Origin of the sequence: Streptomyces sp. NBC_01116 (genome assembly GCF_041435495.1) — a bacterium.
Lineage (GTDB): Bacteria > Actinomycetota > Actinomycetes > Streptomycetales > Streptomycetaceae > Streptomyces.
This window is the reverse complement of record NZ_CP108644.1, coordinates 4,873,444-4,927,968: the sequence shown is the minus strand read 5'-3', so window position 1 is coordinate 4,927,968 and position 54,525 is coordinate 4,873,444. Positions and strand designations below refer to the sequence as shown.

Annotated in this window: 58 protein-coding genes and 1 pseudogene (2 of these 59 cut by a window edge); 24 read left to right on the top strand and 35 right to left on the bottom strand. The window is 72.9% G+C overall.

Annotated features, from left to right (window positions below; genetic code table 11):
- The 6 genes from OG245_RS21600 to OG245_RS21575 form a co-directional block, all read right to left on the bottom strand.
- Positions 1 to 1,312 carry the 5' portion of a 4-coumarate--CoA ligase family protein gene (locus OG245_RS21600; protein WP_371625131.1) on the bottom strand. It extends 290 nt beyond the left edge of the window, so the window shows 1,312 of its 1,602 coding nt (coding positions 1-1,312); it begins with the start codon at positions 1,310 to 1,312; its stop codon lies off the left edge, out of view.
- Between the two features lie 241 nt (positions 1,313 to 1,553).
- Positions 1,554 to 2,747: an acyl-CoA dehydrogenase family protein gene (locus OG245_RS21595; RefSeq protein ID WP_371625130.1), complete on the bottom strand. Its 1,194-nt coding sequence runs from the start codon at positions 2,745 to 2,747 to the stop codon at positions 1,554 to 1,556.
- Positions 2,744 to 4,720: a biotin carboxylase N-terminal domain-containing protein gene (locus OG245_RS21590; protein WP_371625129.1), complete on the bottom strand. Its 1,977-nt coding sequence runs from the start codon at positions 4,718 to 4,720 to the stop codon at positions 2,744 to 2,746. The genes OG245_RS21595 and OG245_RS21590 overlap by 4 nt, the downstream gene beginning before the upstream one ends.
- Before the next feature lie 7 nt (positions 4,721 to 4,727).
- Positions 4,728 to 6,326, bottom strand: a complete 1,599-nt coding sequence (locus tag OG245_RS21585; protein ID WP_371625128.1) for an acyl-CoA carboxylase subunit beta — start codon at positions 6,324 to 6,326, stop codon at positions 4,728 to 4,730.
- Positions 6,323 to 8,074 carry an acyclic terpene utilization AtuA family protein gene (locus OG245_RS21580; RefSeq protein ID WP_371625127.1) on the bottom strand — a complete coding sequence of 584 codons (1,752 nt, stop codon included), beginning with the start codon at positions 8,072 to 8,074 and terminating at the stop codon, positions 6,323 to 6,325. The genes OG245_RS21585 and OG245_RS21580 overlap by 4 nt, the downstream gene beginning before the upstream one ends.
- Positions 8,071 to 8,913, bottom strand: a complete 843-nt coding sequence (locus OG245_RS21575) for a TIGR03084 family metal-binding protein (protein ID WP_371625126.1) — start codon at positions 8,911 to 8,913, stop codon at positions 8,071 to 8,073. Before OG245_RS21575 ends, OG245_RS21580 begins: the two co-directional genes overlap by 4 nt.
- Positions 8,914 to 9,141: 228 nt before the next feature.
- Between OG245_RS21575 and OG245_RS21570 the strand changes: the two genes are divergently transcribed.
- Positions 9,142 to 9,855 (top strand): NUDIX domain-containing protein, encoded by a 714-nt coding sequence (locus tag OG245_RS21570; RefSeq protein WP_371625125.1) that lies wholly within the window; start codon positions 9,142 to 9,144, stop codon positions 9,853 to 9,855.
- 117 nt (positions 9,856 to 9,972) lie between these two features.
- Here the strand turns inward: OG245_RS21570 and OG245_RS21565 are convergent, their stop codons facing one another.
- Positions 9,973 to 10,617, bottom strand: a complete 645-nt coding sequence (locus OG245_RS21565) for a TetR family transcriptional regulator (RefSeq protein WP_371625124.1) — start codon at positions 10,615 to 10,617, stop codon at positions 9,973 to 9,975.
- 109 nt (positions 10,618 to 10,726) lie between these two features.
- Between OG245_RS21565 and OG245_RS21560 the strand changes: the two genes are divergently transcribed.
- The 3 genes from OG245_RS21560 to OG245_RS21550 all read left to right on the top strand — a co-directional run bounded on the left by OG245_RS21560 (position 10,727) and on the right by OG245_RS21550 (position 12,452).
- Positions 10,727 to 11,683 carry an oxidoreductase gene (locus tag OG245_RS21560; RefSeq protein WP_371625123.1) on the top strand — a complete coding sequence of 319 codons (957 nt, stop codon included), beginning with the start codon at positions 10,727 to 10,729 and terminating at the stop codon, positions 11,681 to 11,683.
- A 95-nt stretch (positions 11,684 to 11,778) separates the two neighbouring features.
- A complete protein-coding gene (locus tag OG245_RS21555; RefSeq protein ID WP_371625122.1) occupies positions 11,779 to 12,021 on the top strand; it encodes a ribbon-helix-helix protein, CopG family in 243 nt (80 codons plus the stop codon).
- Positions 12,018 to 12,452: a type II toxin-antitoxin system VapC family toxin gene (locus tag OG245_RS21550; RefSeq protein WP_371625121.1), complete on the top strand. Its 435-nt coding sequence runs from the start codon at positions 12,018 to 12,020 to the stop codon at positions 12,450 to 12,452. Before OG245_RS21555 ends, OG245_RS21550 begins: the two co-directional genes overlap by 4 nt.
- Positions 12,453 to 12,474: 22 nt before the next feature.
- Here OG245_RS21550 and OG245_RS21545 read toward each other — a convergent pair whose 3' ends face one another.
- The gene (locus OG245_RS21545; protein ID WP_371625120.1) at positions 12,475 to 13,467 is read right to left on the bottom strand and encodes a DMT family transporter; all 993 of its coding nucleotides are present in this window, start codon (positions 13,465 to 13,467) and stop codon (positions 12,475 to 12,477) included.
- Positions 13,468 to 13,667: 200 nt separating this feature from the next.
- Here OG245_RS21545 and OG245_RS21540 point away from each other — a divergent pair, with 200 nt between their 5' ends.
- Positions 13,668 to 14,558 (top strand): LysR family transcriptional regulator, encoded by an 891-nt coding sequence (locus OG245_RS21540; RefSeq protein ID WP_371625119.1) that lies wholly within the window; start codon positions 13,668 to 13,670, stop codon positions 14,556 to 14,558.
- 18 nt (positions 14,559 to 14,576) lie between these two features.
- On the opposite strand, the gene OG245_RS21535 is transcribed toward OG245_RS21540, so the two are convergent.
- Entirely contained in the window at positions 14,577 to 17,465 is a 2,889-nt protein-coding gene (locus OG245_RS21535) for an FAD-binding and (Fe-S)-binding domain-containing protein (RefSeq protein ID WP_371625118.1), read from the bottom strand.
- Positions 17,466 to 17,786: 321 nt separating this feature from the next.
- Between OG245_RS21535 and OG245_RS21530 the strand changes: the two genes are divergently transcribed.
- The 8 genes and pseudogenes from OG245_RS21530 to OG245_RS21495 form a co-directional block, all read left to right on the top strand.
- Complete coding sequence (locus OG245_RS21530; RefSeq protein WP_371625117.1) at positions 17,787 to 19,328, top strand: ATP-binding protein; 1,542 nt, start codon at positions 17,787 to 17,789, stop codon at positions 19,326 to 19,328.
- The gene (locus OG245_RS21525) at positions 19,325 to 19,744 is read left to right on the top strand and encodes a roadblock/LC7 domain-containing protein (RefSeq protein ID WP_228989666.1); all 420 of its coding nucleotides are present in this window, start codon (positions 19,325 to 19,327) and stop codon (positions 19,742 to 19,744) included. Before OG245_RS21530 ends, OG245_RS21525 begins: the two co-directional genes overlap by 4 nt.
- Positions 19,741 to 20,112: a DUF742 domain-containing protein gene (locus tag OG245_RS21520; protein ID WP_003967208.1), complete on the top strand. Its 372-nt coding sequence runs from the start codon at positions 19,741 to 19,743 to the stop codon at positions 20,110 to 20,112. The genes OG245_RS21525 and OG245_RS21520 overlap by 4 nt, the downstream gene beginning before the upstream one ends.
- Entirely contained in the window at positions 20,093 to 20,737 is a 645-nt protein-coding gene (locus OG245_RS21515) for an ATP/GTP-binding protein (RefSeq protein ID WP_371625116.1), read from the top strand. The genes OG245_RS21520 and OG245_RS21515 overlap by 20 nt, the downstream gene beginning before the upstream one ends.
- Positions 20,734 to 21,996 carry a cytochrome P450 gene (locus OG245_RS21510; RefSeq protein WP_371625115.1) on the top strand — a complete coding sequence of 421 codons (1,263 nt, stop codon included), beginning with the start codon at positions 20,734 to 20,736 and terminating at the stop codon, positions 21,994 to 21,996. Before OG245_RS21515 ends, OG245_RS21510 begins: the two co-directional genes overlap by 4 nt.
- Positions 21,993 to 23,222, top strand: coding sequence for a cytochrome P450 (locus OG245_RS21505; protein ID WP_371625114.1), 1,230 nt, complete (start codon positions 21,993 to 21,995; stop codon positions 23,220 to 23,222). Before OG245_RS21510 ends, OG245_RS21505 begins: the two co-directional genes overlap by 4 nt.
- A gap of 156 nt (positions 23,223 to 23,378) precedes the next feature.
- Positions 23,379 to 24,497, top strand: coding sequence for a phosphoserine transaminase (gene serC, locus OG245_RS21500; RefSeq protein WP_371625113.1), 1,119 nt, complete (start codon positions 23,379 to 23,381; stop codon positions 24,495 to 24,497).
- Positions 24,498 to 24,600: 103 nt separating this feature from the next.
- Positions 24,601 to 24,741 (top strand): annotated as a pseudogene (locus OG245_RS21495) (Uma2 family endonuclease); the annotation flags it as partial.
- Between the two features lie 11 nt (positions 24,742 to 24,752).
- Here the strand turns inward: OG245_RS21495 and OG245_RS21490 are convergent.
- The 15 genes from OG245_RS21490 to OG245_RS21420 form a co-directional block, all read right to left on the bottom strand.
- Positions 24,753 to 25,166: a DUF4259 domain-containing protein gene (locus tag OG245_RS21490; protein WP_371625112.1), complete on the bottom strand. Its 414-nt coding sequence runs from the start codon at positions 25,164 to 25,166 to the stop codon at positions 24,753 to 24,755.
- Between the two features lie 89 nt (positions 25,167 to 25,255).
- Positions 25,256 to 25,723 carry an Asp23/Gls24 family envelope stress response protein gene (locus tag OG245_RS21485; protein ID WP_371627944.1) on the bottom strand — a complete coding sequence of 156 codons (468 nt, stop codon included), beginning with the start codon at positions 25,721 to 25,723 and terminating at the stop codon, positions 25,256 to 25,258.
- Positions 25,724 to 25,829: 106 nt separating this feature from the next.
- Positions 25,830 to 26,126, bottom strand: a complete 297-nt coding sequence (locus OG245_RS21480; protein WP_371625111.1) for a gas vesicle protein K — start codon at positions 26,124 to 26,126, stop codon at positions 25,830 to 25,832.
- The gene (locus tag OG245_RS21475) at positions 26,123 to 26,359 is read right to left on the bottom strand and encodes a gas vesicle protein (RefSeq protein WP_003967217.1); all 237 of its coding nucleotides are present in this window, start codon (positions 26,357 to 26,359) and stop codon (positions 26,123 to 26,125) included. Before OG245_RS21475 ends, OG245_RS21480 begins: the two co-directional genes overlap by 4 nt.
- A 2-nt stretch (positions 26,360 to 26,361) precedes the next feature.
- Complete coding sequence (locus OG245_RS21470; RefSeq protein ID WP_371625110.1) at positions 26,362 to 27,192, bottom strand: GvpL/GvpF family gas vesicle protein; 831 nt, start codon at positions 27,190 to 27,192, stop codon at positions 26,362 to 26,364.
- Positions 27,189 to 27,599, bottom strand: coding sequence for a gas vesicle protein (locus OG245_RS21465; protein WP_371625109.1), 411 nt, complete (start codon positions 27,597 to 27,599; stop codon positions 27,189 to 27,191). The genes OG245_RS21470 and OG245_RS21465 overlap by 4 nt, the downstream gene beginning before the upstream one ends.
- Positions 27,596 to 28,744 carry an SRPBCC family protein gene (locus OG245_RS21460; RefSeq protein WP_371625108.1) on the bottom strand — a complete coding sequence of 383 codons (1,149 nt, stop codon included), beginning with the start codon at positions 28,742 to 28,744 and terminating at the stop codon, positions 27,596 to 27,598. Before OG245_RS21460 ends, OG245_RS21465 begins: the two co-directional genes overlap by 4 nt.
- Positions 28,745 to 28,750: 6 nt before the next feature.
- Positions 28,751 to 29,701: a histone protein gene (locus tag OG245_RS21455; protein ID WP_371625107.1), complete on the bottom strand. Its 951-nt coding sequence runs from the start codon at positions 29,699 to 29,701 to the stop codon at positions 28,751 to 28,753.
- A complete protein-coding gene (locus OG245_RS21450; protein ID WP_003967222.1) occupies positions 29,694 to 29,960 on the bottom strand; it encodes a gas vesicle protein GvpG in 267 nt (88 codons plus the stop codon). Before OG245_RS21450 ends, OG245_RS21455 begins: the two co-directional genes overlap by 8 nt.
- Before the next feature lie 2 nt (positions 29,961 to 29,962).
- Positions 29,963 to 30,748 carry a GvpL/GvpF family gas vesicle protein gene (locus tag OG245_RS21445; RefSeq protein ID WP_371625106.1) on the bottom strand — a complete coding sequence of 262 codons (786 nt, stop codon included), beginning with the start codon at positions 30,746 to 30,748 and terminating at the stop codon, positions 29,963 to 29,965.
- Position 30,749: 1 nt separating this feature from the next.
- Positions 30,750 to 31,241: a gas vesicle protein GvpJ gene (gene gvpJ, locus OG245_RS21440; protein ID WP_371625105.1), complete on the bottom strand. Its 492-nt coding sequence runs from the start codon at positions 31,239 to 31,241 to the stop codon at positions 30,750 to 30,752.
- Between the two features lie 36 nt (positions 31,242 to 31,277).
- A complete protein-coding gene (locus OG245_RS21435; protein ID WP_371625104.1) occupies positions 31,278 to 31,601 on the bottom strand; it encodes a gas vesicle protein in 324 nt (107 codons plus the stop codon).
- A gap of 262 nt (positions 31,602 to 31,863) precedes the next feature.
- Complete coding sequence (locus OG245_RS21430; RefSeq protein WP_371625103.1) at positions 31,864 to 32,550, bottom strand: class I SAM-dependent methyltransferase; 687 nt, start codon at positions 32,548 to 32,550, stop codon at positions 31,864 to 31,866.
- A gap of 110 nt (positions 32,551 to 32,660) precedes the next feature.
- Positions 32,661 to 32,969, bottom strand: coding sequence for a GNAT family N-acetyltransferase (locus OG245_RS21425; protein ID WP_003967227.1), 309 nt, complete (start codon positions 32,967 to 32,969; stop codon positions 32,661 to 32,663).
- A 72-nt stretch (positions 32,970 to 33,041) separates the two neighbouring features.
- The gene (locus tag OG245_RS21420; protein WP_371625102.1) at positions 33,042 to 33,698 is read right to left on the bottom strand and encodes a hydrolase; all 657 of its coding nucleotides are present in this window, start codon (positions 33,696 to 33,698) and stop codon (positions 33,042 to 33,044) included.
- Between the two features lie 205 nt (positions 33,699 to 33,903).
- Between OG245_RS21420 and OG245_RS21415 the strand changes: the two genes are divergently transcribed.
- Positions 33,904 to 34,368, top strand: coding sequence for a MarR family winged helix-turn-helix transcriptional regulator (locus OG245_RS21415; protein ID WP_371625101.1), 465 nt, complete (start codon positions 33,904 to 33,906; stop codon positions 34,366 to 34,368).
- A 140-nt stretch (positions 34,369 to 34,508) separates the two neighbouring features.
- On the opposite strand, the gene OG245_RS21410 is transcribed toward OG245_RS21415, so the two are convergent.
- Positions 34,509 to 35,156 (bottom strand): nitroreductase family protein, encoded by a 648-nt coding sequence (locus OG245_RS21410; protein ID WP_371625100.1) that lies wholly within the window; start codon positions 35,154 to 35,156, stop codon positions 34,509 to 34,511.
- Between the two features lie 249 nt (positions 35,157 to 35,405).
- Here OG245_RS21410 and OG245_RS21405 point away from each other — a divergent pair, with 249 nt between their 5' ends.
- Complete coding sequence (locus OG245_RS21405) at positions 35,406 to 35,867, top strand: MarR family winged helix-turn-helix transcriptional regulator (RefSeq protein WP_371625099.1); 462 nt, start codon at positions 35,406 to 35,408, stop codon at positions 35,865 to 35,867.
- Positions 35,868 to 35,895: 28 nt separating this feature from the next.
- Complete coding sequence (locus OG245_RS21400; protein ID WP_371625098.1) at positions 35,896 to 36,306, top strand: hypothetical protein; 411 nt, start codon at positions 35,896 to 35,898, stop codon at positions 36,304 to 36,306.
- 60 nt (positions 36,307 to 36,366) lie between these two features.
- Here the strand turns inward: OG245_RS21400 and OG245_RS21395 are convergent, their stop codons facing one another.
- The 3 genes from OG245_RS21395 to OG245_RS21385 all read right to left on the bottom strand — a co-directional run bounded on the left by OG245_RS21395 (position 36,367) and on the right by OG245_RS21385 (position 39,021).
- Positions 36,367 to 36,891 carry a GNAT family N-acetyltransferase gene (locus tag OG245_RS21395; protein ID WP_371625097.1) on the bottom strand — a complete coding sequence of 175 codons (525 nt, stop codon included), beginning with the start codon at positions 36,889 to 36,891 and terminating at the stop codon, positions 36,367 to 36,369.
- Between the two features lie 103 nt (positions 36,892 to 36,994).
- Positions 36,995 to 37,888, bottom strand: coding sequence for an ABC transporter permease (locus OG245_RS21390; RefSeq protein WP_371625096.1), 894 nt, complete (start codon positions 37,886 to 37,888; stop codon positions 36,995 to 36,997).
- The gene (locus tag OG245_RS21385; RefSeq protein ID WP_371625095.1) at positions 37,885 to 39,021 is read right to left on the bottom strand and encodes an ATP-binding cassette domain-containing protein; all 1,137 of its coding nucleotides are present in this window, start codon (positions 39,019 to 39,021) and stop codon (positions 37,885 to 37,887) included. Before OG245_RS21385 ends, OG245_RS21390 begins: the two co-directional genes overlap by 4 nt.
- A 128-nt stretch (positions 39,022 to 39,149) precedes the next feature.
- Here OG245_RS21385 and OG245_RS21380 point away from each other — a divergent pair, with 128 nt between their 5' ends.
- On the top strand, positions 39,150 to 40,049 hold the full coding sequence (locus OG245_RS21380; RefSeq protein ID WP_371625094.1) for a TetR/AcrR family transcriptional regulator: 900 nt from the start codon (positions 39,150 to 39,152) through the stop codon (positions 40,047 to 40,049).
- A 31-nt stretch (positions 40,050 to 40,080) separates the two neighbouring features.
- Positions 40,081 to 40,485, top strand: coding sequence for a PPOX class F420-dependent oxidoreductase (locus OG245_RS21375; protein ID WP_371625093.1), 405 nt, complete (start codon positions 40,081 to 40,083; stop codon positions 40,483 to 40,485).
- A 90-nt stretch (positions 40,486 to 40,575) separates the two neighbouring features.
- Here the strand turns inward: OG245_RS21375 and OG245_RS21370 are convergent, their stop codons facing one another.
- A complete protein-coding gene (locus OG245_RS21370) occupies positions 40,576 to 41,613 on the bottom strand; it encodes a WD40 repeat domain-containing protein (protein ID WP_371625092.1) in 1,038 nt (345 codons plus the stop codon).
- On the opposite strand from OG245_RS21370, the gene OG245_RS21365 reads away from it, so the two are divergent.
- The gene (locus OG245_RS21365) at positions 41,612 to 42,376 is read left to right on the top strand and encodes a GDSL-type esterase/lipase family protein (RefSeq protein ID WP_371625091.1); all 765 of its coding nucleotides are present in this window, start codon (positions 41,612 to 41,614) and stop codon (positions 42,374 to 42,376) included. The two genes, OG245_RS21370 and OG245_RS21365, sit on opposite strands and share 2 nt — an antisense overlap.
- A 22-nt stretch (positions 42,377 to 42,398) precedes the next feature.
- Here the strand turns inward: OG245_RS21365 and OG245_RS21360 are convergent, their stop codons facing one another.
- Entirely contained in the window at positions 42,399 to 44,021 is a 1,623-nt protein-coding gene (locus tag OG245_RS21360) for a right-handed parallel beta-helix repeat-containing protein (RefSeq protein WP_371625090.1), read from the bottom strand.
- A gap of 154 nt (positions 44,022 to 44,175) precedes the next feature.
- On the bottom strand, positions 44,176 to 44,814 hold the full coding sequence (locus tag OG245_RS21355) for a TetR/AcrR family transcriptional regulator (protein ID WP_371625089.1): 639 nt from the start codon (positions 44,812 to 44,814) through the stop codon (positions 44,176 to 44,178).
- A 385-nt stretch (positions 44,815 to 45,199) separates the two neighbouring features.
- Between OG245_RS21355 and OG245_RS21350 the strand changes: the two genes are divergently transcribed.
- Positions 45,200 to 46,078, top strand: coding sequence for a hypothetical protein (locus tag OG245_RS21350; RefSeq protein ID WP_371625088.1), 879 nt, complete (start codon positions 45,200 to 45,202; stop codon positions 46,076 to 46,078).
- Between the two features lie 154 nt (positions 46,079 to 46,232).
- On the opposite strand, the gene OG245_RS21345 is transcribed toward OG245_RS21350, so the two are convergent.
- The gene (locus OG245_RS21345) at positions 46,233 to 48,524 is read right to left on the bottom strand and encodes a glycoside hydrolase family 3 N-terminal domain-containing protein (protein WP_371625087.1); all 2,292 of its coding nucleotides are present in this window, start codon (positions 48,522 to 48,524) and stop codon (positions 46,233 to 46,235) included.
- Between the two features lie 158 nt (positions 48,525 to 48,682).
- Here OG245_RS21345 and OG245_RS21340 point away from each other — a divergent pair, with 158 nt between their 5' ends.
- Positions 48,683 to 49,282: a TetR/AcrR family transcriptional regulator gene (locus tag OG245_RS21340; RefSeq protein WP_371625086.1), complete on the top strand. Its 600-nt coding sequence runs from the start codon at positions 48,683 to 48,685 to the stop codon at positions 49,280 to 49,282.
- A 198-nt stretch (positions 49,283 to 49,480) separates the two neighbouring features.
- Here the strand turns inward: OG245_RS21340 and OG245_RS21335 are convergent, their stop codons facing one another.
- From OG245_RS21335 to OG245_RS21325, 3 genes are read right to left on the bottom strand one after another with little or no spacing between them, the layout of a single operon-like run.
- On the bottom strand, positions 49,481 to 50,017 hold the full coding sequence (locus OG245_RS21335) for a GerMN domain-containing protein (protein WP_371625085.1): 537 nt from the start codon (positions 50,015 to 50,017) through the stop codon (positions 49,481 to 49,483).
- Positions 50,014 to 51,597, bottom strand: a complete 1,584-nt coding sequence (locus OG245_RS21330) for an ATP-binding protein (protein ID WP_371625084.1) — start codon at positions 51,595 to 51,597, stop codon at positions 50,014 to 50,016. The genes OG245_RS21335 and OG245_RS21330 overlap by 4 nt, the downstream gene beginning before the upstream one ends.
- Positions 51,598 to 51,647: 50 nt before the next feature.
- Positions 51,648 to 52,409 carry a response regulator transcription factor gene (locus OG245_RS21325; RefSeq protein WP_371625083.1) on the bottom strand — a complete coding sequence of 254 codons (762 nt, stop codon included), beginning with the start codon at positions 52,407 to 52,409 and terminating at the stop codon, positions 51,648 to 51,650.
- A 135-nt stretch (positions 52,410 to 52,544) separates the two neighbouring features.
- On the opposite strand from OG245_RS21325, the gene OG245_RS21320 reads away from it, so the two are divergent.
- The 3 genes in view from OG245_RS21320 to OG245_RS21310 are tightly spaced (each overlapping or abutting the next) and all read left to right on the top strand, a layout consistent with a single transcriptional unit that may run on beyond the window.
- Positions 52,545 to 53,183: a hypothetical protein gene (locus OG245_RS21320; RefSeq protein ID WP_371625082.1), complete on the top strand. Its 639-nt coding sequence runs from the start codon at positions 52,545 to 52,547 to the stop codon at positions 53,181 to 53,183.
- Entirely contained in the window at positions 53,180 to 54,268 is a 1,089-nt protein-coding gene (locus OG245_RS21315; protein WP_371625081.1) for a peptidoglycan-binding protein, read from the top strand. The genes OG245_RS21320 and OG245_RS21315 overlap by 4 nt, the downstream gene beginning before the upstream one ends.
- On the top strand, positions 54,265 to 54,525 hold the start of the coding sequence (locus OG245_RS21310) for an ABC transporter ATP-binding protein (protein WP_371625080.1). The gene runs 591 nt beyond the window's last position; the window shows 261 of its 852 coding nt (coding positions 1-261); its start codon is at positions 54,265 to 54,267; the stop codon falls past the right edge of the window. Before OG245_RS21315 ends, OG245_RS21310 begins: the two co-directional genes overlap by 4 nt.

The following is a 54,525-nucleotide window of genomic DNA, read 5'->3' as shown; positions in this document are numbered from 1 at the left end:
CCAGCTCGGCGGGGGCCACCTGGTAGCCCTTGTACTTGATCAGCTCCTTGACCCGGTCGACGACGAACAGCCAGCCCTCCGCGTCCACCCGGCCGACGTCGCCGGTGTGCACCCAGCCGTCCGCGTCGATCATGTCGGCGGTGGCGTCGGGGCGGCCCAGGTAGCCCTTCATCACCTGGGGGCCGCGGATGAGGATCTCGCCGTCGCCCCCCGGCTCCGCGTCCTTCGCCGGGTCCTCCAGCGACACGATCCGCATCTCGGTGCCCGGCAGCAGCCTGCCGACCGTGCCCGGCGGCGGCTGCTCGACGGAGAGCGGCACCACGTGCGTCCCCGGCGACAGCTCCGTCATCCCGTACGCCTGCCTCACCGGCGGCAGCCCCAGGCGGGCCGAACAGGCGGCGGCCAGTTCGGCGTCGAGCGGGGCGGCGGCGCTGACGATGTACTGGAGCGAGGAGAGGTCGTACTCCCCCACCAGCGGGTGCTTCGCCAGGGCCAGCACGATCGGCGGGGCCACGTACAGGCCGGTGATCCGGTGCGTCTGGATGGCCTCCAGGAACTGCGCCAGGTCGAAGCGCGGCAGCACGACGACGGTGGAGCCGCAGCGCAGCGGGACGTTCATGAGGGCGGTGAGGCCGTAGATGTGGAAGAAGGGGAGGACGGCAAGGATGCGGTCGCCCTCGCCCATCGGGATGAACGGTCTCAGCTGCTCCAGGTTGGTCGCGATCGAACGGTGCGTGAGCATCACGCCCTTGGGCGTGCCCGTCGTGCCGGAGCTGTACGGCAGTGCCGCGACGTCCTCGGCGGGGTCGAAGGCGACCTCCGGCTCGGGGGCGGTGGAGGACAGCATGTCCAGCACGGAGGTGTGGCCCTCCGCCTGGTCGCAGACGTAGATCTGCCGTACGCCGCCGGTCAGTTCGGCCGCCCGGCGGGCGGTCGCCAGGAGCGGGGAGACGGTGACGATCCACTGCGCGCCGCTGTCGGCGAGCTGTTTGGCGAACTCCTCGGGCGTGGCGAGCGGGTGGACCGTGGTGACGGAGGCCCCGGCGCGGGTGGCCCCGTGGAAGACCGCCGGGTAGGCGATGGTGTTCGGGCTGTGGAGCGCGAGGACGTCGCCCTTGCGGAGACCGGCCTCGGCGAGCGCGGCGGCGATGCGCCGGTGGAAGCCGTCGAGCTGGGCGTAGGTGAGGGAGGCGCCGTTCGTCCCGTCGATCAGGGCGACGGTGTCACCGAACCCGGCGGCCCCGCCGAGGACGGCTTCGTGGATGGGCGTGTCGAGGGCCGGTACGTCTGCGTACTCGCTGCGGAACACCATGGCGGTCCCCTGTCGTCGCGGATGCCCGCGCCGCCCGGGTGGCGGCGCGGGACGCCGTGCGGGTGTGGAGGGTCAGAATCACCCCTGTGGGGGAGGGATGGGGAGGGGTCGGACGCGGTTCTCTCCGGCCGGGGCGGACCGGGCGAAGCCGGCCGGGGCGGACCGGGCGAAGCCGGCCGGGGCGGGGCGGGCGAAGCCGGCCGGGGCGGGGCGGGCGAAGCCGGCCGGGGCGGGGCGGGGCTCAGTACGACTTCGGCAGGCCCAGCGTCTGGTGCGAGACGTAGTTCAGGATCATCTCCCGGCTGACCGGGGCGATCCGGGCCACCCGCGACGCGGTGATCAGGGACGCGAGGCCGTACTCGCGGGTCAGTCCGTTGCCGCCGAGGGTGTGCACGGCCTGGTCGACCGCCTTCACGCACGCCTCGCCCGCCGCGTACTTCGCCATGTTCGCCGCCTCGCCCGCCCCGACGTCGTCGCCGTCGTCGTACAGCCGGGCCGCCTTCTGCATCATCAGGCGGGACAGCTCCAGGTCGATGTGGGCGGCGGCGAGCGGGTGCGCGATGGCCTGGTGGGAGCCGATCGGGGCCTTCCACACCTGCCGGGTCCTGGCGTACTCGACGGCCTTGGAGAGCGCGAAGCGGCCCATGCCGATGCCGAACGCGGCCGTCATGATCCGTTCGGGGTTGAGTCCCGCGAAGAGCTGGAGGAGGCCCGCGTCCTCGTCGCCGACCAGGGCGTCGGGCGGGAGCCGTACGTCGTCGAGGACCAGCTCGAACTGCTTCTCGGGGGCGTGGAGTTCCATGTCGATCCGATTCCGGCCGAAACCCTCGGCGTCGCGCGGGACGATGAACAGGCAGGGCTTCAGCTTCCCGGAGCGGGCGTCCTCGGTGCGGCCGACGATCAGCGTCGCGTCGGCTATGTCGACGCCGGAGACGAAGACCTTGCGGCCGGTGAGCAGCCAGTCGGCGTCCGGGCCCGTGCCGTCGCGGCGGGCGGTGGTGGTGATGCGGTGGGAGTTGGAGCCGGCGTCGGGCTCGGTGATGCCGAAGGCCATGGTGAGGCTGCCGTCCGCGAGGCCCGGCAGCCACGTCCGCTTCTGTTCGTCCGTGCCGAAGCGGGCGATGACCGTGCCGCAGATCGCGGGCGACACGATCATCATGAGGAGGGGCGATCCCGCCGCACCCAGCTCTTCCAGGACGATGGAGAGTTCGGCCATGCCGCCGCCCCCGCCGCCGTACTCCTCGGGGAGGTTCACGCCGAGGTAGCCGAGCTTGGCGGCCTCCGCCCACAGCTCGTCGGTGTGGCTGCCCTCGCGGATGACGGTGGTCATGTAGTCGCGCCCGTACCGCTTGCCGAGGGCGGCGACGGCGGCGCGCAGGGCCTGGTGCTCTTCGGTTTCGAGGACGGTGCCGACGGCGGTGCGGGCGGTGCTCATGCGGTCTCCTCCGGTACGGGGATGGCGGCCGGGTCCTCCTGGACCACGGCGAGCAGCGCGCCGACCTCGACCTGGTGGCCGGGGACGGCGTGCAGGGCGGTGAGGGTGCCTGAGGCGGGGGCGAGGATGCGGTGCTCCATCTTCATCGCCTCCAGCCAGATCAGCGGCTGCCCGGCCTCGACCGGGACCCCGGTGACCAGGCCCTCCGCGAGGCGGACGACGGTCCCGGGCATCGGGGCGAGCAGGGAGCCCGGCTCGGTGTGGGTGGCGGGGTCGGTGAAGCGGGGCAGGGCGGTGAAGGCGTACGAGGCGTCGGCCGTGTCCACGTACACCCGGTCGCGGTCGGCCGTGACCGTGAAGTGCCGTGCCACACCGCCCGCTTCGAGGGTGACCCGGCCCGGGGTGACGGCGAGGACCCGGAGGCCCGGGGCGTCGTGCGGTTCCGGGACGCCGGTGCGCGGAGTGCGGTAGGCGACCTCGTACGCGATCCCGTCGGGCTCGCTCCGGTAGCGCCGCCGCTGCGGTCCCGATGCCACGTTGCGCCAGGCCCCGAAGCGGGTGGGGGCGGGGCCGCCGGGGGCGGTGGTGTTGCGGACGGCTGCCGCCAGGGCCGCGGCGAGGGCGGCCGTCGCCGGGTCCCGGCCGGGGGCCGGGGCGGTCAGGTCGTCCAGGTGCCGGTCGTAGAACCCGGTGTCCAGGCGCGCCGCCGCGAAGTCCGGGTGGCGCAGCGACGTCACGAGCAGGTCGCGGTTGGTCACCGGGCCGTGGATCCGGGCCCGCTCCAGCGCGCGGGCCAGCAGCCGGACCGCTCCGGCGCGGGTCGGGGCGTGGGCGATCACCTTGGCGAGCATCGGGTCGTAGTGCACGCCGATGGTGTCGCCGCCGGTGTACCCGGTGTCCAGGCGCAGGCCCGGCGCGTCCGGCACGTCCAGGGTGCGGAGGACCCCGGTCTGCGGCTGCCAGTCGCGGGCGGGGTCCTCGGCGTAGAGCCGGGCCTCCACCGCGTGGCCCGACGGCGACGGAGGGGCCGGCTCCAGCGGCTCGCCCTCCGCCACGCGCAGTTGCAGGGCGACCAGGTCGAGCCCGAACACGGCCTCGGTCACCGGGTGTTCGACCTGGAGGCGGGTGTTCATCTCCAGGAAGTACGGGCGGCCCCGGGCGGAGACCAGGAACTCCACGGTGCCCGCGCCCCGGTAGCCGACCGTCCGGGCCGCCGCCACCGCCGCTTCGTGGAGCCGGGTGCGCAGGGCGTCGTCCAGGGCGGGTGCGGGGGCCTCCTCGATGACCTTCTGGTGGCGGCGCTGGAGCGAGCAGTCCCGGGTGCCGAGCGCCCACACGGTGCCGTGCTCGTCGGCCATCACCTGGACCTCGACGTGCCGGCCGCGCTCCACGTACGGCTCGGCGAAGACCTCGCCGTCCCCGAAGGCGGACGCGGCCTCGGCGGCGGCGGCCAGCAGCTCGCCGGGAAGGGCGTCGAGCTCGCGGACGATCCGCATGCCGCGTCCGCCGCCGCCGGACGCCGCCTTCAGCAGCAGCGGCAGATCGCCGGGGCCCGCCGTCGCCGGGTCCACCGGGGCGAGCAACGGGACCCCGGCTCCGGCCATCAGCTCCTTGGCCCGGGTCTTGGACGCCATCAGTTCGATGGCCTTCACCGGCGGGCCCACCCACACCAGGCCCGCGTCCTGCACGGCGGCGGCGAAGGCGGCGTTCTCGGAGAGGAAGCCGTACCCGGGGTGCACGGCGTCCGCCCCGGCGGCCAGCGCGGCGGCCACGACGAGATCGCCGCGCAGATAGGTGTCGGCGGGGGCGGCGCCCGGAAGGCGCACCGCGAGGTCCGCCTCCCGTACGTGCAGGGCGTCGGCGTCCGCGTCGGAGTGCACGGCGACCGTGGTGATGCCCAGGTCACGGCAGGTGCGGAAGATCCGGCAGGCGATCTCGCCCCGGTTGGCGACGAGCAGGGTACCGATGGTCATCTGGGCCTCACATCCGGAAGACGCCGAAGCCGCCGCGGGCGCCCTCGACCGGTGCGGTGTGGATCGCGGACAGGCACATGCCGAGGACGGTCCGGGTGTCGCGCGGATCGATGACCCCGTCGTCGTACAGCCGCCCGGACAGGAACACGGGCAGCGACTCCGCCTCGATCTGCTGCTCCACCATCGCCCGCAGCCCGGCGTCGGCCTCGTCGTCGTAGGGCTGCCCCTTGGCGGCGGCGGAGGCGCGGGCGACGATGGACAGGACCCCGGCGAGCTGCTGCGGCCCCATGACGGCGGACTTGCTGCTCGGCCAGGCGAAGAGGAAGCGCGGATCGAAGGCGCGGCCGCACATGCCGTAGTGGCCCGCCCCGTAGGACGCCCCCATCAGGACCGACAGGTGCGGGACCTTCGAGTTGGCGACGGCGTTGATCATCATCGCCCCGTGCTTGATGATGCCGCCCTGCTCGTACTCCTTGCCGACCATGTAGCCGGTGGTGTTGTGGAGGAAGAGCAGCGGGATGTCGCGCTGGTTGGCGAGCTGGATGAACTGGGCGGCCTTCTGCGACTCCTCGCTGAAGAGAACACCCTGCGCGTTGGCGAGGATCCCGACCGGATAGCCGTGCAGCCGCGCCCAGCCGGTGACCAGGCTCGTCCCGTACAGCGGCTTGAACGCGTCGAAGTCCGATCCGTCGACCAGGCGGGCGATGACCTCGCGCGGGTCGAACGGCGCCTTCAGGTCGCCCGGCACGATGCCGAGCAGCTCGTCCTCGTCGTACTTCGGCGGCTCGGCGGGTCCCGGATCGGCGTGCGCCTTGCGCCAGTTGAGACGGGCGACGATCTGCCGGGCCTGGCGGACCGCGTCCTGCTCGTCGACGGCGAAGTGGTCGGCGAGCCCGGAGGTGCGGGCGTGCATCTCGGCGCCGCCGAGGGACTCGTCGTCGCTCTCCTCGCCGGTCGCCATCTTCACCAGGGGCGGTCCGCCGAGGAAGACCTTGGACCGGTCCTTGATCATCACGGTGTGGTCGGACATGCCGGGCACGTACGCGCCTCCGGCGGTGGAGTTGCCGAACACCACGGCCACGGTGGGGATTCCGGCGGCGGAGAGCCGGGTGAGGTCCCGGAAGAGGGCCCCGCCCGGGATGAAGATCTCCTTCTGGGACGGCAGGTCGGCCCCGCCCGACTCCACCAGGCTGATGACGGGGAGCCGGTTGGCGAAGGCGATCTCGTTGGCGCGCAGCGCCTTCTTCAGCGTCCACGGGTTCGAGGCCCCGCCGCGTACGGTCGGGTCGTTGGCGGTGATGAGGCACTCGACGCCCTCCACCACCCCGATACCGGTGACGAGCGAGGCCCCGACCGCGTAATCGCTGCCCCAGGCGGCCAGCGGCGACAGCTCCAGGAACGGGGTGTCGGGGTCGACGAGCAGCTCGATCCGCTCCCGCGCCGGGAGCTTGCCGCGCCCCCGGTGCCGGGCGACGTACTTCTCGCCGCCGCCCGCGAGCGCCTTGGCGTGCTCGGCCTCCAGCTCGGCGAGCTTCGCCACCATGGCGGCCCGATGGGCCTCGTATTCCGGGCTGTCGGTGTCGAGCCCGGTGGGCAGGACGGTCATGCGGTCACCTCCGGGAGGGGGACGCCTTCCAGCAGCGGTACGGGGACGGGCAGCGACCGGGACCGCAGCCACTCCCCCAGCGCCTTGGCCTGTGGATCGAACCGGGCCCGGGCGGCGACACCCTCGCCCAGCAGGCCGTGCACGGTGAAGTTCAGGGCGCGGAGGCCCGGCAGCACATGGCGTACGACGGTCAGGCCGGCCGTCTCCGGCAGGAGTTCCTTGAACCGCTCCACGGTCAGCTCGTGCGCCAGCCACCGCCAGGCGTCGTCGTCGCGCACCCAGACGCCCACATTGGCGTCACCGCCCTTGTCCCCGCTGCGGGCGCCCGCGACCAGTCCGAGAGGTACGCGGCGGGTGGGTGCGGCGGCCGGGTAGGGCTCGGGCAGCGGCGGCTCGTCCAGTACGGACAACTCCTGCGTGCGGGAAGGCGGTTCCTGCACCTCTCTGCGGCCGTCCGGGAGTACGGCGGTGTGCTCGACGTCCGCCGCCGGTACGGGCCTGGCCTCGAACACCCCGTAGGGCGCGCCCTTTCCGGGCGGGGCGGTGACGTGGAAGCCCGGGTAGCTGCCGAGGGCCAGCTCCACGGCCGCGCCGGAGACGGCCCGGCCGACCGCGTCGGCCTCCCGGTCGCGGACGACGAGCCGCAGCAGCGCGCTGGCCCGCTCCTCGGTGTCGGCGTCGGCGTGGTCGGTCCGGGCCAGCTCCCAGCGCACCTCGGCGGGCCCGCGCCCGCCGGCCCGCTCCAGGGCGTCGGCGAACTGGTCCTTCACCAGGTCCGCCTTGGCCTCGACGTCCAGGCCGGTGAGGACGAACACGACCTCGTTGCGCCAGCCGCCGAGCCGGGTGAGCCCGGCCTTGAGGGTGGGTGGCGGGGCCTCGCCGCGTACGCCGTCGATCCGGACCCGGTCCGGGCCGTCCGGGGTCAGCCGCACGGTGTCGAGGCGGGCGGTGACGTCGGGGCCCGCGTACCGGGCTCCGCCGGTCTCGTAGAGGAGTTGGGCGGTGACGGTGCCGACGTCGACGACACCGCCCGTCCCGTCGTGCTTGGTGATCACCGAGGAGCCGTCGGCGTGGATCTCGGCGAGCGGGAAGCCGGGGCGGCGGAGGAGGCGGGCGTCGTGCTCGCCGAAGAACGCGTAGTTCCCGCCGGTCGCCTGCGTACCGCACTCCAGGACGTGCCCGGCGACCACGGCCCCCGCGAGCGCGTCCAGGTCGTCCGGGCCCCAGCCGAAGTGGGCGGCGGCGGGCCCGGTGACCAGGGCCGCGTCGGTGACCCGGCCGGTGACGACGACCTCGGCCCCGGCCCGCAGGCAGGCGGCGATCCCGGAGCCGCCGAGGTAGGCGTTGGCGGTGAGGAAGCCGTCCGGGACGGGCAGGCCGTCGCCCTCGACGTGGGCGACGGTGACGGGCACGCCGACCTTCTCCGCCAACTGCCTTACGGCGTCGGCCAGTCCCGCCGGGTTGAGGCCGCCCGCGTTGGCGACGATCCTCACGCCGCGCTCGTGGGCGAGGCCGAGCCCTTCCTCCAACTGACGCAGGAAGGTGGTGGCGTAGCCCTGGTCGGGGTCCTTGAGGCGGCTGCGGCCGAGGATGAGCATGGTCAGCTCGGCGAGGTAGTCCCCGGTGACGACGTCGAGGGGGCCGCCGGTGAGCATCTCGCGCAGCGCGTCGAAGCGGTCGCCGTAGAAGCCGGAGGCGTTGCCGATCCGGAGGGGGCCGGGGGCGGGGGCGGGGCCGGGGGCGTTCACCGGCGGTCGCCCTGTTCCGCGCGCTCCGGGCGGGGCGGGCGGGGCGCGCGCTCCGGGCGGGGCGGGCGGCCCGGTCCGGGAGGTCCGGCGAAGGCCTGGGCGATGGAGAGCCACTGGTCGGCGTCGTGCCCCTCGGCGGTGACCGCGAGGTCGGACCGGTGGGCGCGCTGGGTGACCAGGAGGCAGAAGTCGAGGAGCGGCCCGGTGACCCGCTGGGCGGCGCTCTCCGGCCCGTACGCGATCATCTCGCCGTCCGGGGTGTGGAGTTCGACGCGGAACTCCTCCTCGGGCGCGGTGATCCCGCGTACCGCGTAGGCGTAGTCCCGGGCCCGTACGCCGATCCGCGCCACATGCCGGAGCCGGGCGGTGGGGGCCCGGGTCGCCCCGAGGGCGTCGGCGATGTCCTGGCCGTGCGCCCAGGTCTCCATGAGCCGGGCGGTCGCCATGGACGCGATGCTCATCGGAGGCCCGTACCAGGGGATCCGGGTGCCGGCCGGTGCGTCCCCGAGGACCTGGTCGAGCCGCTGCCGCCCCTCCCGCCACCGGGCGAGCAGGGCGTCCGGGGCATGGGCGGCGACCAGGGCGTCGGCCGCCTCGTCGACGAAGGACTCGGGCGCGGCCAGGGCTCTGGCCACCTCGTCGCCGAACCGGTCCGGATCGGTGGCCGCCAGCAGCGCGACCTCGTCGGTCCAGCCGAGGTGGGCGATCTGGTGGGCGACGGTCCACCGCTCGGCGGGCGTCGGACAGCGCCAGGCCAGGGGTTCCAACCCTCCTACCAGGGCGTCGAGTTCGTCGCTCTCCTCGCGCAGATCGTTGATCACGGCTACGACAGCGGACACGTGCGCTCCCCTCGGGACCGGGTGTGGTGCCCAGGAGCATGGCAGCGGGCCGGGAAACAATCAAGCACGCTTGCATGATTTTCCGCCGCCCTCCGCCGCCCTCACCCTCCTCCTGCCGTCCCCCTGGCCGGCTGCCGGCGCTCCCTGCCGCTCGCCCGCGAGGTCCGGTCCCGCCCGGACGGGATATTCCGGCAGCCGTCGGCCGTGGTGCGCTGTTAGCCTCCGTCGATGACTGCCCAACCCCGTGCGGTGACCGTCCGGTTCGACTCCGACAAGCTGGTCCTGGAGCCCCGGTACGACGCCGGGGGCCTGCACTACGCCTTCCCCGACGGGCACCCCGGCGATCCCGGTGCGCCGCGCGCCACACTGTCCCTGGCGGAGGCCCTGCACGCACGCATCCGGCCGGTCGGGACGGCGGAGAGGGTGCTGCGCGCCTGGGCGGAGGGCGCGCCCCCGCGGGGCCCGGTGGGCCTGGAGGATCCTGCGGCCGTGCCGCCGGTACGGGTACGGGCCGGAGCGATCGTCATCCGGGACGGGGCCATGCTGCTGATCCGCTTCGAGGAGGACGGCGCGCCGTACTACGAGATCCCGGGCGGCGGGGTCGAGGCGGGCGAGACCCCGGAGGCGGCCGCCGTGCGCGAGCTCGACGAGGAGACCGGCCTGGCCGGGACCGCGGGGCCCGAGGTGGCACGCGTCTGGAAGGGCGGACGCCGCGAGCACTACTTCACCGTGTCCGCGACGGGCGAGGTCGGCCCTCCGGAGACACTGGACACCTACGGCGGCACCCCGGTCTGGATACCGGTGGAACGCCTGCCCGTCACCCCTCTCTGGCCCCGGCGGCTGTCCTGGCGCATCGAGCACTGGCACCGGACGGGATGGCCCGGGCGCCCGGCCGAGCTGGCCGACTCCATCACCGAGCTGGGCCTGCCGTGCGCCTGGTGAAGCGCTCGCGTACCCGGCTGGGCCTGCCGTGCGCCCGGTGAAGCGCTCACGCACCGGGCTCAGCCTGCCGTGCGCCCGGTGAAACGCTCGCGCTGAGCCTGTCCGGCGCGCGGGCCGCTACCGGGAAGTGCCGGGCGGCCCGGCCGCGTCCAGGGCCGGGGCGAGGAAGGCGAAGGCCCGGTCGGTGAGCGCGGCGGGGTCCTCGGCTCCGTCGCTGTCGCTCCAGCGCCGCAGTACGGTGTCGAACGCCGCGAGTGCGGCCCCGGCGGCGAGGCGCGGGGAGAGGTCCGCCTCCGGGTCGAGCCCGAGGCGGTGGGCCACCTCCTCGGCGAGGTCGTCGCGCCACTGGGCCTGGTGCTCCAGGAAGCGGGCGCGCAGGGCGGGCGTGCGCAGGATCAGCTGGACGACCCGGAGGGCCCGGCCGGAGTGCTCGGCACCGTCGGCGCAGGCCGCCATGGCGATCCAGACGGCGTGGCGCAGGGCCGCCGAAGGGGACTCGGCCGCGGGGCGGGCGGCCAGTTCGGCGCGCATGCCCGTGCCCATGTCGGCCAGGAACTGGACCACCACGTCCTCCTTGGACGCGAAGTAGCGGAAGAACGTCCGCTTGGACACCCCGGCGGCGGCGGCGATCGCGTCGACCGTGACCGCGTCGAACCCCTCCCGCGCCATCAACTGGAGTGCGGATTCGGTCAGTTCGTCCGTGACGAGCTGTCGTTTGCGCTGGGCCATGGTCACTGCGGGGCGGATGCTCACGCCCACCATCGTAACGTCATGCCATCCTCGACACTCAGTAGCTTTCCTGACACTCAGCATCTCTTCAACACTCAGTATCTCCTTGACACCGAGTGTCACCCACGGCAACGTATGCCGCATGACGACTCAGGACGGGAAGCAGAGGAAGCCGCGCTGGACCGCCGGGCAGATCCCCGACCAGACCGGCCGGGTGTCCGTGGTCACCGGGGCCGGCAGTGGTCTCGGCCTGGCGACCGCCCGGGCCCTCGCCCACCGGGGCGGCCATGTGGTCCTCGCCGTGCGCGACGAGGAGAAGGGGCGCCGGGCCGCCGCCGCCATCACCGCCGACGCGCCGGGGGCCTCGCTGGAGGTGCGCCGCCTGGACCTGGCCGACCTCGATTCCGTACGGGCGTTCTCCGACGCCCTGCACACCGACCACGCGCGGCTCGACGCGCTGGTCAACAACGCCGGGGTGATGGCACCGCCCCGCTCGGCCAGCGCGCAGGGGCACGAGCTCCAGTTCGCCTGCAACCACCTCGGCCACTTCGCGCTCACCGGGCTGCTGCTCGACCTGCTGGCGGCCGGGGGGCGGGACCCGCGCGTCGTCACGGTGACCTCGGTCAACCACCGCAAGGCACGCCTGGACCTCGACGACCTGAACGGCGAACGCGGCTACGGACCGATGGCCTTCTACGACCGGTCGAAGCTCGCCAACGCCGTCTTCGGGCACGAGCTGCACCGTCGGCTGACCGCGTCCGGCAGCCCGGTCCGGAGCCTGCTGGCACACCCGGGCTACACCGCCACCGGCCTCCAGACGAGCGGTCCGACCGGCCTGGTGAAGCTGCTGTTCGGCCACGTCCTGCGGCCCCTCGCCCAACACCCCGGCGCGGGCGCGCTTCCGCAGCTGTACGCGGCGACCGCCCCGGAAGCTCGGGGCGGCGACCTCATCGGCCCGGACGGCCCCGGGGAACTGCGCGGCCGGCCGACCCGGGTGCCCCTCGCCCCGGCGGCCGTCGACGCCCCGACCGGGCGGCGGCTGTGGGAGGTGTCGGAGGAGCTGACCGATGTCCGCTTCCCGCTCCCGGCGGCCGGGTGACGAGGGCTTCCCGACCGGTCCGGGGCCGACCCCGCTCTACCACCCCCCGCTCTACCACCCTGCCCTACGTAGGGCAGGGTGGTAGAGTCGGCAGCATGATAAAGACGACCGTGTACCTTCCCGAAGAACTGGAAGTGCGACTGGACGCCGAGTCCTCCGCGACCGGCGTCAGCAAGGCCGAGCTCATCCGGCGGAGCATCGCCCTGCTGCTGGACAGCGCGGAGCGGCCGAAGCGCACCCGAGAGCTGCCCGTCTTCGACAGCGGGCGCCCCCTCACGCCTGACGAGATGGACGACTCGGTGTACGAGCACATCAAGGAACGGACCGCACGTCGTTGATCATCGTCGCCGACACCTCAGCCCTCTACGCCGCTTTCGACGCCGCGCAGGCGGAGCACCCGGAGGCGGCCAGGATCCTGGAGAACGAGCGGCTCGCCATCTCCCCCCTGGTCGTCACCGAGCTGGACCACCTGGTCCATCGCGACCTGGGATACCCAGCGGCCATGCAGGTGATGGAGGCGTTGAATTCCCGTATGGACGACGGGCAGTACCGCCTCGCCGAACTCAGGCTCGCGGACCTGCGTACCGCCCAGGAAGTCCGTCAGAAGTACGAAGGTCTGCGGCTCGACCTGGCCGACGCGGTCGGAGTGGTCCTCGCCGACCGGTACCGGACCGACCGCATCTTCACCTTGGACCAGCGCGACTTCCGGGCCATGTCACCCCTGACCCCCGGGCTGGACGCCTTCCGGATCCTGCCCGCCGACGGATGAGGTCCGGCCGCCCCGGTGCGGCTCACCCCTCGCGGCGCGGGCCCGTCCGGCTGCGCACCGCGCCGACGCTGGCCCCGATGACCAGGGCGATGGCGAGGGCGTCCGTGGTGGAGAGGGCCTGGTCCAGGATCAGGAAGCCCGCGCCGGCGGCGATGGCCGGCTCCAGGCTCATCATCACGGCGAACGTGGGCGCGGGCAGCCGGCGCAGCGCCATCAGCTCCAGGGTGTACGGAAGGACCGAGCTGAGGAGGGCCACCGCCGCGCCGAGCGCCACCGTGGACGGGACCGTGAGCTTCGCGCCGGACTCGATGATGCCCAGCGGCAGCGAGAGGACGGCGGCGACCACCATCGCCAGCGCCAGCCCGTCCGCCTGCGGGAAGCGGCGGCCGGTGCGGGCGCTGAACACGATGTACGCCGCCCACATCGCCCCGGCCCCCAGGGCGTACGCCGCGCCGACCGGGTCGAGGCGGTCGAAGCCGCCGCCGCCCAGCAGGACGACGCCGACGAGGGCGAGGCCCGCCCACACGAGGTTGATCAGGCGGCGCGAGGCGAACACCGAGAGGGCGAGCGGGCCGAGCACCTCCAGGGTGACGGCGATACCGAGCGGAATCCGGTCCAGCGCCTGGTAGAAGAGCGTGTTCATGCCGCCCATCGCGACGCCGAAGGCGAGCACCGTGCCCCAGTCGGCGCGCGAGTGGCCGCGCAGCTTCGGACGGCAGATCACCAGCAGGATCAGCGCGGCGGCCGCCAGCCGCAGGGTGACCACGCCCAGCGCGCCCGCCTTCGGCATCAGGAGCGCCGCGACGGCCGAGCCGAACTGGACGGAGAGGCCGCCGGCGACCACCAGCACGATCGGCGTCAGCGCCGCCCGGCGCTCGGCCCCGGTCCGCCCGGCGGGCGCGCCCGCGCCTCCCCCGAGGTCCGCTCCCGCCCCGGCGCCTTCGAGTGCCGTCACCGCTTCGGGTACGGCGACGGCTGCGGCGGCCGGTTCGGCGGCGCTGCGCTGGTCGTTCACGGGGGACCTTCCGAGGGAACGGGGACGAGGCGGGAGGCGAGGAGAGAAGACGGGAGGAGACGGGGGAGATACCTCAGTGCACTGTAATGGACTGGACGGTACTACAGAGCAGACTGCCCCGTCGACGACGTTCCTTTCACCGTAAGGACCCCCGCGCGTTCCGTGAAATGCCGGTCAAGCTCCCGTTATGCTCCCGACGCATGAGCGAAGCGCCCTCCACCGGCCGCCCCGTGGAACTCCGGCACCTGCGGGCCTTCCTCGCGGTCGCCGAGGAGTCGAACATCACGCGGGCCGCCGCCCGCCTCCGGCTGACCCAGCCCGCCGTGTCCCGCACCCTCGCGGCGCTGGAACGGCACCTGGGGGTCCGTCTCGTCGACCGTTCCACCCACCACCTCGCCCTGACCCCCGACGGCGTCGCCTTCCGCGACAAGGCCGCCGCCGCGGTCACCGCCTTCGACGAGGCCCTCGACTCCGGGCGGCTGCGCACCTGGCCGCTGCGGCTCGGGCACGCCTGGTCCGCGTTCGGGCCGTACACCACGCCGCTGCTGCGGGCCTGGCAGGAACGCCACCCGGGGACCCCGCTGGAGCTGCTCCGGATCGACGACCGCACCGCCGGCCTGACCCGCGGCGAGGTCGACGCGGCGCTGCTGCGGGGGCCCGTGGACGCGCCGGGGCTCGTCGCCGAGGTGCTGTTCACCGAGGTCCGGGTGGCAGCGGTGACCGCGGACGGGCCGCTGGCGGGGCGGGCCTCGCTCGCCCTCGCCGATCTCGCGGAAGGGCCCGTCGTCCTGAACACCGTCTCCGGCACCACCACGGCCGACCTCTGGCCGCCGCACGCCCGCCCGGCCGCCACCCTCACCGTCGGGAACACCGACGACTGGCTCACCGCCATCGCCGCCGGCCGCGGCAGCGGGGTGTCCACCGCCTCGACCGCCGCCCTGCACCCGCACACGGGGGTCGCCTACGTCCCGCTCGACGACGCCCCGGGCGTCCCGGTCCTCCTCGCGCGCCGCGACGCCCCCGGCCACCCGGCGCTGCCGGAGCTGGCCGCGCTGGCCCGGGAGATCGTCGCGCGGGGCCCGACGCGCTGAGCCCCGGGCCCGGCCGTCCTACCCGTCGTCCTCCCGCCCCTCCTCCGCGGCGGTGGCGGAGTCCCCCGCGGCGGCCTCCGCGGCGGCTTCCTCGATGGCCTCCGCGACGACCTCCGCGAGGTGCCGGGCCCGCCGCCCGGCCAGCTGGTCGAGCTGCGTACGGCAGGAGAAGCCGTCCGCGAGCAGCTCCGTACCGGGTTCCGCTTCCCGTACGGCGGGGAGCAGGCGCTCCTCCGCGCAGGCGACGGACACCTCCCAGTGGCCCTTCTCGAAGCCGAAGTTGCCTGCGAGCCCGCAGCAGCCGCCGCTGAGTTCGCCGGTCAGGCCCATCCGTTCGCGCAGCCCGCGTTCCGCCGCGTCGCCGAGGACCGCGTGCTGGTGGCAGTGCGTCTGGCCGGCGGCCGGGCGGTCCAGGCGGGGCGGGGTCCAGTCGGGGGCGTACTCCTCCAGGTACTGCGCGAACGTCCGCACGGCCGAGGCCAGTTCGGCGGCGCGCGGGTCGTCGGGGAGGAGTTCGGGCAGATCGGTGCGGAGCGTCGCGGCGCAGCTCGGTTCGAGGACGACGAGCGGCCGGCCCGGCGGGAGGTCGAGGCGGTCCAGGGTGCGGCGCATCACGCGGCGGGCCGCGTCGAGCTGGCCCGTCGATACGTACGTGAGGCCGCAGCACAGGCCGGGGACGGGCGGCGGCACGGTGCGCCCCGTCGCCTCCTCCAGGACCCGGACCGCCGCCCGGCCCACCTGCGGGGAGAGGTGCTCGGTGAAGGTGTCCGCCCAGATCTCCACCACCCGGTCCGACGAGAGGGTCCGGGTCCCCTTCCCCCGGCGGCGGAGCAGCCACCGGCTGTACGTCTCCGGCGCGAGCACCGGGATCGTGCGCTCGGGCGCGATCCCGGCCAGCCGTTTCACGAGCGCGGCCGGCGGGCGCAGCCGGGCCAGCGCGTTCAGCGGCCGGGCGAAGGGCGCGGCCAGGCGGAGCCAGCGCGGGAGGCGGCCCAGGGCGTAGTGGGCGGCGGGGCGGAGACGGCCCCGGTAGTGGTGGTGCAGGAACTCCGCCTTGTACGTGGCCATGTCGACGCCCACCGGGCAGTCGCTGCGGCAGCCCTTGCAGGAGAGGCACAGGTCGAGCGCGTCCCGGACCTCCTCGCTGCGCCAGCCGTCCGTGATGACCTCGCCCGCGAGCATCTCGTGGAGCAGCCGGGCCCGGCCCCGGGTCGAATGGGCCTCCTCGCCGGTCGCCCGGAAGGACGGGCACATGACGCCCGCGCCGCTCGCCTCCGTCGTACGGCACTTGGCGACGCCGACGCAGCGGCGGACCGCGCCCGCGAAGTCGCCGCCGTCCTGCGGGTAGCCGAACTCCACGTCGACCGGGCGTTCAGGGAGGACGGCGAAGCGGAGGTTCGCGTCGAGGGGCGCCGGGCGGGCGAGGATCCCCGGGTTCAGGCCGCCGTCCGGGTCCCACAGGTCCTTGTAGCGGTGGAAGAGGGCGACGAGTTCGTCCCCGTACATCCGGGGCAGCAGTTCCGCGCGCGCCTGGCCGTCGCCGTGCTCGCCGCTGAGGGAGCCGCCGTGCGCGACGACGAGGGAGGCCGTCTCCTCGGAGAAGCGGCGGAAGCGGGCCACCCCGGCGTCGGTCAGCAGGTCGAAGTCGACGCGGACGTGGACGCAGCCGTCGCCGAAGTGGCCGTACGGGGCGCCGCGCAGGCCGTGTTCGGCGAGGAGGGCCCGGAAGTCGCGGAGGTACGCGCCGAGCCGGGCGGGCGGCACCGCGCAGTCCTCCCAGCCGGGCCAGGCCTCGGCTCCGTCGGGCATCCGGGTCGCGGTTCCGGCGGCGTCCTCGCGGATCCGCCACAGGGCCCGCTGCCCGGCCGGGTCCGTGACGACCGCCCCGTCCACCGCGTCGGCGCCCCGCAGGACGCGTTCGGCGTGCGCCCTCGCCTCGGCCGGGGTGTCGCCGCCGGTCTCGACGAACAGCCAGGCGGCCCCGCGCGGCAGCCCGGCGGACCGGGTGACGAGGTCGGCGGCCATGCCCTCGACGGTGAGCGGGCGGTACGGGAGGAGGCCCGGGGCGGCGTCGGCGGCGGCGGACTCGTCGGCGTAGCCGAGGACGGCCAGGGCGCGGGCGCGCGGGGCCTCGACCAGGCGCACGGTGGCCTCGGTGACGACGCCGAGGGTGCCCTCGCTGCCGCAGAACGCCCGGACCGGGTCGGGGCCGCCGGGGTGTTCGGGGAGCAGGGCGTCGAGCGCGTACCCGGAGATGCGGCGCGGGAGCGCGGGGTAGCCGGTACGGAGGAGGGCCACGTGGGCGGCGATCAGGGACGGGACGCCCTCGGGCCCCTCGCCGCTCCCCTGTTCGAGGTGCAGGCGCTCGCCGCCGTAGCGGACCACCGACAGCTTCGCCACGTTGTCCGCCGTCGTGCCCCAGGCCACCGAGTGCGCGCCGCAGGAGTTGTTGCCGATCATCCCGCCGAGGGTGCAGCGGCTGTGGGTGGAGGGGTCGGGGCCGAAGGTCAGGCCGTGGGGTGCGGCGGCGGCCCGCAGGTCGTCCAGGATCACGCCGGGCTGGACGACGGCGGTGCGGGCGGCGGGGTCCAGGTCGAGGATCGTGCGCAGATGGCGGGTCAGGTCGAGGACGAGTCCGGTGCCGGTGGCCTGTCCGGCGATGGACGTGCCGCCGCCGCGCGCCACCACCGGCACCCCGTGCTCCCGGCAGACGGCCAGGGCGGCGGCGATGTCGTCGGCGTCGCGCGGGGCGAGCACACCGAGCGGGACCCGGCGGTAGTTGGAGGCGTCCATCGTCGTCAGCGCCCGTGCGGCGGCCCCGAAGTCGCTCGCGCCGCGTACGGAGGAGCGGAGCGCCGCGACGAAAGCCGGGGGCATGTCGGTATGCGGTCGATGCTGTTCGGCCATGGTCTCAGCATGCCGTCGCGTCAGGTGAACTCTTGGGATGCGCCAGGATCAAAGCACGTAAGCAGTACAAAAAAGCCCACAAGATCTTCCCAAACAGACCGTCAAGTCTCCTATAGTGACCAAGACTTGCGCAGGAATTGGCAGCTCCAGTTGTGCAGGATCGCCCGTACCCGTGCCGAACTGTCCTGAATTCGACTGGCTGATTTCACCCGGTTCGCGCCACTTGAACCGCCCCGCACCACCGCGCACCACCTCGCACCACCTCGCTCCGTCCCGCACCGCCTCATACCGTCCCGCACCGTCCGCCACCGAGGACTCCGATTGCGCCCCTCACACCGGCCCACCGCACTCGCCCTGCTGATCTCGGCAGCCGCAACCGGCACGCTGACCCTGTGGGGCGTCGCCGCGGCCCCCGACGAGGTACGGACCCCGCTGGCCTGGGGCGCGGGCGCGGCCGCCGTGCTGCTGAGCGTCTGCGTGGCCGTCACCGTCCACACCCTGGGGACCGCGCGGACCCTGCGCGCCCTACGGGCCGCCGACGCCCAGCGGTTCACCGCCGAGACCTCGCGCCTGGTCTCCGCCTCCGCCGTCGAGGCCCAGCGCTTCACCGCGGAGACCGCCCGGATCAAGGGCGCCGCCTCCGCCGAGACCGCCCGCGTCGTCGCCGACGCCCGCGCCGAGAACGAGCGGATCACCGAGGCCGCCGCCGCCGAACAGGGCCGGCTGGCCGTCTCCGTCGACCGGCTGACCGCCCGTGCCACCCGCGCCGAGACCGAGCGCTCCGCGGCCGTCGCCGCCTGCGCCAACGCGGCGGGGCGGATGCAGGCGCTGGCCACCAGCATGCTGGCCGACCTCCGCGAGATGGAGCACCGGCACTCCGACGAGTCCGTGCTCGGGGACCTGCTCCACCTGGACCACCGCACCGCCCAGGCGGGCCGCCTCGCCGACTCCATCGCCGTGCTGACCGGGGCCCGTTCCGGCCGGCGCTGGGCGAAGCCGATCGTCATGGAGTCGATCCTGCGCGGCGCGATGGGCCGGATCGGCAGCTACCAGCGGGTCCGTCTCCACTCCACCAGCGATGTCGCCATCGCCGGTCACGCGGCCGAGGGCGTCATGCACGCGCTCGCCGAACTCCTCGACAACGCTGCCAACTTCTCGCCGCCCACCGCCGAGGTCCACGTGTACGTGGAGGAGGTCCCGGCGGGCATCGTCATCACCGTCGAGGACAGCGGGCTCGTCATGAGCGAGGTGCAGCTGCGCCGCGCCGAGAAGGCGGTCTCCGCCGATCACCAGGACCTCACCAACCTCTCCGGCACCCGCCTCGGGCTCGCCGTCGTCGGCCGGCTGGCCCGCAAGCACGGGCTGACCGTCTCCTTCCGGCCGTCCGCCCGGGGCGGCACCGGCGCGCTGATGATGCTCCCCCAGGACCTCATCTCCCGCTCGCCCGCACCGACGCCGGCGATCCCGGCCCAGGCTGCCGCGGCCCCGGCCACCGCCCCGGCCGCCCCCACCGCTCCCGCCGAGCCGGAGCCCTCGCACGCCTCGGCCGCCGGAACGGACCCCGCCGGCGCCGCCCCCGCGGCCCGGTCCCTCCCCGAGGACGACGCCTCCACGCCCCCGGCGGCGGAGTCGGAGTCCGAGTCCACGGGCGCCGTGCCCGCGTTCGGCGAGAGCGGCCTGCCCAAGCGCCGCCGAGGCCGCACGCTGGCCGCCGCCGAGTCCCGTACCGGCAACGCCACCCCCGGCGGAGCCGACACCCCCCGGGCCCGCGCCACCGACCCGAAGGTCCAGGCAGCACGCTTCAGCACCTTCAGCAAGGCGGTACGGGCCAACTCCACGCACCCGGAAGGCAACACCCGATGACCGCGACCACCGACGAGAAGCTCAACTGGCTGCTGGAGGGGCTGCTCGACCGCACCCCCGGTACCCGCCACGCCCTCGTCCTGTCCCGCGACGGCCTCAAGCTGTGCCGCACCCCCGAGCTCTCCGTCGACCAGGCCGACCAGCTGGCCGCGATCTCCGCCGGGATCCAGAGCCTCTCGCACGGAGCGTCCATCGAGTTCGGCGACGGCACCGGCGGCGTGCGGTCCGCGATGGCCGAGTTCTACGGCGGCGTGCTGTTCATCGTCGAGGCGGGAGCCGGGGCCCACCTGGCCGTCGTCGCCGACGAGGACTCCGACGTGGGCCTCGTCGGCCACAACATGAGCGAGCTCGTCGAGCAGCTCGGCGAACACCTCGTCGCGCCGCCGCGCGAACCCGCCGAGACCCCGGCCGTATGACGACGGCACCCCGCCCCCGACCGGGCCGCGACGAGGATCCGGACCGGCTGTACACCCTCACCGGGGGACGCAGCCGTTCCGACTCCGCCGCGTTCGACCTGGTGACGCTCGTCGTCGCCGAGTGCGACCCGGCCCCCGGGATGCAGTCCGAGCACGTCGCGATCCTGCGGATGTGCCAGGGCCCCACCGCCGTCGTCGAGATAGCCGCGACCCTGAACCTGCCGGTCAGCATCGTCCGCATCATGCTGTGCGACCTGCTCGACACCGGCCGGATCAGCGCCCGCCACCCCCGTACAGCCCGTGTCGCGGACCGGCTCCCCGACCCCGACATCCTGGAACAGGTGCTCGTTGGACTCCGCAACCTCTGACCGCGCCGCCCTGAGCGCGACGGCCGACAACGGACTGAAGATCGTTGTCGTCGGCGGCTTCGGGGTCGGCAAGACCACCATGGTCCGATCCGTGAGCGAGATCCGTCCGCTCAACACGGAGGAGACCATGACCCGCGCGGGCGAGGCCGTCGACCACCTCGACGGCATCCAGGCCAAGTCGTCCACCACCGTGGCGTTCGACTTCGGCCGCATCACGCTCGACGAACGCTCCGTGCTGTACCTCTTCGGCGCGCCCGGCCAGGAGCGCTTCTGGTTCCTGTGGGACCGGCTGTTCTCCGGCACGCTCGGCGCGGTCGTCCTCGTCGACACCCGGCGGCTCGCCGACTCCTGGTACGCCATCGACCGCCTGGAGCACCACGGCACGCCGTTCATCGTGGCGTGCAACGACTTCGGCGGCCCGCTCCACAGCGAGCAGCAGATCCGCGAGGCCCTGGACCTCTCGGAGGACGTACCGCTGGTGGAGTGCGACGCCCGCGACCGCTCGTCCAGCAAGTACGTGCTGATCACGCTCGTCGAACACCTCGCCGCGCTCTCCGCCGCCCGCCTCCGCGCCCCCGAGGCGGCCCTGGCGGCGGCCGGCCCGACCCCGGAGCCCGCACCGTGACCCCTGTCTCCGGCTGCCCCGTCACCCACGGGTCCGTCCCCCTGTCCGGGCCCCGCTTCCAGAGCGACCCCGTCCAGCTCTACCGGGAGATGCGGCGCGACCACGGGGCGATCGCCCCGGTCGTCCTCGACGGCGACGTGCCCGCCTGGCTCGTCCTCGGCTACCGCGAACTGCACCAGGTCACCGGCGACCCGGCCCTCTTCAGCCGGGACTCCGACCTGTGGAACCAGTGGGACCGCATCCCCGACGACTGGCCGCTGCTGCCGATGATCGGGCGCAGGCAGCCCTCGATCCTCTACACGGTCGGCGAGCGCCACAGCGTCCGCGCCATGATGATCAGCAACGCGCTGGAGGGTGTCGACCCGTTCTCCCTGAAGCGGTACGCGGAGGAGTTCGCCGACAAGCTGATCGACCGGTTCTGCACCAAGGGCTCGGTCGACATCATCGCGGAGTACGCCAAGCTGCTGCCCGCCCTCGTGCTGGCCAGGATCTACGGCTTCTCCGACGAGGAGGCCCACCCGCTGGTCGGCGCGATCAACGACATGATCGACGGCCGGGAGCGGGCGCTCGCCGGACAGCAGCACCTCGCCACGTCGATGTTCCGGCTGCTGGCCGACAAGCACGCCGGGCCCGGTGACGACGTCGCCAGCCGGATGATCGCCGACGCCGGCGGCTTCACCGACGAGGAGGTCGCCCAGGACCTCATGGTGATGATGGCGGCCGGCCACCAGCCGACCGCCGACTGGATGGGCAACTCGCTGCGCCTCATGCTCACCGACGACCGGTTCGCCGCCTCGCTCTCGGGCGGCCGGCACAGCGTCGCCGAGGCGATGAACGAGGTCCTCTGGGAGGACACCCCGACCCAGAACGTGGCGGGCCGCTGGGCCGCCCGCGACACCCACCTCGGCGGCCGCCACATCCGCGCCGGCGACCTGCTGCTCCTCGGCCTCGCCGCCGCCAACGGCGACCCGCAGGTGCGGACCGACGGCTCGGCGCTGACCGGCGGCAACAACGCCTTCCTCTCCTTCGGCCACGGCGAGCACCGCTGCCCGTTCCCGGCCCAGGAGACCGCCGAGGTCATCGCCCGTACCGGCATCGAGGTCCTCCTCGACCGGCTGCCCGACGTGGACCTCGCCGTCCCCGCCGAGCAGCTCACCCGCCGCCCGTCACCGTGGCTGCGCGGACTGACCGACCTGCCGGTCCTCTTCACACCCACCCCCGCCGTCGGAAGACCCGGAAGCTTCGGAGGCCCCGCATGACCCGCATCGCGCTCGACCCCTTCGTCAGAGACCTCGACGGCGAGAGCGCCGCGCTGCGGGCCGCCGGCCCGCTGGCCGAGGTGGAGCTGCCCGGCGGTGTACACGTGTACGCGGTCACCCGCCACGCGGAGGCCCGCGCGCTGCTCACCGACAGCCGCGTGGTCAAGGACATCAACGTCTGGAACGCCTGGCAGCGCGGCGAGATACCGATGGACTGGCCGCTGATCGGCCTGGCCAACCCGGGCCGCTCGATGCTCACCGTCGACGGGGCGGACCACCGCCGTCTCCGTACGCTGGTGGCGCAGGCGCTCACGGTGAAGCGGGTGGAGCGGCTGCGGGAGGGTATCGAAGCCCTCACGAACGCGAGCCTGGAGAAGCTGGCGGCCCTCCCGGCCGGAGCGCCGGTCGACCTCAAGGCCGAGTTCGCCTATCCCCTCCCCATGAACGTGATCAGCGAGCTGATGGGCGTGGACGCGGCGGACCACCCCCGGCTGAAGGAGCTGTTCGAGAAGTTCTTCTCGACGCAGACGCCGCCGGAGGAGGTCCCGCAGATGATGGCGGACCTCGGGACCCTCTTCACGAAGATCGTCGACTCCAAGCGGGCGAACCCGGGCGACGACCTGACCAGCGCCCTGATCGCGGCATCCGAGGACGGCGACCACCTCTCCGACGAGGAGATCGTCAACACGCTGCAACTGATCATCGCCGCCGGGCACGAGACCACGATCAGCCTGATCGTCAACGTCGTGGAGGCGCTGGCGACCCACCCCGAGCAGCGCAGGAAGGTGCTGGACGGGGAGATCGGGTGGGACGGCGTGATCGAGGAGACGCTGCGCTGGAACACCCCGACCTCGCACGTCCTGATCCGCTTCGCGACGGAGGACATCGAGGTCGGCGACAGGATCCTGCCGAAGGGCGAGGGCCTGATCGTCTCGTTCGGCGCGCTGGGCCGGGACGAGGAGCAGTACGGCCCGACGGCCGGCGAGTTCGACGCCACCCGCACCCCGAACCGCCACATCGCCTTCGGTCACGGCCCGCACATCTGCCCGGGTGCGGCGCTCTCCCGCCTGGAGGCGGGCATCGCGCTGCCGGCGCTGTACGAGCGGTTCCCGGAGCTGGACCTGGCGGTGCCCGCCACCGAGCTGCGCAACAAGCCGATCGTGACCCAGAACGACCTGCACGAACTGCCGGTGGAGCTGGGCTGCCCGTTCGGCCACGACGCCTAGTTCCACCGTTTGTCCAGACTTCCACCGCTTGTCAGGCACTCCCACTGTTTGTTGTTCAGTTCCCCTTTTTGTCCGGCCTTCCACGGGCCGGAGCGCACGTCTCATCGGACGGACACGGTTACGGAGCCGTGCCACCGAGGGACTACGCTCCGTCCCGTGGCCGACATCCAGATTCCCGCTGACATCAAGCCCGCAGACGGACGCTTCGGCGCCGGTCCTTCCAAGGTGCGGACGGAGGCGCTCGACGCGCTGGCCGCCACCGGCACCTCTCTTCTCGGCACGTCCCACCGCCAGGCCCCGGTCAAGAACCTGGTCGGCGAGGTACGGGACGGCGTGCGCAGCCTCTTCTCCCTCCCCGAGGGGTACGAGGTCGTCCTCGGCAACGGCGGCTCCACCGCCTTCTGGGACGTCGCGACGCACGGACTGATCGAGTCGAAGTCCCAGCACCTGAACTTCGGCGAGTTCTCGTCCAAGTTCGCCAAGGCCGCGAAGCTCGCGCCCTGGCTGTCCGACCCCACCGTCATCGCCTCCGACCCGGGCACCCACCCGGACCCGAAGGCCGAGGCGGGCGTCGACGTCTACGCCTTCACCCACAACGAGACCTCCACCGGTGTCGCGGCCCCGGTCAAGCGCGTCGCGGGCGCCGACGAGGGCTCCCTCGTCCTGGTGGACGCCACCTCCGGTGCGGGCGGCCTGCCGGTCGACATCACCGAGTCCGACGTCTACTACTTCGCCCCGCAGAAGTCCTTCGCCTCCGACGGCGGCCTGTGGATCGCCGTGTTCTCCCCGGCCGCCCTGGAGCGCGCCGCCCGGATCCACGCCTCGGGCCGGCACATCCCGGAGTTCTTCTCGCTGCCGACGGCGATCGACAACTCCCTCAAGAACCAGACGTACAACACCCCGGCGCTCTCCACGCTCCTCCTGCTGAACGAGCAGCTGAAGTGGATGAACACCCAGGGCGGCCTGGACTTCACGACGGGCCGCACGGCGGCTTCGTCGGGCCACCTCTACGGCTGGGCCGACGGGTCGAAGTACGCCACCCCGTTCGTCACGGACCCGGCGAAGCGCTCGCAGGTCATCGGCACGATCGACTTCGCGGACGAGATCGACGCGGCGGCCGTCGCCAAGGTGCTGCGCGCCAACGGCATCGTGGACACCGAGCCGTACCGCAAGCTGGGCCGCAACCAGCTGCGCGTGGCGATGTTCCCGGCGATCGACCCGTCGGACGTCCAGGCGCTGACGGCGTGCATCGACTACGTGATCGAGAAGCTGTAACCTCCCGGTTCTCGACTTCTCGACCGTACGGAAACGGCCCGGCACCCACATGGGTGCCGGGCCGTTTCCGCTTCACTCGACTGAGTGGCATATGCCAGGAGCGTTGACCGAGCCGCTTCCCGCCGGCTACGACCGCCACGAGGTCTACGCCCCCGGCCAGCAGGCCCCGCTCCCGGCCTCGATCGGCGCCGAGGTCTCCCTGGACGTCGACGAGATCGTGCGCGCGGGCCGCTCGAAACGCTGAAGACGCGGGTCCTACTCCCCCGAAGCCTCCACCAGCACCGCGCGCAACGCGGCTATCCCCGCCAGCCACGCCTGGTCCTCACCGGCCTCCGCCCACAGGTCCAGCGGCTCCGCGTTCTCCGCACCGAGTCGGTCCAGGGCGCGGACGGCCAGCGGGCGGAGATCGGCGGGGAGCGGCGGCAGCGGATCTTTCGGGCCGTACGCGGTGGTGACGGGCTCTCCCCCGGGGCACTGCGCGGCGATCAGCGCGGCGGCGGCCACCGCCTCCTCCCCGCAGTCCGCATAGTCCTCCGGCCCCGTCTCCGCGATGGTGCTCAGCACCTCCCGGAGCACGTCGGCCTTCTCGCCGGGCTCCGCGTCGTCGACCCGCCCGCCGAAGTCGGCCGCGGTGTCGTTGTCGAAGTGGCCGATGTCCCACGCGCCCATGGGGTCCCCCTCATTCCGCTGTACCGGTCAGCCCGTCGTGCCGGTGTCCCCATCCTCACAGCCGCCACTGACAATCGGCCGGGCCGGGCTCACTGCACGCGGGAACCGCCCCTTCCGGAATCGGCGCCGTCCGAGCCGTCCTCGTCGTCCTCGTCGGGGATGTGCACGTCGAAGACGTTGATGTTGATCTCGACGACCTCCAGCCCGGTCATCGTCTCCACGGCGTCGACGACGTGCGTGCGGATCCGGTCGGCCAGCTCATGGATCGGAAACCCGTACTCCACCTCGACGTCGACGTCGATCGCCGTCTGTTTCTCGCCCACCTCGACCTTCACGGTCCGTCCCCTGCCCGAGGACCCGGACACCCTGCCCGTCACGGCGCCCAGCGCCTTCGACGCGCCCTTGCCCACCGAATGGACACCGTCCGTCTCGCGGATGGCGATCTCCGCGATGGTGGCAACGACGCCGTCGGCGATGGTGGTCCTGCCGCGCACGCCGCTTTCCTGGTTCCCGCCGCTCGTCGCCGGGTTTCCGCTCCGAGATTCGATGTCGACCATGTCAGCCTCACAGAGAGTGATTGCCACGGGCGCTCCTCCCGCCCGTGCGGCCCCCCTCCTCACTCTCCGCCTGCCCGTGGTCATCCGCCATTCGAGGTACCCGGCCTCAGTCGCGTGGCAGCAGCGTCCCCAGCGGTCCGAGGTCCAGGTTGAGGTCCTCGGGTCGCACTCCGTGCTGGTCGCAGAGCTCCTTCATCCGCTGGTCGAGCAGCATGAGCGTGGTCCCGATCTCCTCGACCTGCTCGTCACTGAGGTCGCCCTGTTCGACCCGGCGGATCGCCTGCCGTTCCATCAGTTGCCGGAGGAGCTCCACCACGGTGAGGACCAGGGCCACCAGGTCCCGCCCCATCTGCTCGGAGTCCAGATCGACCCGTGAACCCGGGGCCCTGCCCGGGGCCGTCACAGCGGCCCCCCGTCGGCCCAGGGCGCCGGAACCCGCTCGCTGACCGACGACAGGAGGGCGTGCAGGGACACCCGCACCAGGGGTACGTCGGCGATGGCGATCACCAGGTCCCCGCTGACGACGACACCGGTCGCCAGAACACGGTCCAGCAGGTCCACCAGCGGCACCCCGATGGGCCCGCTCAAGGGCTCCGGGCTGTCCCAGGGAACCACCGCGCGCTCCGCCGCCGCCATGGCTACACCTCCCCGACGAAGGAGTACGGCACCCAGGGGCCGGTCAGCTCGATCCGCGCCCCGGTCCGCTCGCCCAAGCCCCGTACCAGAGCGTCCAGCTCGTCCGACCTGTGCTCGGCCACGAGGTAGGTGGCATTGAGCACGTGCACCCGGCCGTCACCCCCCGGTACGGCTCCGTGCGTACGGAGGCGGCGCGACGCGGCGGCCAGCTCACGGAGTTCGGCGTCCACGGATTCCGCGACGGACAGGGCCTGTTCCCGGCGCCGCTCGCGCCGCTCCTGGACCCCGCGCCTGCGGTTCAGGTAGGCGAGCCCCGCACCGGCGGCGGGAGCCTCGCGCCCGCCGCCCCCGGCGATGGCGGGCTCCCTCTCCTCGGGTCCCTCGGGAGCGGCCGCGGGCTCGTACACCTTCACGCCCCATTCGGCGTGGTGCGCGATGCGCTTCAGCACCCGGTGGAACCGGTGTGCCTCGTCGTCGAGCGCGCGACGGGCCCGGTCGTCGTCGTGGTAGAGCGTGGCGAGGGGCAGTGGTACGGCGGGCCCGTGAGCGGCCGCGGCGGACACGACCTCGTGGTGGGCCCGCGCGTACCGCTCGATCTCACACGGGTCGGAGAGCCGCGCCTGCCAGACCTCGTCCGTGAAGTCGGCGGCCGGGACGGTCTGGACCACGGCGGTGAGCGGCCCGGAGGGCAGCAGCCGGACGGCCGAGCCTCCGGGCATGCCGACCAGACCGGTGACATCGGCGGTGTGCGTGGCACGGGTGCCCCGGCAGACGGCGAACACATACGTGACACCGGTGCCCGGAGCCTGGTCCCGGTGGGCGCGATCGGTCATCTCTGCCCGGTCTCCTTGCTGTCGCTTCTCTCGCTTCTCTTGTTCCCGTCGTCCCTGTCGGCGCTTCGGTCCGAGCGCGGGCCACGGTCCTCGTCCGTCCCCGGTTCGAGGGCCTGGAGGCGTTCCCGCAGCCGGCGGTTCTCGTCCTCCAAGGCATTGCGCGAGGCTCGGGAGCTGAGGGCGGGATCGGTCTCCCACCAGTCGATGCCCGCCTTCTTCGCGGTGTCGACGGACGCCACGAAGAGACGGAGCCGGATGGTGAGGAGCTCGATGTCGAGGAGGTCGATCTTGATGTCCCCGGCGATGACGATGCCCTTGTCGAGGACGCGTTCGAGGATGTCGGCGAGGTTGGTGGTGTGAGGGCCGTTGGCCGGCGGCCCTCCCTGGCGGAAGTCGAGGTCGGTCACCGCGAGGCCCCGGACCGGCGCCTTCGGCTCGCGCGCTTCTTGGCGGGCGGCTCCTCCGGCTCTTCCTCGTCTTCCTCTTCGTCCTCGTCCTCGTCCTCGTCTTCCTCTTCGTCCTCGTCCTCGTCCTCGTCAGGCTCCTCGTCCTCCTCTTCCTCGTCTTCCTCCGGCTCCTCGTCTTCCTCGTCTTCCTCGTCTTCCTCCTCGGGCTCCTCCTCGTCCTCCTCGTCCTCCTCGGGCTCCTCGTCCTCCGGCTCCTCCTCGCCGGACTCCTCGTCCTCGCCCTCCCCGTCCTCGGCCTCGGCCTCTTCCTCCTCCTCGCGCTCGACCGCCTCCTCGTGGCTGACCACGACTTCGCCGTCGCGGATCTCGCCGCGCCACCCCTCGGGCTCTTCTTCGGTGAGGCTCACGTACCGCTGGAAGTGCTTGAAGTCCAGCCGTACGCGGCGGCCCTGGGCGCGCCAGAGGTTGCCGGTCTTCTCGAAGAACCCGGACGGGTAGTACTCCATGACCAGCACGATGCGGGTCAGGTTCGAAGCGAGCTCATGGAAGCTGATGGCTCCGCGTGTGCTGCCCTTGGCGCCCTCGGAGGTCCAGACGATCCGGTCGTCCGGCACCTGTTCCTGCACCGTGGCCTTGAAGCTGCGGGTGGAGGGGCCGACCTTGACCTTCCAGTCACTTTCCTCGTCCTCGCCCTTGGAGACGCTCTGGACGCCCTTCATGAAGCCGCTGAACTCTTCGTACTGCGTCCAGGCGTCGTAGGCGGTACGCAGCGGCACACCGACGTCGATCACTTCGATGATGTTCATGAACTTGCCGCCGCCGGCCTTGCGGTTGCCCTTGCCACCGCCCCCACCGAGCGCGCTCTTCGCCTTGTCCACCACCGCGTCCTTCGCGCCCTTGGCCTTCTCCGAGACGAACGCCTTCACCGGGGATTCGCCCTGGAGCACGCGGGAACCGATGGCGGGCAGTGAGCCGCCGTTCTCGGCCGCGTCGGTCAACTGGCCGGTGAGATCGGAGAGTTTGCTGCCCGCCTTTTCGGCGAGCTGCTGGACCTGAGCGCCGGCGAATTTCGACAGTTCTTCTTTGATCCGGCCGATGCCCGACTCCGCCGGAGCCTCGGATTCGTCCTTGTCCGTCGTTGCCATGGCTGACTACCTCCGGCGATCGGCGCGCTTGGATGCTGACCGCTTCGACGACGTCGCTGTCTTCTTCGCGGCAGACTTCTGGGGGGCGGACTTCTTGGCGGCGGACTTCTTGGCCGGTGCGGTCTTCTTCGCCGAGGCCTTCTTCGCTGGAGCGGCCTTCTTGGCCGGGGCCTTCTTGGCGGGAGCGGCCTTCTTCGCCGGAGCCTTCTTGGCCGGGGCCTTCTTGGCGGGAGCGGCCTTCTTCGCCGGAGCCTTCTTGGCCGGGGCCTTCTTGGCGGGAGCCGCCTTCTTCCCCGCAGCCTTCTTGGCCGGAGCGGACTTCTTCTCCGCCGACTTCCTGGCCGGGGCGGACTTCCTGGAGGGGGACTTCCTCGCCCGGGAAGGCTGCGGCGGGGCCGCCTCTTCCTCTTCCTCTTCTTCGGGCTCGTCCTCCTCCTCTTCGGGCTCCTCCTCTTCGGGCTCCTCCTCTTCGGGCTCCTCGTCTTCGGGCTCCTCGTCTTCGGGCTCCTCGTCCTCGTCCTCGTACTCGTCTTCCTCGTCTTCCTCGTCTTCCTCCTCGTCCTCGTCCTCGCCCTCCGGCTCCTCCTCGGGCTCCTCGTCCTCGTACTCGCCCTCGTCCTCTTCGTCCGCCTCGTCGTCCGGCGCCGCCGTGAGCCGGGCCGTCCGGTCGCCGATGGCGTCCGCCAGGGAGGCCATGGAGCGGTTGGCTGCGGCCGTCACCGCCTGGCGTCCCGCGTCGAGAACCTCGCCCCGCAACTGCTCCTGCAATTCGGCGACTTGAGGCACCTCACCGAGCCTGCGCATTCCCTCGGCGGCCAACTGGCGGGGTTCGAGTCCGAACCGGCGCCCCGCCAGATAGGTCGCGACGCTCAGCGCCAGCCGGCCCTTCTTCGTCCGGCCCAGCACATATCCGCCCACTACGGCGGCTGCGAGGGCCGCCTTTGCCTGGTCATCCATGTCGGTCACCTTCTGTCGTCGGTGTCCGGCCGGCCTGTGTCGCGTACAGCCGGTCGAGCAGCCTTTCCTCTTGCGCCTCGAACTCGTCCAGCCCGATGTGCCCCTCGTCGAGCTCCTGGTTGAGGGCCGCCAGCTGCGCGCGGATCACTCCGGGGTCGTAGAGTTCGCGCTCGGCGGCGTCCTGCAACCGCTCCGCGACCCACACCACGCCCCGGGCGGGCGCGAGGGGAAGCATCAGCAGTCCGGAGATCAGCCCCATCGTCAGCCTCCACCGGCCGGTGCCGACGGGCTCGTGTGCCCGGCGTCGACGAAGCTGTAGCAGGGCAGTGGCCCCGCGAGGCGGAGCTCCACGTGGTCGCGGTGGGCCGCCGCGAAACGATCGGCCGTCGCGCGGAACCGGTCGCTGTCCGCCCGCGCCACCAGGAAGGACACGTTGAGCGCGCAGCCGGGGACCTCGGGGCCCCCGGCCGTCGCCCGGGCCATGGGAGCCAGATCGCGCAGCACCCGCCGTCCCGCGTCGCCCGCCCGGCGCGCCAGGGCGGACGCGACGGCCGCGCCCAGGCGCACATTGGCCTCGTACCCGGGCCGCCTGCGGGTTTCCTCGCGCAGCCGCCGTACGGCCGCGTCCCCCGCCACGAGTGCGGCGAGGGAGTCGTGGGCCGGCAGGGCCTTGACGTTCATCTCGATGTGCCCGTCGACGCGGTCCAGGGCGGCGAGGTGGCCCGCCTCCGCCCGGGTCAGCTGGGCGCGCAGCGCGTCCTCGTCCGGGGCGACCATGCCGAAGCGCATCGGCAGGACGGGCCCGCTTCCCGCCAGGCGTGTCAGGAGCTCCTGGTGGGCCAGCAGGTCGCGCCGCCGGGCCCGCAGCTGTGCGGGAGCGGCGCTGACGACCGCGGCCACCGGGCCCACCCCGACCGTCCGGAGCGGGGCGGGCGGGCTGCCGACGCCCCCGGACTTCCGGGGCAGCGGCGTTCCTGCCCGGACGACCGCGTACACGTACAGCCCCGGTCCGTCGGCCGTGCCCGTCCCCGGGCCGTCCGCGCGCACGTCAGACCTCTGCCCTGCGGCGACGGCTCGTGCCACCGCTGCTGCTGCCGCTGCTGCGGGCGGGGGCGCGGCGCTTCTTCGGGCGCGCCGGACGTTCCTCCGCCTCTTCCTCGTCGACATCGTCGTCGTCATCGGACCCGCCGGCCCCGACCGCCTTCCGTACGGTGTCGCCGACCGACTCCGCGGCCTTGCGCACCTTCCGCTTGCCGATCGATCGGGCGGCGGAGCCGCTGAGCAGTTCGGGGACGGTGGTGCTGCCGGAGTCACGTTCGAGGTCGAGCCGGTTGCACGCCTCGGCGAAGCGCAAGTAGGTGTCGACACTCGCCACGACTATGCGCGCGTCGATCTTGAGGATCTCGATGCCGACCAGGGAGACGCGTACGAATACGTCGATCACCATGCCCCGGTCGAGAATGAGCTCCAGCACGTCGTAGAGCGTGCCGGCGCGGGGCGGGCACGGGGCGGCGCCGTCGACGTAGGTCGTGGTCGTCATGGGGGTGGGTCCTTCCAGCTGTCGGACGGAGTGAGGTCACTCGTCGGCGGCACCGCGCCGGTAACGGCGGACCCGGGCGTACTCCACGAGTTCACCGTCCCCGTCGAGCCGCACCTCGTACGAGGCGAGGAGACTGGTCGTGTCCGGGATGCGGGGCACTTCGAGGACGTCCACGACGACGCACCAGCCGTCGTCGTCGAACCGTCGGATCGCGGAGACGCCCTCGGCCGGGTGGCTGATCAGTGCTTCCAGGCTCTGACAGGCGGCGCGGGCCGCGTGCTCGGGCCCCTTCCCGGCCGAGGACTTCTTCCGGGTCCCCGGGGAGGAGCGTTCGGCGCGCGCTGAACGTTGGTCTGCCATGGTGACCAGTCTGGTCACTATGGGGCACTTCGCATCCTGAGTGAGCCGGTGGTGCGACGAGACCCCCGCCCGCGCCGGTCAGGACAGCGGGCGGACCGGGCGGGACAGCCGGCGGGCGCCGTGCGGGACAGGCGGCAGTTTGACGACAGGGCCTAGGTCAGGCAGGACAGCGAGCAGGCCGGAGGGCCAGACGGCGGGCGAGGCGGCTGGGACAGGCGGCAGGCGGCCGGCGAGGCCGGACGGCAACCGGGGTCAGGCCGCGTCAGACCGCGAGCGGCCTCCGCGCCAGCACGAACCCCTGCGGCGCCCGCTCCGGGAACGGCCCTTCCGTGTCCCGCTCCCGCCACACCACGGACCGGACCTCCAGGCCCGCCTCCCGCAGCAGCGTGGCGATCCGCTCCGGCTGCCGCCGGTGGAAGTCGAGCGCGATCTCCATGCCCCACGCCTCCGTCAGCCGCAGCGCCTCGTCCCCGACCTGGAAGCCCAGCTGTACGTGGGCCCCCGGGGCCAGCACGCGGTGGAACTCCGCGAAGGCGCGCGGCAGTTCGTCGTCCGGGACGTGGATGGTGGAGTACCAGGCGAGCAGCCCGCCCAGCGAGGCGTCCGGCAGCCCGAGGTCGAGCATGGAGCCCTCCTCGAAGCGCAGGCCCGGGTGCTCCTCCCGCGCCACGGCGACCATCCGCGGGGAGAGGTCGATCCCGAACAGGTCCAGCCCCAGGCCCAGTTCGTGCAGATGCGCGGTCACCCGGCCCGTGCCGCAGCCGACGTCGGCCACGGGCAGACCGCTGCCGCCGGCCGCCGCGAGTTCCGCGAACGTGCTCAACAGCGCGCGTTCCAGGGGCTTGGCCGCCAACTCACCCCGGGCGAACTCGAGGTAGGCGGGGGCCATGGTGTCGTACGAGTCGCGGGTGGCACGCTGGAAATCGGGCGTGGAGTCAGTGGCAGTCATGGCCGCCACTCTAGGCGCGCCTTCACCGGCCCCGGCCCCGGGCGACTACGAGGAGTGGGCAAGGGAAAGGGAGAGGGAGCGGCTCCGCGCCTCTCCCTCTCCCCCGGCGTTCAGTCGCTGACCTTGCTGCGCGACTGGTACAGCAGGTCCTGGTATTCGGGGTGCCGGGCGATCCATCCCGCGTAGAACGGGCAGGTGGGCAGCACCCGCAGGCCGGCGGCGCGCGCCTCGTCCAGGGAGGTGCGGGCCAGTGCCGACCCGACCCCCCTGCCCTCGTACGCGGGCGAGACCTCGGTGTGGAGGAACGCGATGAGCTCCGCCGTACGAAGGTAGTCCGCGACGCCCGCGACCTCGGCCTCTCCGTCGACCCGGGCCTCGTACCGCTTGGCCTCGGGAACATCCTTCACTTCGACCGCCATGTGTCCTCTGTCCGTTCTTCCGTCCACAACGTCCTGGTCAGGACGGTACTCGTCCTCGGTTCCGCCCCGGCGTCAGACACCGCTCCGGGCACTCCCGGCGAGGAGCTGCGTCTCCCAGGCGAAGGCCACCCCCGTGGCGCCCCCGTGCTGCGCCTGGACCTCGGCGGCCCCCGGGATGGTCGCCTCGCGGGCCCAGTCGCGCTGCCACTCCCCCATCACGGCCAGCCACGTGATCGGCACGACGCCCGCCTGGACCATGCGCCGCACCGCCATGTCGTGGGCCTCGGCCGACACGCCCCCCGACGCGTCGGTGACCGCATAGACCTCGAACCCCTCACCCGCCGCCTGGATGGCCGGCATCGCCAGGCAGATCTCCGTCCAGAGCCCGGCCAGGATCAGCTTCTTCCGCCCGGTCGCCTTGACGGCGTCGACGACCCGCTGATCCTGCCAGGTGTTGATGAAGGTCCGGTCGATCGGCTTCTGCTCCGGGAACACGTCCTGGATGCCCTGGATGAGGAGGCCGCCGCGCTCCTCCAGAACGGTCGTCAGGATGGTCGGCACGTCGTAGACCTTGGCGGCCTTGGCGAGCCCGACGACGTTGTTGACGATCATCGTCGGCTCATGGCTGTTCAGATTGGCGAACTGGAAGGGCTGGTGGTCGATCAGCACCAGGACGCTCTCCTCCGGCGTCAGCAGCGCGTCGAGTCCGGCCTTGTTCTGGGTGCTCATGGGATTCCCCTTCTGGAGCTTCACGTGTGCGTGCCGCAGCCAGTTAGTTGACGTGTCATCCACACTAGGGACCGGTGATTGACACGTCAACTATCCGTCGTGGCCGCCGACTTGTCAGGACGTACGGAAGACCGGTCGCCCGGTGCGGGAACCGGCCCCGCCCAGGAGATGGCCGCGCCGCCGACCGCCTCGTTACGCTCCTCGCATGGACGCACCGCCACACTGGCTGACCCCGGAGCAGCAGGCCGCCTGGGACAGCTTCATCCGCATGCAGGAGAAGCTCATCGGACGGCTCTCACGCCAGGTTCAGACCGACTCCCGCATGTCTCCCGCCGACTACATCGTGCTGGCCAAACTCACCGAGGCCGGCGGGCGGATCCGCTTCATGGACCTGACCAAGCTGGTGGAGTGGGAGAAGAGCCGCATGTCCCATCAGGTGGGGCGGATGGCGAAACGCGGCCTGGTGACCAAGGAGGACTGCCCCGACGACGGACGCGGAGCGTTCGTCGTCGCCACCCCGGCAGGCCGGAAGGCGATCGAGGACGCCGCTCCCCTGCACGTCGAGCACGTCCGTCGACTGTTCATCGACGCCCTCACCCAGGAAGAGCTGGACTCGCTCTCCCGCATCGCGAACCGCGTCCTCTCGCACATGGAGAAGCAGCCCGACTGATCCGCTCCGGGACGGCGTCGCGAGGTACCGCACCGGGCATCGGGGAGGGCGGACCATCGGCTCGCCGACGTGGGCTCAGGCGGGTCCGAGCAGGTCGCGGAGGTTGCCCATGTGCGCCGTGGCGTCATGATCTTGCTCCACTACCACCGCTCCCAATGCAGGACCTGCTCCCGAGGAACCCGGCGGGCCGGCTTGAAGTCGGTACCGATGGTGAACGCCAACGGGATGAAGGCGGCGAGCATCACCTCGTCATGGGGCACGCCGAGTGCGTCGGCGAGTTCCTTCTCCAGCGGACCCTGGGCCGTGGTCCACACGGTGCCCAGCCCGCGGGCGCGCGCGGCGAGCATGAAGCTCCACACGGCCGGGAGGACGGACCCCCAGGTCATGGACTGGTCGAGCACGGAGGCGCCTTCCGTGCGGCCCTCGATGGCCGGGACGACGAAGGCGGGCACACGGTGGATGTTGTCGTGCAGGTGCCGCAGGCCGTCCGAGATCCGTTCCATGGTGCCGGGATGGGCGAACATGCGTGGCAGGTCCCGCTCGGTCGGAGGCTGCCCGCCTCCGGTGGTCAGCGCGCGGCGGAAGATGTCGCCGACGAGGCGGCGCCGGTCGGGGTCGGTGACGACGATGAAGTGCCAGCGCTGCCGGTTGCGCCCCGTCGGCGCCTGTGTGGCGAGGTCGATGCACTCTTCGATCAGAGACCGCGGCACCGGGCGCTCCAGGTCGAGGCGTTTGCGCACCGCGCGGGTGGTGGCCAGCAGTTGGTCGGGGGTCAGATCCAGCGTCACGAGGAGCCTCCTCGGGTGGTGGGTGTTGTCGCGGGCGACGCCCAGGCGCGGGCCCGGGTCTCGCGGCTGACGCGGGGGCGCAGGCCGCGGTGGACGCGAGGGTGGCGCCGGGCGACACCAACAGCATCAACGCACCAATGATTGGCCAGCAGATGATTGGCGAGCATACGATTCTCATCGTTGGCCGTCAAACAATCTGGGCACAGATGATTACTGCTACGGTGGCGACAGCCAGGAGGGAGACACCCCATGCCGTCCACCACCCCGCACCACACGAACACCGACTACTTCCCCCGGCTCGCCGCAGAGCGTTTGGACATCGCCCTGTGCCGGGCCTCAGCCGCGGTCGCCCGGGCGGCGGACGCCAGGGCCGGCGCGCTCGGGCTCGGCGTCGGTCAGCACCTGGTGCTGAAGATGCTCGGCGAAGTCGGTCCCAGCTCGCAGCGCGTCCTGAGCGACGAACTGCGCATCGACCGCAGCGTGATGGTCGGCCTCTGCGACGGCCTGGAACAGGCAGGCCACGTACGCCGCGAACGGGACGCCGCGGACCGTCGCGCGTACGCCGTCACCATCACCGACTCGGGCCGGCACGTCCTCGCCCGGGCCGAGGACGCCGTCCCCGAGTTCCTTGACGGAACCTTCCAAGCCCTCAGCCCCACGGAGCGCGGACAGCTCTCCAGCATCCTCGGCAAACTGCTGCACCTGCCGTAATCAGGAGACCGTGGTCCAGACTCGGAGCATGGGCGTTCCCGAACTGCTGGAAGCCGCTTCCCTGCTGGTTCCCGAGGAGATCGCCACCGAGAACGACATCACGGTGAACGACGTCTGGGGGTACCTCGCTCACGACGAGTGGGAAGTAGCCCTCAGCCTGCTGGAGGAGCTCGGCGACGGCCAGCGGCTCCCGCTCGGCCTCTGGGAGGCCCTGGCCACCGCAGCCGAACAGATGTGGCTGGAGAAGAGCGCGGCCTGGTGCCACTGGCGCAGCTACGAGACCCGCCACGGGATCATCCGAGCCGACCTCACCCTCCGGCCCGGCCAGGTGATCACCATGCACGAGGACCGGTCCGTGGCAGCAACCGCAGTCGTCCTGGAGGTCCAGCAACCACCGGCCGTCTCCACCGCAACGCCCGGCAGTTCAGGCCGACCCTGACCGGCCGGGGCGGCACGCAGGGCTCCGGGTCCCCGCCGAAGCCATCCGGCGCGACAGGCCCTAACGGGCCCCCGGCACAGGCGGGTTGCCCGTCCAGCGCCTCTCGCCGTCCTTCCACTCCCCGGTCGGCCGGAGGCCAGCCGCCGTGGCCACCGCCTCGGAGGCGGCGTGGTCGGGGTGGATGTGGGCGACGAGCTCCCGGACGCCTCCGGTCGCGACCAGGTGCGCCGCGAGGCCCTGCGCGGCCTCGCTCGCGTAGCCCCGGCCCTGCCACGGCGTCCCGACCACCCAGGCGATCTCCGCCCGGGGCCCCCGTACGGTGGCCTGGACGTATCCGGCGAGCCTGCCGTCCGCGCGGATCCGGAGCACCCAGTTCCACCACTGCTCCCCGGGGTCCGGCGAACCGGCGCTCTGCCGCTCGTACCGGGACCGCAGCGCGGCCGGGTCCGGTGGGCCGCCCCCGGTGAACACGTACAGCGCCGGGTCCGCGAGGACGGCCGCCATCTCCTCGGCGTACGCCGGTTCGAGGGGGAGCGCGTCGAGACGGGCGGTGGTGAAGGGCAGGGGCGTGGTGGTGGTCGGCACGGTGTCCGACCCTATGCCGAACCCGGGCCCCCGGCACCATGATTTCCGCAGCTCACGGCCGGCGCCCGGGCACCTTCACCTCACGACCGGTGCGCGGGCACCTTCACCGGCTCAGGCGCTGGAACCGCCGGACCGCCAGCGGCAGGAACACCAGCGTGATCACGAGCGGCCACACCAGAGCCATCAGCAGCGCGTGCTCCTCCACCCAGGTGCCGCCGCCCGCCACCGGGTTGCCGAACAGTTCGCGGGTGGCCGTCGCCGTCGAGGAGATCGGGTTCCAGGCCGCGATCGTGCCCAGCCAGCCCGGCATCAGGGACGGGGCCACGAAGGTGCTGGAGATCATCGTGACGGGGAAGGCCACCGCGTACAGCCCGCCCGCCGCCTCCGGGGTGGGCACCAGCATGCCGAGCCAGACGCCCACCCAGATCAGGCTGAACCGCAGCAGCAGGAGCAGCCCGAACGCCCCGAGGCCGGCCATCACCCCGCCGTCCGCGCGCCAGCCCATCAGCAGCGCGGTGACGGCCAGGATGGTCAGCTCGGCCGCGGCCACCACCAGGTCGGCGGCCCCGCGTCCGGAGGCGAAGGCGGAGGGCGCCATCGGCATGGACCGGAAGCGGTCGACGACCCCCTTGGCGGCGTCGGTGACGACGGCCACGGCGGTGTTCATGAAGCCCATGGCCATGGTCATGGCGAACATGCCGGGCATCAGGTACTCCCGGTAGTCCCCGCCCCCGGGCACCTTCATCGCGCTGCCGAAGACGTATCCGTAGAGGAGGACGGAGAGGATCGGGAAGCCGAGCTGCCAGACGACGGCGGAGGGGTGGCGCTGGTAGTGGGTGAGGGTGCGGCGGGTGATGTTCCAGCAGTCGGAGACCGCCCAGAACACAGAGCCGTGGTCGCGGACCGGGTCCGCCGCAGCCACAGCCGGAGCCGCAGCCACAGCCACAGCCGGAACTGGAGCCGCTGCCGCTGCCGGGTTCTTCTCGCGTGTGGTCATGCCGCCGCCACCTCCGCGGAGTCGTGGTTCTCGGTGCCGTGGTCCTCGGTGCCACGGTCCTCGGTGCCGTGATGGTCGGGGCCGCGACGCCCGGGATCGCGGTACTCGGCGGCCTGGTGGTCCTCGGCGTCTGGTGCCGTGCCGTGGCCCGTCAGGCGCAGGAACACGTCGTCCAGGCTCGGTCGGCGCAGTCCGATGTCCTCCACCGCGATCCCGTCGTCCTGGAGGCTCCGGGCCACCTCGGTGAGTGCGGCCACCCGGTCGGTGACCTGGGCGTGCACCCGGCGGGCGGTGGCGTCGGTGACGACGAGTCCACCCCCGGCCACCCGGTCGACCGTCCTCGCCACCGCGTCGAGGTCCCCCGCGTCGGCGGCCACCACCTCGATCCGGTCGCCGCCCACCCGGTCCTTCAGCGCGTCCGGGGTGTCGTCGGCGATGGCCCGTCCCCGGTCGATGACGGTGATGTGCGAGGCGAGCCTGTCCGCCTCGTCCAGGTACTGCGTGGTCAGCAGCACCGTCGTACCGCCCGCCACCAGCGCCCGGACCGCGTCCCAGACCTCGCCCCGGCCGCGCGGGTCGAGCCCGGTCGTCGGCTCGTCCAGGAAGAGCACGTCGGGCTGGAGGATCATCGAGGAGGCCAGGTCGAGCCGCCGCCGCATGCCGCCGCTGTACTCCTTGGCGCCCTTGTCGGCGGCCTCGGTCAGGTCGAACCGGTCCAGCAGTTCCCCGGCGCGCTGCCGGGCCCGGCGGTTGCCGAGGTGGAAGAGCCGTCCGAACATCTCCAGGTTCTGCCGCCCGGTGAGACCTTCGTCGACGGCCGCGTACTGGCCGGTGAGCCCGATCCGGCTCCGTACGCGGCGGGGTTCGCGCGCCACGTCGAGCCCGGCGACCTCCGCCCGGCCCGCGTCGTACCGCAGGAGCGTGGCGAGGACCCGCACGGCGGTGGTCTTGCCCGCCCCGTTCGGGCCGAGCAGGCCGTGGACGGTGCCGGGGCGCACGGCGAGGTCGAACCCGTCGAGCGCCCGCTTCTCCGTCCCGCCCTTCCCCCGGCCCCGGTACCGCTTCACGACGCCTTCGGCGAGCACCGCGTATCCGGAAGCGGACCCCGCCCCTCCGGTTTTAGGCATGAGCATGCTGCAACCCCCTGTTTCTCGAACTGACCGGAAGCCAACTGGGTACACCGTACCCTTGAATTGGGTACAGCGTACTCCTATACGGGTACGGCGTACCCAACTCCGCTCCGGAGCACTACGCTGACCTCATGGCGAAAGACGGATCGACAGCGGCGACGGACGGCACGACCACCGGGAGCGGCGACATCGCACGCAGCCTGGAGCTCCTGTGGGGCACCGGCGACCGCCCCAGCCGCGGCCCCAAACCGGGGCTCTCGCTGGACCGGATCGTCACCGCCGCCATCTCCGTCGCGGACGCGGAAGGGCTGGCCGCCGTCTCCATGCGCCGGCTCTCCGCCGATCTGGGCACGGGCACGATGTCGCTCTACCGGTACGTCCCCGGCAAGGCCGAACTGCTGGACCTGATGCTCGACCGGGTGCTGGGCGAACCCCTGCCCTCCCGTACGGAACCCCACGGCGGCACGGGACCCCACCGCGGCACGGGACCCGGCGACGCCCCCGCGCCCCCCGCCGACTGGCGGGCGTCCATCGACGCCATGGCCCGTACCTACCTGGACAACCTGCGCCGCCACCCCTGGCTCCTGAAGATCAACCAGGCCCGTACGGTGCTCGGTCCCAGCGCCCTGCGCGGCCTGGAGCTCTCCCTCACCGCGCTGCGGTCCATGGGGCTGCGCGACCCCGAGCTGATCAGCGTGATCATCACGGTCAACAGCTTCGTGGAGGGCCTGGCCCGCACCCAGGCCGACGAGGCGGAGGCAGTCCGGCAGACGGGGCTGAGCGACCAGGAGTTCTGGGACAACCAGCGCCCGTACCTGGAGCGGGCCATGCTCAGCGGCGCGTACCCGATGATGGCGGGCCTGTCGGAGGACACCTTCAGCTCCGAGTTCGACCACTTCGAGTTCGGGCTGCGGCGGCTGATCGCCGGTTTCGAGGCCCTGGTCGAGGAGCGGTCGGCCGACCGGACCGCTGGCCCAACCGCCGACCGGACGGCCGACCGGACGACGGACCGGGCGGCAGCCCGGAAGTGACAGCACCCCCGGCCCGTGCCCCAATGGATATATGGACGCCAGCCGGGAGCTCGCTCCTTTCGTCAAGCAGTACGCCGTCCTGCTGAGCACCCACCGGCAGGACGGGACCCCCGTCGGCACACCGGTCAACATCGCCGTCGAGGGCGATCACGCGTTCATCCGCACGTTCTCCTCCGCCTGGAAGGTCGACCGGATGCGCAACCACCCGCAGGTGGAGATCGCCCCCTGCACGGTCCGGGGCAGCCCCACCGGACCGCAGATCAGGGCGCACGCACGGCTGCTGCGGCCGGGCACGAAGGAGAACACGCACGCGGCGCGGATGCTGTCGCGCAAGTACCCCGTCGTGCAGGGCGTGCTCGTCCCGCTCGCGCACCGGCTGAAACGGGACCGGACCCTGCACTACGAGGTGTGGCCGGTGACGGACGACGACACCTGAGCGCAGCCGCCTCGCGAACACCCCGCGAGCGCGCCGACGAGCGCAGCGCACCGGCCGCCGGAAAGCTCCGGGAAGCCCTGGGAAGCTCCGCTACTTGCGGCGCCGCTTCAGCGCGAACCAGAGGGCCGCGACCCCGACGAGGACGGCGGCCCCGAGGCCCGCGTTGCCGCTGCCGCCCTCGCCGGCCTCGCCCGCGCCCTCCCGGTCGCCGCCCTTCGAGGGAGCCCCGGAGCCCTCGCCGGACCCTCCGCCGGACCCGGACCCGCTCCCCTTCCCGCCCTCCGTCTCCACGCGGACGACCTCACTGCGGGCCCCCTCCGAGCCGAACATCAGGGCCGAGCCGTCCGCCGTGTACGTCACCGACTCCGCCTGCCGCTGGAACGGGGCGGCGACCGACGTGTCCTCACCGAGGCGGCCGTCCTCGAAGGCGTACTCGCGGGCACTGAAGTACGAGCGCAGCACCAGCCGGGTCCCGTCGGGCGAGAACGCCCCGTCCGTGACCCACGGCACCTCGCCGACCCGCCGGAACACGTTCGCGGAGCCGGCGGTCAGCTTCGCGGGGCCTTCGTAGAGACCGCCGCCGTCCTCGTTCTTGGAGGCGATGTAGACGCGGCCGGTCTTCGGGTGGACCATCAGCGCCTCGGCGTTGCGGGCCCCGTCGGCGTACGTCACGTCGTACTGCACGGCCGTGACCGTGGCGTCGCGCAGGGTCTTCGGCTCGGGGAAGCGGTAGATCCAGACGTGGTCCCAGGTGCCGTCGAGGTTGTCGCCGATGTCACCGACGTACAGATCGCCGTCCGGCCCGATCGAGATGCCCTCGACGTCCCTCGGCTCGCCCACGCCCCGCATCGTGATGGTCGCGAGGGTCTTCCCGGTGCGGGAGTCGACGGCGTAGACGTGGGGGCCGTCGTCGCTGTCGTTGTGCGTCCAGTAGACGCCGGGGTGCGCGCGGCTGGCGGCGAGGCCGCTGGACTCGGTGATGCGGGGGTCCTCGATCGTGAAGTCACGGTCGGGCCGCCCGTCGTCGGCCACGGCCGGACCGGCCCCGGCGAACAGCGGAACGGTGACGGCGAGAGCGGCGGCGAGGGCGGCGGCGCGGCCCGCCGGGCCGGTCGGATACGAGCGCATGGCCCAAGTGTCCATCGTCACGTCGCAGGCCGGAGCCGTGATCGGCCATGATGACGCCATGCGTTTTCTCCCGGTCGGCGATTCCATGACCATCGGCGCCACCGGCGACTTCACCTGGCGCTACCGGATGTGGCAGCACTTCGAGGCGTTCCCGGGCCTCCCGTACGAGATCGTCGGCCCGCGCACGACGCTGTACGACATCGAGGCGAACGCCCCGGTCTCGCACGCGTACGCCGACCCGTCCTTCCCGCCCGCCGCCCGCCGGCACCTGTCCGGCTGGGGCGAGGGCTGGCTGCACATGGCCCCGGTGATCGCGGACGCGGTGCGCGAGACGGAGGCGGACGTGCTGCTGGTCTCGCTCGGCCTGATAGACCTCGGGTTCTACACGGACGCCGAGCAGACGGCGGCCAACGCCCGCGCGTTCGTCACGGCGGCGCGCACCGCGAACCCGCACCTGCGCATGGTGCTGCTCCCGGTGATACCGAACGTCCGGGCCGTGACGGACGCCCCCTTCGCCGCCTCCTGCGCCCGCTTCAACGAACTCCTCGCCAAGGCCGTGGCCGACCTCGACGAACCGTCCTCACCGCTCCTGCTGGCCTCGCACCCCACGGCGTACGACATCCGCACGGACACCTACGACGGCACCCACCCCGGCCCGACGGGCGAGCACAGACTCGCCGCCGCCTTCGCCGACGCGATGCACCAGGCGTGGGGGCTGGGCGGACCGTACGCCGGGCGGCACGCGACACCGGCCGCTGTCTGAGGCACGGCCCGCCCGGACCGGTTCAGCCGAGGTTTCCGTCCCCCACGGTCCCCGCGCCCCGGTCGCGGACCGCCGTGCCCCAGCCGCGCAGGTCGTTCCCGGTGATCCAGGCGGCCTGGCTGCCTGCCATCACACCCACTCCGGCCTCCGCGACGCCCCCCTCACCGACCCGGGCGACGTTGCCCCGGACCGACACGTTCACCGCGTTGCCGCCGATCCGGATCGCGTAGTTCCCGTCCGGGGCGCCGGTGCCCGCGCCGGTGATCCGGTTGTCGCGGACGGCGGCTTCGGAGGAGGCCACCGAGATCCCGTTGTGGGTGGCACCGAGCACGGTGTTCTGGGCGATGAGGGCCTCGGTCGACCCGGTGTCGACACCGATGCCGTCGCCTGCGATGTCCGACAGGTGGTTGCCGGTGATCACGGCGTGCGGGGACCGCTGCACCTGGATGCCCTGGCAGTTGCCGCCGGACGGGTGGCGGGTCGTGGCGACGATGTTGCCGGTGATCGTCGCCCCGTCCGTCTGGCTGACGTAGATCGCCGTCTCCCCGTTCGTCGCGCGGATCAGGTTGCCGCTGATGGCCACCGAACTGTTGCGCCCCGCACCCGAGTTGGATACCACAATGCCGCCGGAGCCCGCCCCGCGAATCGTGTTGCCGGTGATGGCGATGTCCTGGAGCGCGTTTCCCGAACCCGAACTCACGTAGATGCCGTTGACGGCCGCGGAGTCGATGGTGTTGTCGGCGATCACCGACTGCTGCCAGTCGGTGGCGCGGATCCCGTAGGCCCCGCTGCTCTCCACACGGTTGGCCAGCACGCGGATGTTCCGGTGGAGCGGCCGGTGTCCGTCGGCGGACGCGACGTAGTGGTCACCGCAGAGGGCGTCGTACGGGGAGTCGACGTCGGGCCGGGAATTGCGCATCACGCATCCCGTGATCAGGACGTCCTCGCAAGGGGTGCCGTCGAAGTCCGGGGCGGGCAGGTTGGCGGCGTTGGTCGCGCCGGTGATCTGCACGGCCTCCAGCCGGTTCGGCACGGTCGGAGTTCCGGTCCCGGCGTACACGCCGTCGAAGAGACAGTCGACGATCCGGGCCCGCCGCACCGCGTTGAGTTCGATCGCGTGCGCTTGGGGCACATCGAGAACGGTCGCATCCCGGATGGTGAACCCGTCGGCGTGCGTGAACACGAAGGCGGGGCACGTCGAGGTGAACCGGCTGCCACGCATGTCCCACGTACCGCCGAAGACGGATATGTTCCCGGCGCCCCCGTAGCCGGCCACCGCGGGCATACCGCTGGTGTAGTTCTTGATGAGGGCCGAGGTGTTGCCTGTACGGAACAACCGGGCCCCGTAGGCCTGCACGGTCATGCCGGGCCCGAGCAACAGGGACTCCCCGAGCGGGTACGAGCCGGGCGGCACCCGCAGGGTCGCCCCGCCGCCGGCCACGGCCCGCGCGTCGGTGAGCGCGCTTCGGAACGCCGCGGTGTCGTCGGCCACGCCGTCCCCGACCGCGCCGTAGGCCCGGACGTCGAAGACGGGGCCGGCCGCCGCTGCCGGTGCGGCGGCGGCCGTCCCGGCGGCCGCCAACTGCGCGGCGCCGGCCCCGCCGAGGAGTCCGCCGGTAGCCAGCATCAGGGCACGTCTGTCCATGGTTCGTCCGTCCATCGGTGAGCGGGTGGCCGCGGGGACCACAGCTCCGCCGCGCCCCACACGGTCCGGAGGATACGACGCATCCTGCCACGGGCCGTGGCCTGCACCCCGCCGACCGGGAGCACCCGCCCCGGAGGGGGCCGACCCGCCCCGCTCACCCGCTCCGCGCCCCCAGCATCGACAGCGCCAGCTGGGTCAGTTCCCCCGAGACCTCCTCCGGTCGGGCCCGGCGGCTGCGGCGGGTGTGGTGGGCCATCAGCTCGTGCACCGAGCCGACCATCACCATCACGTCCACCCGGTGGTCCCGGTCCTCCGCCTCGCCGCGCTCCACCGCCCGTTCGGCCTCGCCGGTCAGGAACTCCGTCCACAGGGCCCGCCAGAGCTTGCAGTGCTCGTCCACCACCGCGCTCACGCCCAGCACTTCGACGAACGTCACCCGGGCCTCGCGCGGGTCGCTGGTGACGGTCTCCACGTACGCGTCGAAGAGCAGCCGGACCCGCTCCCCGATCGAGCGCTTGTCGATGCCGTCCACCAGGAGGGCGTTCTCCGCCGCCCGCAGCCCGGTCGTCGTGACCCGGTTGTGGAGGGCGATGAGCAGCCCCTCCCGGGAGCCGTACTCCTGACGCAGCACCTCGACCGGCACACCGGCCGCCGCGCACACATCATGCTCGGCGGTGGCGCGGTATCCATTGACGCCGTACAACTCTCTGGCTGCTTCCAGAAGTTGTTCCCGCGCCTGGGCGCGCGCGGCGTCCCCGGGCCCGGTCCGCTGAACCGTCCAGCTCTCCGCCACCGGTCCTCCTTGAGCACAAGGTGCGGGAGAGGGGCCTGCGCGCCTCTGCACGAACCGCCGCCCCATTGTGCTCGCCCCACCGCCGTCCGGACTGCCACGCCACACCCATATGGGGGAATACCCGCACGCGGAAACGCTTCTTCTTTGCGCGCCCCGGATGCGCCCCAAACTCACCCCGTACTCCTCGGGGACTCACCCCACGAAAGCCCCGACCGAGCCCCGGCGACACCCCGGCCGCACTCGGGCAGAGCGCCGCCGAAGCACTGCCCGAGCGTCGCGAACCCCGCCTTGAACGCGTTCAAACACCTCTGGCACCATGGTCCTGGCTGCCGCCCCGATAAGGGCGCGCCGCGTGCATCGCCGTGCGCAAGGGGGGACTTGAACGGTGGAGAAGAAGCGTCCGTACGGGCTGTCGCTGCTGCTCTCGATCCTGGCCCTGCTCATCGAAGCGGTCATCGCGTCCATCGTGGCCGTCGTGTACGGCTTCACGCAGGAATCGCCGAGCGCGGGGGGCGGTTCGGTGATGTTCGTCTTCTTCCTGCCCGTGCTCGCCGTGTTCGGGACCGCGGTCGCGGGCGTGCTGTCCGTGGTCCTCGTCCTCCCGACCGTCTGGCTGAGCGGCGCGCTGGGACGCCGGTTCGGCGGGCGTGAGGCGTGGTGGTGGGTTCCGGCGGTGGCGGCGGCCGTCTCCCTCGTTCTCGTCGTCGCGCTGTCCGGCGGTACGGGGCCTGCCGGCATCGCGGTGGCCTGGCCGCTGACGACGGCCGCGCTCACCGTTCCGGCGCTGCTCTGGCGGTCGCGCCGGGAGCGGATCTTCGGGCCGGTGCTGCTGTGGGGGCTGGTCGCCGTGGTCCTCACCGCCGTCCTCGGCGGCGTCGGTCTGGCGACGGGGGCCATTCCCCAGTACCGTCCGCCGGCGGTCACCTCGGCGGAGCTGGTCGGGCGCTGGTCCGACGGCCGCGGCGGAACGATCGCGTTCACGGCGGACGGCCGGGTCGCCGTCGTCGGTCTCGGCGCCGAGGACGACACCGACGGCGGTGACGACAGCGACAGCGAACCCGACGCGTGTACGGGGCAGGGCACCTGGACGTACGAAGCCGGTGGGGACACGAGGTCGCAGGTGTTGAACATCCACGTCGCCCCGTGCAGGTTCGGCTACTGGAACGTCGGCGGCACGGAGAGCCGGCCCACCCTCTACCAGTCCATCGGCGACCCGGACTCCGGGGACCTGTACGAGCTGTCTAGGACGTCCGGCGGCTCCTGACCGGGCGCCCCCCTGCCACCGGTGCCGTGCGCCCCGGCCACCACCCGCGCCGTGCGCCCGACCCACGGCCCCCGGCCACCACCCGCGCCGTGCGCCCGACCCACGGCCCCCGGCCACCACCTGCACCGTGCGCCCGGACCACGCCCCCCCGGGCTCAGCCCTTGACCGTGAACTCCCCCCGCAACAAAGCCTCGTCGCGGGACGACGGCCCCACCAGCAGCTCGAAGCGGCCCGGCTCCACGACGCGGTGGCCCTCCGCGTCCACGAGGGTGCAGTCGGCCGCCGGGAGTTCGAAGAGGATCTCGCGCGACTCCCCCGGGGCCAGCGCCACCTGCCGGTAGGCCTTCAGCTCCTTCTCCGCCCAGGTCACCGACGTCACCGTGTCACTCACGTACGCCTGCACCGTCTCCAGCGCGGGCCGAGCCCCCGTGTTGGTGACCGTGACCCGGGCCCGTACGGTCTCCGACTCGTCGACCACCGACGTCAGCACCTTCAGGTCCGTGTAGTCCACGGTCGTGTAGCTCAGCCCCTCGCCGAACGCGAACGCCGGGCTCTGGGTGAGGTCCGCGTAGCGCGAGCCGTGCTGGCCACGCACCTGGTTGTAGTACGTCGGCTGCTGGCCCGCGTGCCGGGCGAAGGACAGCGGCAGCCGGCCGGCCGGCTCGATCAGGCCGAGCAGCAACTCCGCGACCGCCCGGCCGCCGAGCATCCCCGGGTTGGCCGCGTACACGATCGCCGCCGCGCCGAGCGCGGACGGCGGCAGCACCAGCGGCTTGGAGCTGATCACCACGACGGCGAACGGCTTGCCCGTCGCGGCCAGCGCGTCCAGCAACGCCACCTGATCGCCCACGAGTTCGAGCGTCGCGGTGGACTTGCCCTCGCCGACCAGCTCGATCCGGTCGCCGACGACGGCGACCACGTGATCGGCGGCCTCGGCGGCGGCGACCGCGTCCGCGATCAGCGAGGCGTCGGGGGCCGCCGGGACGACGACCTCCGGGCGGGGCTGCCCGTCCGGGAAGAACGCGCCCTCCGGGTCGGGGCCCACGTCGAGGATCCGGGCCCCGGGCGCGTACGCGACCGTCCAGTCGGCGGGCACGTGGTCGCGGAAGCCGTCGAGGACGGTACGGATCATGGCGCGCGGCTGGCCCTCCGGCAGCCAGTCGGCCTGGCCCGAGGAGCCCGCCCAGTCGCCCAACTGGGTCTGTGCGTCGTCCGCGTTGGGGCCGACGACCGCCACCGTACGGGGGCCGCCGGAGGCGAGTGGAAGGCCCCGGCCCTCCCCGTCCGCCTCCAGGCCGCCCGCGAACGGGAGCGTTCCGTCATTGGTCAGCAGGACGAGCGAACGGCGGGCCGCCTCCAGGTTCAGCAGCGCGTGCGCACCGCTGCCGATGACCTCCGCCTGCCGGGCGGCGTCGGGGTGGCGCGGGTCCTCGAAGAGGCCCAGCTCGAACTTGAGCGTCAGGATGCGGCGTACGGCCGCGTCGATCTCGGCCTCCGCCAACGCACCCTGCGCCACCGCCTCCTGGGCGCCCGCGAAGAAGTCCGACGTCGTCATCACCATGTCGTTGCCCGCGCGGACCGCCGCCGCCGACGCCTGCGCGTAGTCGGCGTAGACCTTCTGCTCCCACACCATGCGGCCGACGTTGTCCCAGTCGGTGACCAGGGTCCCGGTGTAGCCCCACTCACCGCGCAGCACCTCGTTGAGCAGCCAGTTGTTCACGGTGATCGGCACGCCGTCCATCGACTGGTAACCGAGCATGAACGTGCGGCAGCCCTCCTTGGCGACCCGCTCGAACGGCGGCAGGAACCAGGAGCGCAGCTTGCGCCGTGATATGTCCGCCTCGCTGGCGTCCCGGCCGCCCTGCGTCTCGGAGTACCCGGCGAAGTGCTTGGCGCACGCCAGGATCGCGGTCGGGTCGGTCAGGCCGTCGCCCTGGTAGCCGCGCACCATCGCGGAGGCCAGCTCGCCGATCAGGAACGGGTCCTCGCCGAAGGTCTCGCTGACCCGGCCCCACCGCAGGTCGCGGGTGATGCAGAGAACCGGCGAGAACGTCCAGTGCACCCCGGTCGCCGCGACCTCGACCGCCGTCGCCCGCGCGATCCGCTCCACCAGCTCCGGGTCCCAGGTGGCGGCCATCCCGAGCTGCGTCGGGTAGATCGTGGCCCCCTCCCAGAAGGAGTGCCCGTGGATGCAGTCCTCGGCGACCAGCAGCGGGATGCGCAGCCGGGTCCTGGCGGTGAGCACGGCGGCCTCGCCCACCCGCTCCGGCGAGGCGTGCAGGATCGAGCCCGCGTGCAGGTCCTCGACGAGGTGCCGCACCCCCTCCTTGGCGTTGAGCTGGAGCATCTGGCCGACCTTCTCGGGCAGCGTCATGCGCCCCAGGAGGTCGGCGACCCGCTCCGCGACGGGCAGCGCGGGGTCGAGATACGGCGGCTTGAGGCCCACAGGAGTTCCTTTCACGAAAGCGCACTCCGCAGTACCGTACGCTCAATCCCGACCGCTTGGTAAGTATTCGAGGATCCGGGATTCGGTCCTGTGAGAATCTGGGCCGGAACGGCGGTGCGAGAGAGGTGTCCGATTCCGATGACAGCGGGTGATGGCGCGTGACTTCCGAGGCGCGGCGCGGCTACGCCAAGGGCCGGGCCAAGCGGACCGAGATCCTCGACCAGGCGATGGCCCTGTTCGGCGAGGCCGGCTACCGGGGCGCGTCGCTCCGGGTGATCGCCACCCGCTGCGGCATCTCGCACCCGGGCCTCCTCCACCACTTCCCGACGAAGGAGGCCCTGCTCCTCGCCGTGCTCCAGCACCGCGACGACGTGGACGACGCGTGGCTGGCCCTGGGCGTGACGCGGGGCCTCGACCATCTGCGCCGGCTGGCCGACCTCGCGGAGCTGAACGCGAAGCGGCGCGGGATCGTCGAGCTGTTCTCGGTGGTCGCGGCGGAGGCCACGTCCCCCGACCATCCGGCGCACGCGTACTTCGAGGCCCGCTACCGCACCTCGCTCGCCAACACCGAACTGGCCTACCGCCAGGCCCGGGAGGCGGGCGAACTCCGGGAGGACGTCGACCCGTCGGCCGCCGCGCAGCAGCTCATCGCGCTGATGGACGGCCTCCAGATCCAGTGGCTGATCAGCGACTGCGCGACGGACATGGCGGGCGTGCTCCGGGCCCACGTGCAGGCGCAGGTGACCGTGCGGTTCTGAGGATCCCGGCCGACCGGCCGTCCCTGCGGTGCACACGGCCCCGGACGGTCGTCCCTGCGGTGCACACGGCCCCGGACGGCCGTCCGGTTCTGACGCTCCCGACCGGCCGTGGGCGCACCGGGGCCCTGCGGTTCACACGGCCCCGGTGCACCCACGGCGGGCCCGCTCGCCCGCCCGCCCGCACGACCGCAGCGCCGCTCAGCCGCCCAGGTACTCCGCGCACCGCAGCGGCCCCAGCACCGGCCCCTCCCCCGGGCGGATCGTCACCTCCACGTCGTCCGCCCGGACCTCCGCCTCGCCCACGGACTGGAAGCTGGCGAGCGTGCAGACCAGTTGCCCCGTCACCTGGTCCCGCGCCTCCGCCCAGTACGGGCCCTCCAGCTCCACGGTGACGTGGGTTCCGTCCCCGGTCACGGTGTAGCCGCTGGGAGCGTGGAACAGTGTCGTCAGCCCTTCGCGCCGCTCGGCGGCCGTCGGCCCCTGGGCGAGCAGCTTCATCACGGCGTCCAGGCTGGTGAAGCCCCGGTCGAGCACGGGCACGGCCCGCAGCCCGGTGTCGGACGCGTAGTAGAGCCGCATCCCGCGCGTCAGCCCGGACGCGGGCTCGCCCGCCTCTATCACCCCGGTCGGCTGGACCCCGCACCCGACGAGCGCGGTCCCGAGCGCGGCCCCGAGCGCCGTGAGGGCGACGCTCCGCCGGAGTCTCCTCCGTACGCCTCCCCGCGAACGCCTCACCCGTCCCCCTCCTCCGGGTGCCGCAAGGGCAGCCGCAGCGTGAACACCGCGCCGCCCTGCGGCCCCTGGCCCACCTCGATGGTGCCGCCGTGCAGCCGCGCGTTCTCCCACGCGATGGCCATGCCGAGGCCGCTCCCCTGCCCGACGCCCTGGTCGAAGCCCTGGTCAATGCCCTGGCCGCCATCCTCGCCGCCGCCCCGGCCACTCTCCTCGGCCGTGTCGCGCGTGCGCGCCGTGTCCGCCTTGTAGAACCGGTCGAAGACCCGCTCCCTGGCCTCCGGCGCCAGCCCCGGGCCGCGGTCGGCGACCTCCAGCGTCACCCGGTCGCCGCCGGGCGCGGCCAGGGTGACCGTGACCGGCGGCGCGCCGTGCCGCAGCGCGTTGCCCACCAGGTTCGCCACGATCACGTCGACGCGCCGCCGGTCGACCACGGCCCGTACGTCCTCGCGGAGTTCGACGGTCACCCGGTCCGTCCACCCGCGCAGCGCCAGCGACGCCCGTACGGTGTCGGCGAGGTCCGTCGGGGCCGCGTTGAGCCGGGCCGCCCCGGCGTCGAAGCGGGAGATCTCCATCAGGTCCTCGACCAGCCGGGACAGCCGGGCGGTCTCCGCGCCGACGGTTCGGGCCGCGTGGGCGGCGTCCGGCGGCAGTTGGTCGGCGTCCTCCTCCAGGACCGTCGCCACCATCGTCATCGCCGCCAGGGGCGTGCGCAGTTCGTGCGACACGTCGGCCACGAACCGCCGCGCCTTCGCCTCCTGTGCCCGCAGCTCCGCGTCGGACGCCTGGAGTGCGTCGGCGGTCTCGTTGAACGTCCGCGCCAGGTGCGACAGTTCGTCGTGCCCTCGGACCGCGACCCGGCTGCCGAGGTCCCCGGCGGCGAGTCCGCGGGTGGCCCGCCCCAGCTTCCGCACCGGTCGCAGGACCGTACCGGCGGCCAGCAGCGCCAGCAGCGCGGCCAGCACCACCACGGGCACGGTTCCCGTCCGTACGGAGTCCAGCAGGGCGGCCGTGTCGTCGCGCTCGGCCCGCAGGTCGGTGATCATGAAGACCTCCAGGCCCGAGGTGCGCCGGTCCCCGTCGGCGTACGTCACGGGCGTGCCGACGACCAGATACGGATCGCCCCGCCACTGGACCCGCTGGAACCGGGCCCCGTCCCCGGCCCGGACGGCGGCCCGCAGCTCGGCGGTGATCCGGCCCTCCGGGTCGGCGTACGCGCCGGAGACGGCGGACAGGTCCTGGTGGCGGGCGACCACGATGCGCGCCCCCAGCCCCTCGGAGACCTTCGCCGCGAACCGGGACAACGACCGCTGGTCTGGCGGGAGATCGAGCCTCGCGGCGACGGCGGCGACCCGCTCCCGGAGGTCGTCGACGGCGGTGTTCTGGGTGCGCTGGAGGACGGCGGTGCGGGCGTCCCGGTAGGCGAGTGCCGTCGCGGTCACCGCGCTGACGAGGGCGACGATGACGAAGGTGACGACGAGCCTGACCCGCAGCCCGCCGACGAACCGCCGCGAGCCGCGCCCGAGGGAGCGCCGGAACGAGCGCCGGGGAACAGGCCGCCCCTCAGCGGCCCGAAACTTCACAGCGGCCCGAGACTTCACAGCAGCCCGAGACTTCACAGCGGCCCAGGACTTCACAGCGGCCCGAAGCGGTAGCCGAAGCCCCGCACGGTCTGTACGTACCGGGGCCTGGCCGGCACGTCCTCGATCTTGGCCCGCAGCCGGCCCACCGCCGCGTCCACCAGCCGGGAGTCGCCCAGGAAGGTGTGGTCCCACACCGAGGCGAGGAGCTGTTCCCGGGTGAGGACCCGGCCGGGCGAGGCCGACAGCTCCAGCAGGACCCGCATCTCGGTGGGCGGGAGGGCGACGGCCGCCCCGTGCTTGGTGACGGTCAGTCCGGCCCGGTCGATCACCAGCCCGGCGTGGTCGGCGCGGTCGGCGTCGGGCCCTTGCGCGTAGAGCCCGTGCGCGTAGAGCCCGTGCCCGTCCGGACCCTGACCGGCGGGCCCCGGCCGGGGATACGGTTCCGCGCGGCGCAGGGCGGCCCGGATGCGGGCCTCCAGGACGGGCGCGGTGACCGGCTTGACCACGTAGTCGTCGGCCCCCGCCTCCAGCCCGGTCACGATGTCGTGGTCGTCGCCGCGCGCGGTCAGCATGATGACGGGCAGCTTCGGCGCCCGGGCCCGGATGCGGCGGCACACCTCGAAGCCGTCCATGCCGGGAAGCATCAGGTCCAGCACGGCCAGTTCGACCCGCGCGCCCCGCTCCCCGGCCAGCAGCGCGAGGGCCTGCTCGCCGGTGGCGGCGGTCTCCACTCCGTACCCGTGCCGGCGCAGCACGAGCTCCATCCCGTCCCGTACGGACGCGTCGTCCTCGATGAGCAGCACATGCGGCATGGGCCCGATTATGCGCACGCCGGAATCCGCTCCGCCTCCCCCTCCCCGGAGCGGAGGCGCAGGTCGGAGGCATTGTTACCTTCCCATCATGTGCCCATGCACGGGCCATCATCCTCGGCGGCCAGCGTGAGGCCCATGAGCTTCCCCATCACCACCGCCGGGCTCCGCCTGGCCGCCTTCGTGGCCGTGCCCCTCCTCGCCCTCACCGTCGCCTGCGGCGACGACACCACCGGGACCAGGAGCCACGACGCCGTCGCCGATGTGCCGTCCCCGAAGAGCGAGCCCTCCGAGGCCGCGGGCGCGCCGAACACCCCGAGCGCGAAGCCCGCCGGCAAGAGCGCCTACTACGACGCCCAGGTCACGTTCGTCCAGTGCATGCGCGCCAAGGGCGGCTACAAGGACTTCCCCGACCCCAAGCTGAGCGGCCATCTCGACTGGGAGAAGGTCAACGAGATCGGCTCCCAGCCCGGCCGCAACGAGGGCATCAAGGCCGGGAAGAACAACGTCTGCGTGGACGAGCTCAGGGCGGCCCTGGCGGTCGAACCCAAGCGCGACCAGCAGAAGTCCTACGAATCGATGCTCGCGCACGCCCAGTGCATGCGGGACAACGGCATCAGCCGGTTCACCAACCCGGTGATGTCCGGGGGCAACGCGGTGCCCGGCGGCGACCCGAACCCGGCCTCCCCGGTCTACGACCCCGACTCGCCCGCCTACAAGGAGGCCCGGGCGGCGTGCAAGTCGAAGCTCCTCGACGGTCTGGACGGCATGCAGTGAAGCGCCGCACCCCCTACGTCGCGCTCGGCGCGGTGACGGTCGCGGCGGTGGTCGCCGTCGGCCTCTCCGGAGGCCTTCCGTTCCTCGGGAACGGCGACGACGCGAACGCCTCCGGCCGGGGCGACGGCCTCCCGCCCGCGACGGCCGCCGTCGTCCGCACCGACCTCGTCCTCTCCAGGACCGTCGACGGCAGGATCGACTTCGCCCAGCGCCGTGCCGTCAAGGCCGCCGTGGAGGGCACCGTCACGGTGGCGGCAGCCGAGGGGAGGACCGTGACGCGAGGAGAGGCCCTGTACGAGCTGAACGACAAACCGGTCACGCTCCTCTACGGGCCGGTTCCGGCGTTCCGCGAGATGAAGGCGGGCGACCGGGGCAGCGATGTCCTCCAACTGGAGCGGAATCTCCGGGACCTGGGTTACGGGGCCGGGCTGTACGTCGACACGGAGTACGGCAAGGACACCGAGTCCGCCGTCAAGCGGTGGCAGAAACACCTCAACCGCGAGACCACGGGCAGGGTCGGCCGGGGCGACGTCGTCTTCCAGCCCGACCGGGTCAAGGTGGTCTCCGCCGACGCGGCCCTCGCCGACCAGGTCGGCCCGGACGGGCCCGTCCTGACGATCGCCTCCACCAAGCCGGTCGTCCGGGCCCGCCTGGACCAGGCCGACGGTGCGCTCACCGCACGCGGCACGAAGGTGGAGGTGGCCCTGCCCAGCGGGAAGACCGTGCCCGGGAAGGTCGCCGGGACGGTACGTCCGGAGGAGGGCGGCGCCGCCGAGGCCGAGAGCCAGGAGGGCATCACCGTCGAGGTCGCCCTCGACGGCGGCCCCGGCGCGGCTGCCGGCGAGGACGCCGAGGCGGCGGCGAGCGTGACGTTCGTCAGCGAGGCCCGCAAGGGGGTCCTCGCGGTGCCGGTCGAGGCGGTGGTGGCGCTGCGCGGCGAGAACGGGGGGTACGGGCTCCAGATCGTCCGGGGCGAGACCTCCTCGATGGTCCGGGTGGAGACGGGCATGACGGCCGACGGGCAGATCGAGGTCAGCGGCGCGGAGCTGCGCGAGGGCATGAAGGTGGGGGTGGCGAAACCATGACACCGTCCTCCTCGCCCTCCTCATCCCCCTCGCCCTCGTCGCCCTCCCCGTCGTCCTCGCCCTCCTCCCGGGGCCTTGAGACCGGCCCGGCCCCCTCTGCTCCCCTCACCCCCGTCGTCGAACTCCGGAACGCCACGAAGTCGTACCCCGGCGGCGTCCACGCCCTGTGCGCCGTGAACCTCACGGTCCACGAGGGCGAACTCCTCGCGGTGGTCGGCCCGTCCGGCTCCGGCAAGTCCACGATGCTCAACGTCATG

What these genes read in the sequence shown, in the direction of transcription:
- OG245_RS21595 (WP_371625130.1), bottom strand. Translation starts at nt 2,747, where the DNA reads ATGAGCACCGCCCGCACCGCCGTCGGCACCGTCCTCGAAACCGAAGAG.
- OG245_RS21590 (WP_371625129.1), bottom strand. Translation starts at nt 4,720, where the DNA reads ATGACCATCGGTACCCTGCTCGTCGCCAACCGGGGCGAGATCGCCTGC.
- OG245_RS21585 (WP_371625128.1), bottom strand. Translation starts at nt 6,326, where the DNA reads ATGACCGTCCTGCCCACCGGGCTCGACACCGACAGCCCGGAATACGAG.
- OG245_RS21570 (WP_371625125.1), top strand. Translation starts at nt 9,142, where the DNA reads ATGACTGCCCAACCCCGTGCGGTGACCGTCCGGTTCGACTCCGACAAG.
- OG245_RS21565 (WP_371625124.1), bottom strand. Translation starts at nt 10,617, where the DNA reads ATGGTGGGCGTGAGCATCCGCCCCGCAGTGACCATGGCCCAGCGCAAA.
- OG245_RS21560 (WP_371625123.1), top strand. Translation starts at nt 10,727, where the DNA reads ATGACGACTCAGGACGGGAAGCAGAGGAAGCCGCGCTGGACCGCCGGG.
- OG245_RS21555 (WP_371625122.1), top strand. Translation starts at nt 11,779, where the DNA reads ATGATAAAGACGACCGTGTACCTTCCCGAAGAACTGGAAGTGCGACTG.
- OG245_RS21540 (WP_371625119.1), top strand. Translation starts at nt 13,668, where the DNA reads ATGAGCGAAGCGCCCTCCACCGGCCGCCCCGTGGAACTCCGGCACCTG.
- OG245_RS21535 (WP_371625118.1), bottom strand. Translation starts at nt 17,465, where the DNA reads ATGGCCGAACAGCATCGACCGCATACCGACATGCCCCCGGCTTTCGTC.
- OG245_RS21525 (WP_228989666.1), top strand. Translation starts at nt 19,325, where the DNA reads ATGACCGCGACCACCGACGAGAAGCTCAACTGGCTGCTGGAGGGGCTG.
- OG245_RS21520 (WP_003967208.1), top strand. Translation starts at nt 19,741, where the DNA reads ATGACGACGGCACCCCGCCCCCGACCGGGCCGCGACGAGGATCCGGAC.
- OG245_RS21505 (WP_371625114.1), top strand. Translation starts at nt 21,993, where the DNA reads ATGACCCGCATCGCGCTCGACCCCTTCGTCAGAGACCTCGACGGCGAG.
- OG245_RS21490 (WP_371625112.1), bottom strand. Translation starts at nt 25,166, where the DNA reads ATGGGCGCGTGGGACATCGGCCACTTCGACAACGACACCGCGGCCGAC.
- OG245_RS21485 (WP_371627944.1), bottom strand. Translation starts at nt 25,723, where the DNA reads ATGGTCGACATCGAATCTCGGAGCGGAAACCCGGCGACGAGCGGCGGG.
- OG245_RS21475 (WP_003967217.1), bottom strand. Translation starts at nt 26,359, where the DNA reads ATGGCGGCGGCGGAGCGCGCGGTGGTTCCCTGGGACAGCCCGGAGCCC.
- OG245_RS21470 (WP_371625110.1), bottom strand. Translation starts at nt 27,192, where the DNA reads ATGACCGATCGCGCCCACCGGGACCAGGCTCCGGGCACCGGTGTCACG.
- OG245_RS21460 (WP_371625108.1), bottom strand. Translation starts at nt 28,744, where the DNA reads ATGGCAACGACGGACAAGGACGAATCCGAGGCTCCGGCGGAGTCGGGC.
- OG245_RS21455 (WP_371625107.1), bottom strand. Translation starts at nt 29,701, where the DNA reads ATGGATGACCAGGCAAAGGCGGCCCTCGCAGCCGCCGTAGTGGGCGGA.
- OG245_RS21450 (WP_003967222.1), bottom strand. Translation starts at nt 29,960, where the DNA reads ATGGGGCTGATCTCCGGACTGCTGATGCTTCCCCTCGCGCCCGCCCGG.
- gvpJ (WP_371625105.1), bottom strand. Translation starts at nt 31,241, where the DNA reads ATGACGACCACGACCTACGTCGACGGCGCCGCCCCGTGCCCGCCCCGC.
- OG245_RS21435 (WP_371625104.1), bottom strand. Translation starts at nt 31,601, where the DNA reads ATGGCAGACCAACGTTCAGCGCGCGCCGAACGCTCCTCCCCGGGGACC.
- OG245_RS21430 (WP_371625103.1), bottom strand. Translation starts at nt 32,550, where the DNA reads ATGACTGCCACTGACTCCACGCCCGATTTCCAGCGTGCCACCCGCGAC.
- OG245_RS21425 (WP_003967227.1), bottom strand. Translation starts at nt 32,969, where the DNA reads ATGGCGGTCGAAGTGAAGGATGTTCCCGAGGCCAAGCGGTACGAGGCC.
- OG245_RS21420 (WP_371625102.1), bottom strand. Translation starts at nt 33,698, where the DNA reads ATGAGCACCCAGAACAAGGCCGGACTCGACGCGCTGCTGACGCCGGAG.
- OG245_RS21415 (WP_371625101.1), top strand. Translation starts at nt 33,904, where the DNA reads ATGGACGCACCGCCACACTGGCTGACCCCGGAGCAGCAGGCCGCCTGG.
- OG245_RS21405 (WP_371625099.1), top strand. Translation starts at nt 35,406, where the DNA reads ATGCCGTCCACCACCCCGCACCACACGAACACCGACTACTTCCCCCGG.
- OG245_RS21400 (WP_371625098.1), top strand. Translation starts at nt 35,896, where the DNA reads ATGGGCGTTCCCGAACTGCTGGAAGCCGCTTCCCTGCTGGTTCCCGAG.
- OG245_RS21390 (WP_371625096.1), bottom strand. Translation starts at nt 37,888, where the DNA reads ATGACCACACGCGAGAAGAACCCGGCAGCGGCAGCGGCTCCAGTTCCG.
- OG245_RS21385 (WP_371625095.1), bottom strand. Translation starts at nt 39,021, where the DNA reads ATGCTCATGCCTAAAACCGGAGGGGCGGGGTCCGCTTCCGGATACGCG.
- OG245_RS21380 (WP_371625094.1), top strand. Translation starts at nt 39,150, where the DNA reads ATGGCGAAAGACGGATCGACAGCGGCGACGGACGGCACGACCACCGGG.
- OG245_RS21375 (WP_371625093.1), top strand. Translation starts at nt 40,081, where the DNA reads ATGGACGCCAGCCGGGAGCTCGCTCCTTTCGTCAAGCAGTACGCCGTC.
- OG245_RS21365 (WP_371625091.1), top strand. Translation starts at nt 41,612, where the DNA reads ATGGCCCAAGTGTCCATCGTCACGTCGCAGGCCGGAGCCGTGATCGGC.
- OG245_RS21370 (WP_371625092.1), bottom strand. Translation starts at nt 41,613, where the DNA reads ATGCGCTCGTATCCGACCGGCCCGGCGGGCCGCGCCGCCGCCCTCGCC.
- OG245_RS21360 (WP_371625090.1), bottom strand. Translation starts at nt 44,021, where the DNA reads ATGGACAGACGTGCCCTGATGCTGGCTACCGGCGGACTCCTCGGCGGG.
- OG245_RS21325 (WP_371625083.1), bottom strand. Translation starts at nt 52,409, where the DNA reads ATGCCGCATGTGCTGCTCATCGAGGACGACGCGTCCGTACGGGACGGG.
- OG245_RS21320 (WP_371625082.1), top strand. Translation starts at nt 52,545, where the DNA reads ATGAGCTTCCCCATCACCACCGCCGGGCTCCGCCTGGCCGCCTTCGTG.